The following is a 45,591-nucleotide window of genomic DNA, read 5'->3' as shown; positions in this document are numbered from 1 at the left end:
AAAACTACTTCTCGTTCTTTTACTCTTCTACTTCTAATACTAATTAATTAGTACTGCTTTTATCTCGGCAGTTAAATTAACCTATTTTTACCCTTAATTTAACCACGCCTCCCAGGCTAGTCGACCTTACCCCTCAAAGTCAAGTCATTTGTCATAAAATCTCCTCTCTTCCTCAAGGGATTTAATCTTCCACTCCTCTCATTTCCCCTTTATCTACAAGGATTAATTAAAAGTGACCCACTCACTAAAGATTTTAGAAAAATTAATTATCGGATTGCAAAATTTGACCTTCCGTTTGCCAAAACGGGCCCTATAGAGACCTTTACACGGTTACGATCCAGAATCACTGTGCCAGATGCTACAATTGTATTTAAAAACAAGGATATTAGAGTATTGAACATAAGTTTCTAGGAATACAATGTAACCCGCCGCACGCAGAGAGGAGGTTTCTTGAAGCAGATTGATCAGTTGATTGACTGGAACTCGATAGAGAAAGCGATCTCAGTCCATTTTCGAATCTGCATGTGATGCGATTTCTTGGTTTGTCGCTGGAAGACGATATGCCGGATTATTCCGTGTTATTGCGTTTCATAACCCAACTGACAGCAGCAGGTGCTTAGGATGGGTTGTGAGTCCAAGAGAATACGCAAATACAGTCGCACGCTATCATGGTCAGGCAAGACAGCCATGTCGATGCGAACATTACGCAAAGTCCTTGCAAGCCCGAGTCGTGAGTGACCGGGAAGAACGGGACGATGAAACGGGTGGCCAGACAGCGATGCAAGTCATTGAAGTGGTCCAGCCCGGTGTCGATACTGAAGCACGCTGGGTTAAAAAAGCAGCCAACCAGTATTTGACTATAAGCAGCATACGATGGTCGATCAACGGGTTGATGTTGGCAATTGAAACCACTCCGGCCAATTAATATGACAGCAAGCCGTTGCAGGATCTGCTCGATAAAGTCGATATCCGATCGGAAACTCGTATTCATGCCGACAAGGCTTATAACAGCCGAAACATCGCGCTGCGCTGAGATCGTGTGGCATTAAATACGGCATTCAGAACAAGGCCGCGAAGAACAATCCAGTGACGCAGCGACAATTACAGCGCAATCGCCTGATCACAACACCGAATGATTACGCAAATATAGTGATGCACCCTCTTGACCGGAAATACCCGACTTAAAATAATTATTGTAGACTTATCTTTTTTATTTCATAATGCTTACAATAAAGATATTAACTATAAACATTATAATTCCGAGTATTAGCCAATTTCTTCCTACTTTCTTTGCAGCCGGATTATCCTTCTTATAAAAGGTATAACCCATGGCAACCCCAATGACAGGAAAAAGTATAGTACCGATAATAATCGCTATATTTTGCCCACTTGAAACGACAGGCTTTTCATTCTCAGAAGTATTTTCTTTTTTTTCATCACTGTTTGTTTTCATATTTTCAAGTAAAAAAGCTATGTTATAAATCTAATCCATTGTAAAAAATGGATTTACTGTACACATGGAGTCGATTTGTTCAAATTATCTCAACTGCGAAACTGACTCTATATATCCCAATCGATAAGTTATGCACCAGTTATCAGAAAAGATATTTGCAATTATCAATCAAACCGCCTGACCAGCTGCGTACCCCGATGACCAAGCCCATTGAAAATTATATCCGCCCAGTTGACCGGTGACATCAACTACCTCTCCGATGAAATATAATCCCGATATGTGCCTGGATTCCATTGTTTTGGAAGATAATTCATGCGTATCAACACCGCCCAATGTTACTTCCGCCTTCTTATAGCCGGTTGTTCCACTAGGCACAACTTGCCAGTCATGAATTTTATCCGCCACTTGACGTAATTCATTGTCACGAAATTGATTCATTGGTTTTGTCATGATCGACAGCTCAGCAAAGTTCGCCGCACACCAGATCTGCACAAACCGTTTGGGCAAATAGCGCGCTAGTAAATTTGATAGCATCAATGCACTTTGCCTATATTCCAAGAAAATCTGTTGTGCGTTCTGTTGTGGCAATAAATCGATATGAAGCGGCTCACCTGGTTGCCAATATGAAGAAATTTGCAGGATAGCCGGACCGCTTAAGCCCCGGTGAGTAAATAAGACATTTTCACGGAACGAAACGCCAGCGCAACTAACCGCGGCATCGACTGATATCCCCGAAATATCTTTAAAGCCTGCAAAATCTCCGGCGGTAAAAGTCAACCCCACTAAACCAGGACGTAACGATGTCACACGAATGCCAAATTGATCGGCTATTTGATAACCAAATGCACTAGCACCGATCTGCGGAATGGACAAGCCACCCGTCGCAATGACCAGCGAATCCACAGCAACGATATTGCGTTCGGTTGTGATTAGGAATTTTTTCTTGGCGTATTGTTCGTCGTTATTGACGAAAACATGTTCAACTCGTTGTACTTGGGAAGGTATTTGCCACTCCACACCCGCTTTCGCACATTCTTGCTGCAACATATCGATGATCTGCTGTGAGCTGTTATCACAAAACAGTTGACCTAATTTTTTTTCATGATAGCGAATGCCATGCTTTTCAACCAGCGCAATAAAATCTTGTGGTGTAAAACGAGCTAATGCGGAACGGCAAAAATGCGGATTTGTGGAAAGATAGTTTTCCGCACTGGCATGCCGATTGGTGAAGTTGCACCGGCCACCGCCAGAAATACGGATTTTTTCAGCCAGCTTTCGCGCATGATCGAGCAGTATGACGCTACGGCCTCGTTTACCGGCTTCAATCGCACACATCATGCCGGCCGCGCCTGCACCGATGATGGCGACATCTTTGGAAATTTTTCTCAAGGCCACTGATACAACAAGCGCATCAATATTCCTTGAATACTGCAATCATTTTAATCAGTAACCATATCCAAGCAATCCGCTGCCATATCCAAACAATCAGTATCCATATTCAACCGGTACCATATCATCATGACAATAAATAAAAAAAGAGACAAACCAATACGGATGCTCAAAGATTTGACCATACGCGTGGAGTTACCTTTATCGTTGTACATGTAATATAGCGCAGATCCTAGGCTATATAATATAAGGAGGAATAATACGGCAGCAAAGATTTTCAATGGTTTGTTCCTAGAAAAATTAAATTTAACAAAGTTTAGCCGAGTTTCACTGAATGTCCAATGGCTATTTAACGATAAAACGGCAATAATCCATGGCATCCCCAAAGCTATTGTATGTTTAGCTGATACCTGATTTCTTTCATCCAACGACCACATCACAGCAATGCAAAATTCAATCGGGCTGCCGTCCGCTATTCTATTAATGGGTCCAACTGCCAGTGGTAAGAGCCGGATTGCTCTGGATATCGCAGAAAATTTTCCAGTTGAAATTGTCAGCGTGGATTCCGCTCAAGTCTATCGCTTTATGGACATAGGAACTGCAAAACCCGATCCAGCGGTGCTGAACAAGATACCACATCATTTGATCAACTTGATCGATCCGGATCAGCATTATTCCGCCGCGCAATTCCAACAGGATGCGCTTGGCATGATGCATGATATTACCCAGCGTAATAAGATTCCATTATTAGTAGGCGGCACCATGTTGTATTTCCGGGCTCTGCAAGAAGGTCTTTCTCCATTGCCTTCTGCGAACTCAGATCTTCGCCAAAAGCTGGAAAATATGGCGCAGGAACTGGGCTGGCCAGCCATGCATCAAAAGCTCGCAGAACTGGATCAGGAAACGGCTGCACGAATCAAGCCCACCGACAGTCAGCGGATTCAGCGTGCGCTGGAAGTATGCTACCTGACTCAACAACCGATGTCCGAAATTCTAAAAACACCCCGGGAAAGTAATTTTCCTTTTCGGGCCATCAACATCGCACTCATTCCCAGTGAACGCAGTCAATTACACCTGCGCATCGCCCATCGTTTTGAAGCGATGCTGAAGCATGGTCTCATCGACGAAGTTCAATTAATTCGGGGTAAGTTTTCTTCACTCAGTACTGAGTCACCCGCGATGCGCTGCGTCGGCTATCGTCAAACCTGTCTTTACTTGGACAACGAAATCACCAGCACTGAATTGCATGACATGGGCATAGCCGCCACCCGCCAGTTGGCCAAACGTCAGCTCACCTGGCTGCGCGGCATGAAAACCGGTACAGTGCAGGAATTCGATTGTCTGGCAAATAATTTGTCCGCGCACGTACAACATTTTTTGCAGGCAACGATTGAAAAAAATTGATGTAGTATGGGAAAAAACTTGTTCTCGATACATTTTGCATAAACTGGCTTGTCTAGCTGCGGCTTGTAGCGTTATGATTCCATACTACGGCAAGGGATAAATATCATAACTCACTAAAAATAACATGACATAACGCTTTCGTCGTATTTAACAATACTCGAATTTAATTTCAGGAAATCATCGATAGGATAGAAACATTATGCAAACGCGTATTCATTTATTCACTTTAATCATACTCTTGATGAGTATGATTATATTGATCGGCTGTGAAAACTATGCCGAAAAAACACACGAATCTTGGATCACACCGCCATCCGGTCCGGTTTATGACGACTCGACCATTTTCGCGCGTATCACACAGGCGATACAATCGGATCCTGTATTGCAAGGCGCCAATATCGATATCAAAGTACAAGACGGCAATGTCGCCTTGAAAGGCGCCGTCAGTAACGAAGATCAGATGACGCGCATCAACATGCACGCCTGGATCGTGGACGGTGTGAAAAAAGTCGACAACCAAGTGACTATCAGGTAATTACCCATCAATAAAAAATCCCCTGAACGGGGATTTTTTATTATGCCCTATTGAAATCTCTAATCAGATCAGATACCACGCAACAACTCGTTGATACCCGTTTTTGACCGGGTCTTGGCGTCTACTTGTTTAACGATCACTGCGCAATACAAGCTATATTTTCCATTCTCAGCGGGTAAATTGCCCGAGACGACAACCGATCCGGGCGGAATATGGCCGTAACTGACTTCACCGGTTTCGCGGTTATAAATTTTTGTGCTCTGACCAATGTAAACCCCCATCGAAATCACCGAATTTTCCCCGACAATAACGCCTTCCACAACTTCAGAGCGCGCGCCGATAAAACAATTGTCCTCGATGATCGTCGGATTCGCCTGCACCGGCTCCAGCACACCGCCGATACCAACACCGCCAGACAAATGCACATTCTTACCGATTTGCGCACACGAACCAACCGTAGCCCAGGTATCGACCATCGTGCCCTCATCAACATACGCGCCGATATTGACATACGACGGCATCAACACAACGTTGTTGGCGATGAACGAACCTTTACGCACGGCGGCAGGCGGCACAACACGGAAACCGCCATCACGAAAATCCCGCGAGCTGTAATCCGCGAATTTCGATGGCACTTTGTCAAAATAATTGGAAAAGCCGCCTTTGATAAAGTTATTGTCTTCGATGCGAAACGACAACAGCACTGCTTTCTTCAACCACTGGTGCGTCACCCATTCGCCATTGATTTTTTCAGCCACGCGCAATTTACCGCCATCCAGCATCGCAAGAACTTGAGTAACCGACTCTTTCAATTTGGCATCGACATTACGCGGGGTAATCTCCGCACGGCGATCAAAAGCTTCTTCGATGGTGGCTTGCAATTCATTCGTCATTTAATTTTTCCTGTAATTTAATTCTCAACTTTGTCGAATCATAGTGTTTGCAACAAACATTTGATTCTGTTCATGGCTTCAATACATTCATCCAGTGATGTAACCAGCGCAATCCGCACAAAATCTTTTCCCGGATTGGCACCATGCGCGTCACGCGCCAGAAAACTACCCGGCAGCACTGTCACATTATAATCTTGATACAACCGTTTAGTGAATTCAGTATCGCTGATAGGCGTCTTAATCCACAAATAAAAGCTTGCATCCGGCATCTGTACAGTGGTTGCATCCGACAATATTGCGACAGCGCTGGAAAATTTCTGTGCATACAAGCGGCGGTTTTCTATGACATGTGCTTCATCGCTCCAGGCTGCGGCGCTGGCCGCTTGCGCCGCCGGATTCATCGCCGAGCCATGATACGTGCGGTACAACAAAAATTTTTCCAGTAATTGCGCATTCCCAGCCACGAAACCGGAACGCAATCCCGGCACATTCGAGCGTTTTGATAAGCTATTGAACACCACCAAACGCGGAAAACCAGCACGTCCCAATTGTTGCGCGGCATCCAGTGCGCCCAAAGGCGACTTTTTCTCGTCGCAATAAATCTCCGAATAGCATTCGTCCGAAGCCACCACAAAACCGTACCGGTCCGACAACGCGAACAACGCCCGCCAATCGTCCAGCGTCATCACGCTACCGGTCGGATTGTTGGGTGAACAGACATAAATCAATTGCGTGCGCGACCATACCGTCTCCGGTAACTGACCGTAATCCAGCTTGAAATGGTTTTCCGGCAAGGTGTTAATAAAATGCGGTTCAGCGCCCGCCAGAAACGCAGCGCCCTCGTAAATCTGATAAAACGGATTAGGGCAAACCACCGCCGGTTGTTTGGCGTTGCTGCTATCGATCACGGTTTGCGCAAAAGAAAATAGCGCCTCGCGGCTGCCGTTAACCGGAATAACCTCAGTCTCCGGGTCGATTCCTGCAAGGTTATAACGCCGCTTAGCCCACCCCGCAATGCTATTGCGCAGCGCCGGCATCCCCAATGTCGTCGGATAAGTCGACAAACCATCCAGATTATCCGTCAGCGCCTGACGGATAAACCCAGGCGTGGCATGTTTCGGCTCACCGATTTGCAGCTCAATGGGTTTTAGTGTGGTATTGCGCGTCAAGCCGTCAAACAGTTGCCGCAGTTTCTGGAATGGATAAGGTTGCAGTAGATTCAGATTTGGATTCATACGCTATTGGATGCAGTGCTTAGATATGTGCATTTACACCGCTCAACCAGAAAGATTAGATTAGTTGTGATGCACGGATTATAAAGCGGGCGAGAGAGAATGACCAACTTGTGCAGCATAAAAACCCGCAATCCATTCCATGATCCTATCGAACTCACCGATCAATGACTTCGATTTCCGCAACAACCGATCTAAGACCTAATCCGTAGGCATTTCCGTATGATCTGCGATCGCTGTAATGTACTTTCACCAATGCGGCATTTTTTAGCGCATTGATCGCAAAATCATACAGGTCGTGATCATCAATCATGAAATGATGAAAGTTACTACCGCCGCGGCCAATTTGCAGCGTCATATAATAAATCCTGCTCACGTTCTTGTTTCTGGTCAGATTGGTAATTCTGCCGACCTTGACTCCACTTGATACCTCAGGATCGGAAGTATGGATATTGCCGATAAAATGCTTCTGCTCCCATGAAAAATCCTGATCTACCGTGTAAATTTCGAGTAATTCATTAGGTTGTGCACAAGATAACAAATCATTGCTTTTTGGAAATTTAAACTCAACAACCACATTCTTACCGATAAAACTTTCAATTTCCTCATACCGGTTTTTTTCAAAACAGAATTGCCACAAATGCGTTGAACCGATATTCGAGAAACTCTCATGCCCCAGCGAAATTTCTCCAACGTAAACATTATTAATACTACGTTCTTGGCGCACATTGCTGAGTTGACCATAGACATAGCCTTCAGCAGCCATAAGAAAAGGTCCGGCGAAACCCGGCAGCGGTAACGATGCAGCCATCAACAGAAGCATGAATACAACACTTTTGTATTTCATTGATTTCATGATTAACCTCTTTATGTTGCTATTGAATAAGTATGTATGGAAAGATGGTCAGTTTATCGAAGGAAAAGAAATGTAGCATGAACGAAAATTCACTTTCCCGGCAAACATAATTTCAGTCCCATTTTTTGGGCGTTCATCTTACTGATGAGTGCTTGCGCATCACTGTGGTAAAAGTCACATACATCGAGGAGCGGGGAGCAATTATTGGATACTACAATGGCTAGAACGCGGAAACGAATCTCCCTCCTTTCTCTTCTGCTCAGCGCTTCAGCTTACGCCGATAAAGTTGAAGATATTTCCCGGTCAAATGGATTTAATTATCCATTTGACCTTTTTATTGAACTCCATCTCATACAAACCCGTATCAGCGAGCGGCCACGAACCCAGGCTGCAATCACTTGTTTTACGGTTAGAGAAGGCAGTTAGTTCATACTCGTGCGTTTGGGTTGGAAGCACTGATAAACAGCAAAACTACGTCTGCCATCGCCAATTTCCGAAATGGGGATGATCGTATCGCCTCCCATCAAAGCTGCTTCGTTGCGGGCGAGATCGGCCAATTCTTCGGCCACTTTGTCTGCATCGCGGCTAAATATGACACGGTTGACAACTTTTGCATTCACTTTGCCCAGCCGTTTGCATGGCTCAACCGTTTTAGCCGATTGCACCAAGCGCACACCTTCGCCTTGTGGGGTGACTTGCACCCATGCGCAGGAAGACAGTATTAAAATGCTACCAATAGCGGTAAAGATTATTTTCATGGGATGGCTCCTGTATGAGGCAATAAGATTTAAGCAGATGGCTACTCTTTCGCGTTGAATTATTATCTTTCATTAGCTGTAAATAGTCTTGAACACACAGCCAACACATCATTCCAAAATTTCAATACGTTTACGCGTCGTTCCCCGTTCGCCCAGGCGAATGATGCCGATAATCAGTGATCCGTAAAAACCCGGATGGGAAATCACGTTTGAGAACAATGCCATCATGCTATCTTTTTCAACGATAGCCTGCTTACGCTGCACTTCGGATAAAGGCGATAGTTTTTCCGCGAATGACCAGGCCGCATCGCGCGCTTTTTCCATGCTGAAGTTGATGATGGCAGTCTCAACACTGCCGAGAAAGCGATTGAGCAATCTCAGAACAGGCCATATTTCCGCCAGCTCACTTTGCACACCGCCAACCAAACCCGCCAATACTTGGTTGATTTTCTCAAAATCCCCTTTGAGATTCTGCAATTCTCCCGGCGGTACGGTTTCCGCTGCGGCGATCCCCAGATCCAGATTGATATGCGCATTCATTCCGAGCAGCAAGTGCTGCAACACAATCGGCCACCAATGTTGCGTCGCTTCAAATGCGCGTACCCAGGATTTTGTCGGTGTTTGCCCGGTCTGGTATAGATAGCATGCATGAATGTAACGGTTGGCGAAGATCACGTCGAGACGTTCCATGCGCGGACCGTCGTCAAAGTAGTTTTCTGCAATCCCTTGCTTCACTTGAATCGTAACCTTACGGTATAGAGCGGCAAAGTAGCCCATGCGGGAATCATTTTGTTTAGACCACTCAACGATGGCAGTTAGCTGCACGATCACTTCATCGATTGTAGTCGCGGGGGTCGCTATTGCGGAAGGAAAGCTGGTATCTGCCATAAAATCTCCTAATAAATTTATGAACTTTCGCATCATACGCAATGCTTGCCATGATGCAAGTAACGGATGCGAATAGAACCGGTCATTCCACATAAGCTACGCATCGAATCCTACGATGCGGCTTTGGCCGGATTGGTTGCCACTTACTATTCTGTTATGCAATCAACACGCTATCGCAATCTTATTTTCATAAACAAACTTGCTCTTCCGCGAGACTCTGATTGCAAGTATAATTCCGTTCACTTTTCCCCATATACCGCCAATTTTCCAGTCTTATTGGTGGCTTTTCGAGGATTGGAAAAAAATGAAACCGCCTATTCGAATTGCTGTTACCGGCGCAACCGGACAGATTTGTTATAACCTGTTATATCGCATTGCAGCAGGCGAGATGCTTGGCAAAGATCAGCCGGTTATTCTGCAATTACATGACATTACCGAAGCACAACCATTGTTTGATGGTATTGTCATGGAGTTATATGACTGTGCTTTTCCGTTGCTAAGCGGAATTATCACCACGGATAATCCCGAAGTCGCATTCAATAACGCGGATATTGTTTTGCTCGTTGGTGCCCGTCCGCGCGGCGAAAATATGGAACGCAAGGATCTGCTGGCAGCCAACAGCCCCATTTTTATCCAGAATGGCAGAGCACTTAATACCGCCGCAAAACGTGATGTCAAAGTATTGGTCGTTGGCAATCCCGCCAACACAAATGCCTACATCACGATAAAAAATGCCCCTGATCTCGATCCAAGCAATTTCTCCGCGATGCTGAGACTGGATCACAATCGCGCATTGTCGCAAGTTGCGTTAAAACTTCACGTGCCGGTATCGGATATTAAACGAATGATCGTATGGGGAAATCATTCCAATACGCAATTTCCTGATTTAAGTCATGCCACCGTTGGGAACAACAGTGTTTCTTCTTTAATTACCGATCCTGCGTGGATAGAAAATCATTTCATCCCGGTTGTGCAGAAACGTGGCACAGCCATTATTGAAGCACGCCGTGGCAAATCCAGCGCGGCCAGTGCAGCCAATGCTATTATTAATCATATGCAGGATTGGATTTTTGGCACCCGGGAAGGGGACTGGGTATCGATGGGCGTGCCCTCAAACGGCAGCTACGATATACCACGAGGTGTTATCTACAGTTTTCCCGTTACCTGTCAGAACGGTCAATATAAAATTGTCGAAGGGCTAGAAATAACTCCATCGGACCGGGAAAAAATGCAAAAAAGCTATCAGGAACTCGTTGCCGAACAAGAAGCGATCAAGCACCTACTGGCTTAAACTGTAGCACTACTCTACAAGAAATCGCAATCCGGCTTTGTAAGAGCGCTTCAGCGCGATCCGATGCTAGCCGCTTCGCGAATGGCAATCAATATTCCCGCATCTAAATGACCATCCGCGATACGTTGTGTCTTTTGCTGAAAAAGACTGATCGCCTTGCGGGTGGCTGAACCTAATATGCCATCGGCTTCTCCGGCATCAATTCCGAGTGTAGTTAAATCCATTTGAAGCTGACGTACTTGTTCCCGGGATATTTTTGCCGAGTCCACCGGTGGCGCACGGAACAAAGGAACCGCACCTGCGATGCGATCCGCCAAGTGTCCAACCGATAGCGCATAAAACTCGGAACGGTTCCAACGCATGATGATATAAAAATTCTTGGTCACCAAGAATGCAGGGCCTTGATAACCCGAAGGAATGATTAATGCTGCTTTTTGTGCCGCCGGCGCCAATGGCGCTCCCGCAGTGGTCGTAACCCCTAATTTTGTCCACTCTTCAAAACTCAGCATCTGATCCCGACCAGCGAGTGAGTAATCAAAGGATCGCGGTAAAAGCACTTCTTGCCCCCAATTTAAACCAGGAACCCACCCTAACTGCTGCAAAAAATTGGCCGCGGACCCCATCGCATCCGGAATACTGCCCCATAGATCGCGCCGCCCGTCTCCGTCGACATCCTTGGCATAGCGCAAAAAAGTCGATGGCATGAATTGCATATGTCCCATGGCACCCGCCCAGGAACCGATCATGCGTTCCGCGGTGATATCGCCCGCCTCCACAATCCGCATGGCATTGAACAGCTCTTGAGTAAAAAAAGTGCTCCGGCGCGTGTCACAGGCTAGCGTCGCTAAAGAATCCAACACCGACCAGTCGCCAAAATGACCACCGTAACTGGTCTCCAATCCCCAGAAGGAAATCAGAAATTGTGCCGGAATACCGCTGTCCCGTTGAATCTGATTCAGTAAAGTGTGATGTTTGGCATACAGATCCCGGCCACGCTGTATGCGATCTTCGTTGATCCGTGTCGTGAAATAATTTGCAAATGTTTGCGTGAACTCAGGTTGGCGCCGATCCAGCTCAATGATACGTGGCAGCCGTTTGACCCTACTCAGCACTTGATTGACTGTGTTTTCGGAAATACCTTCCAGGCGCGCTTGCGATTTCATTCGGGCAATACATTCGCCAAAACCGCTGTCATCCGCATAGACCGGCTGCGCGCACGTCAAAACTATGAGTGCCGCACCCCATCGTTTTTTCCACCAGCTCCGCTTTTTTGCGAAACGCAATAGATCACGAATGTGATAAGGAATGGCTGCTGGTATCATGTTATTTTCGGTGCGGACAGTTTTGCTTCGTACAATCCGCGTAAAGTGACAATGAATGTTCTTGCAGCGTAAAACCGCGTTCCTTCGCAATGGCTATCTGCCGTTTCTCAATCTCCGCGTCGTAGAATTCTTCTACGCGGCCACATTGCAAACATACCAAGTGATCATGATGGCCATCGCCTTTCAGCTCAAATACGGCTTTGCCGCTTTCAAAGTGATGCCGCTCCAGTAATCCGGCTTGCTCAAATTGCGTCAAAACGCGATAGACAGTCGCCAACCCAATATCTTCGCCTTCGCTGATCAACTCTTTATAAACATCTTCTGCCGACAGATGACGTACACTGCTTTGCTCAAATAAATTTAATATTTTAAGTCTGGGCAGTGTTGTTTTAAGACCAATATTTTTGAGATCAATACTTTTCAGATCGTCGAAGTTACCCATGGTTATCTCTGTCTAGAAAATTATTTACTGTATCATATGCTGTGTTCACTTTGGAAACATATAATATCAACAAAATGGTTGCAAAATTTTCCGTATTGATCGCTTTCTTGCTGCTGACAGGATGTTCATTGCTCCCTCATGTTCTCTATAAAATCGATGTGCAGCAAGGTAATGTTGTTACAGAAGAAATGCTGGAAAAACTAAAACCCGGCATGACCAAATCCCAGGTGCTTTTTGTTTTAGGCTCGCCGCTCATCATGGATGCCTTCCGCGACAATCGCTGGGATTATGTTTATCTTTTTCGTAAACACGGCGATCTCGTTGAACAAAAACGAGTAACCCTTTTCTTTGCTGATGATGCCTTATCCAGTATTGAAAATTACTTAACGAGTTCTCCGGATCCCATAAAACCCAAACCGGTTCAAGCAAAAACAGAGCAAAAAGCCGGACAAAAAGAAATGGTACCCGATGATGATGACGATCTCTGTAACGTACCCAGTACAGTCTCTATAAAACCTTAATTATCAAACTATTGCAGAAAATGATTACGCAAAAAATCGCTATTGCCGGAAGCTCCGGCCGTATGGGCCGCACCTTGCTGGAAGCCGTGATGCAAGCACCCGATATGCAGCTTGCAGCGGCATTGGAAAGAATTGACAGCCCTTATTTGAATAAGGATGCCGGCGAGTTAATCGGCGCGCATTGCGGCGTCCCTATCGTCAGCGATTATGCGCAAGCCCTGAGAAATTGTCATCATTTAATCGATTTCACGCGCCCCCAAGGTACCCTTGCCCATCTCTCCGTATGCCGGGAAGCAGGTGTAAAAATGGTGATCGGCACCACTGGTTTCTCATCGGAAGAAAAAGCTTTGCTGCAACAAGCCGCTCAAGATATCGCCATCGTATTTGCGCCCAATATGAGTGTCGGTGTGAACGTCACTTTCAAATTATTGGAAATCGCCGCGAAAGTGCTCAATGAAGGCTACGATATTGAAATCATCGAAGCGCATCACCGCCATAAAGTGGACGCTCCATCCGGCACCGCTTTGCGCATGGGTGAAGTCATCGCTGATGCACTGAAAAAAGATTTAAGTGAGGTAGCGGTGTATGGCCGCGAAGGCGTAACCGGAGAAAGAAAGCCGGAGACCATCGGATTCGCGACTATTCGAGCCGGGGATATTGTCGGTGATCATACCGCTATGTTTGCCGGTATCGGTGAACGCGTGGAAATTTCCCATAAAGCCAGCAGCCGGATGACTTTTGCCATGGGTGCATTGCGCGCGGTGCGCTTTCTTGCCGACAAGCCCAATGGTTTGTTCGATATGCAGGATGTACTGGGTTTGCGTTAACATTCTTTACCGTTAACTTCATGGCAACGTATGCGATCGGTGATTTACAAGGCTGCTTCACTGAATTTCAACAATTGCTCGAAGTTATTCGCTTTGATCCCGACCAAGATAAACTTTGGCTGGTAGGCGATATCGTTAATCGCGGCCCCGGTTCACTGCCATTGTTACGTTGTATCAAACAGGCCGGCGATGCGATACGCATGGTTCTCGGCAATCATGATCTGCATTTGCTCATGGTTGCGGCAGGAATGGCCGCAAATCATCCCAGCGACACGATTCAACCGATTCTCGATGCACCTGACCGTGATGAGCTGTTGCATTGGCTACGGCAGCAAAAATTATTTCACGTTGAAGGCCAGTATGCCATGGTGCATGCCGGATTATTGCCATCGTGGTCTATTGCACAAGCCGGACAACTCGCTCATGAAGTTGAAACTGCATTGCGTCACGACGATCACCATGAGTTATTCGCTCGAATGTACGGCAACGAACCCAATTACTGGCAAGACGATTGGACCGGCTATATCCGGCTTCGGGTCATCATCAACGCAATGACACGCATGCGCGTATGCACGCCGGATGGGCGGATGAATTTCGCTTTTAAAGGTAATCCGCAATCCATTCCGGATGGCTATATGCCATGGTTCAACGTACCGCACCGGATCAGTCAGAACACAACCATCATTTGCGGCCATTGGTCCGGATTAGGATTGCATATCACAGACCATTTAATCGCATTGGATAGCGGTTGCGTATGGGGAGGTCAATTGTCCGCTATCCGGTTGGAAGACCGGAAAGTTTTTCAGATTCCTTGTGCGCAATAGGCAACGATAAAGCATCCGCAACCGCTTGCTCGGACAAGCGCGCCAATTCCCGCCGGTTTTTCATGCCACAGGGAATCGGCGAATCGAATGTCAGTTCTACATCAATGCTTGTAAGACTCAGGATTTTTTGCAACGACAAGATTAATGAGGGATCGATATAAGCGGCTTCCTTGCAAATGCCGCCGCGGCTATTGCGATAGCCGATTGCAACCGGATACAACATGGCATCCGCAGTGACAGCCGCTTGCAGCAGTGAAGCATGAAAATGGTTAATCTGCGTTCCATCGGTTGTGGTGCCTTCAGGAAATATCGTTACTCGCTCTCCCTTATCCAGCACATCACTGATTTGTTGATTGATACGCAGCGTATCGCTGCGTTTTGCACGTTCGATAAACAGTGTACCGGCATTCCGGCTTAGCAGGCCTAAGACAGGCCAACGGCTAATTTCAGCTTTGGCAACAAAACGAGTCGGGCATGCCGCCATCAAAACACAAACATCCAGCCAGGATACGTGATTAGCTGCAAACATTACCCTCGGCATATCCATCGTAGGTAATCTACCGTGGCAATGCAACCGGATCGCAAGAGTGGACAATAAACCGGTCGCCCAGCGTTGCATCATGGTGCGCTGAATCGATAAAGGAAAATAGGGATAAACAATTGATTGCAATAAGCCTGAGATAACATGCAGCAGTAAATGAATCAGGCGGATGATGCGCAATAGCATCGGTGTATTTTTTTGCATGAAGAGAATTGTGCAGAGGAACTGGCTTGGTAATGGTTGCTGCAACTAACCCTACCATTATTTTGCAAAAAACTAAGGGAACTGTAATACACGCAAGATTTTTTTGCGTGTATTACAGAAACTAAACAGTGATTCTATACAAAAAACATCAACAACTAATAAGAAACAGCTGGTCCTTCAAGCCACAGGCAATCCGAAATCAGACACATGCCACCCAAGCTTCTCAGCACAGGTCTCAATTCACTGGCAATCTTTTGTGCTTGCTCGTCTTTACAGGCGAGAACAACCATCACGTTCTCCTGCTCCATCAAAACATCGCCAGGATCGCGCACACCGCGTGATCCGAGCCCACCAGCCTGTTTAAGAACAGTATAACCACGCACTGAGCATTTTTCTAACAATTCCGTTAATTGTTCAAGTTGTTCAATACCAACAACAATCTCGAATCGTTTCATTGCGATTGAATTATTCATATTTTTTCCCGAAAAGTCAGATAATTATTAAATAAACGGCAATAGTTTTTAGACTGCAATGCCATGGAACCAATGCGCCATTTCCCAGTAAATTGGTACACCGATAAAGATGTTAAAGGGGAAGGTCACACCCAGAGATGCGCCAATTGATAGCGCAGGATCCGCATCGGGCACGGCGATACGCATAGCGGCGGGTGCAGCAATATAAGAGCAGCTAGCATACAGTACGGCCAGCAACATCGTACCGCCTTCCGATAAACCGAAAATCCAACCCAGATATGCACCAAACATACCAGCGGTTAACGGGAACAGAATACCAAACGCAATAATGAAGACACCTTTATCCATCACCGCTTTCAACCGTGCTGCTGCGAGCAGACCCATTTCCAGCAGGAAGAATGCCAAAACACCCATGAATAAGTCCATAAACATTTTATCCAATGGTGACACCAGCTTAACCACGCCTGCGTAATAACCGATCAACACGCCAACAATCAGTAGATAAAGACTGGTACCGGTCAAAATTTCGTGCATCAACTTGCCCCACTGGGTTTTTTCACCGCCAGCACCCGCGCGCGCCAAGATTGTACCGGTTACCAAAGCAGGAATTTCCATCAGCGCCATGATGAGAACCATATAACCCTCGGAAGGCTCATCTTTCGCAGCCAGGAAAGCCACACCCACGGCAAAAGTCACCGCACTGACGGAACCATAGTGCGCAGCAATAGCACCTGCATCCGCCTGGGTGAATTTACCAATGAATCTTAAAATCGGATATGCGGTTAGTGGAATCAATGCCGCTAAAACAACCATAGAAACAGCGATGGGCAGCACTTCCATAATCTCGTACTTGGCCATCGATACACCGCCTTTAAAGCCGATAGCGATCAACAGAAAGAGACTTAAGCTCTTATACAGCGCTTCGGGAATTTTCAAGTCAGATTTAATGACACCTGCCAAGACCCCCGCAACAAAAAAGAAAACTACCGGTTGTATAGTAGTCATTCAACACTCCCTATTTATTAGTTATATAGTTTATAAAAATATTTAACAAACAGCATCTAAGAAGGCACCCCAGACTAAAAACGTAACAAAAAGACGCCAGGAAACTGTGAGGTTTCTTGGGTAAATCCATTTCGTTAAAACCGAGACTTTACAAAAAGTAAAAATCTCGAGAATCTGTGGCGACAAGAAGCGCACTTCTTAGATCTGGAAACCCGTGAGTGAACAGCCTTTCACACGGAAACGTTAACATAGGAAATGTGAAGAAATCGTGAAGAAAAAGAAATGCTACTTACTAAATAATTAAGGAAAAATGATATGAAAAGTGGTGCCTTTTCCTGGCGTGCTATCGACTTCGATATTCCAACCGTAGTGATTGCAAATCCGCTTAACAATCGCAAGCCCTATCCCCAGCCCTTCTCCTTGCGTCGAACCGCGGAAGAACCGTTCGTAGAGTAGCGGCAAATAGGCCGGTTCTATTCCTATACCGGAATCTGAAACGGATAGCCGCCGATTATTAAATTCGATCCGGATGTAACCTTTTTGAGTATATTGCACAGCATTACGAATCAAATTCATTAATGTCGTATGTAATGCCTGACGGTTGACCGTCAACACGACATCCGGCGCAATGAGAACTTCAAAAGTAAGATTTTTCCTGGCAATCTCGACACACAATGGATCTGCGGCGTCATATACACATTCAGCCACAGCCACAGTTTCAATGACACCCAACGCTTGTTCGCGTGCAAGAAACAACAAGGCTTGCAGTTGTTCCCCCATGCGGGCGGCGGCTGCTTCGATCATCTTCACGCGATGGTAGGCTTTAATTGGAATATCTGCGCCCGCGATCAGTAATTCACAGCTGGTCAGAATGGTGGTGATGGGGGTTCTTAATTCATGACTGATATTCGCGGTAAACTCTTGTTCACGTTGCAGCATCCGTTTAATCCGGTTCTGATAATCATCCAGCGCCCGCGCAAGCTGGGCAACTTCCTCGTCCATGTCCTGTTGGGCCAAAAGCCCATGTTGAACATCACCCGGGGCTAAACGATTAACTCGATCCGCCAAGTCCGTCACTTGCTGAACCAGCACTCTGGCCAGTAAATAACCTACAAAAAAAGCGATTGCAACCACGACGAGCCATGACATGACAATCAATAGCCTGAGTTCCTGCAACCGCTGCTTATGTAACGTAATGCGATAGGCCACCACAAATTTTACTTCACCAATGGCATGTACTAAGACATGAAAATCATCCACTCCGTAATAGATTCTATGGTAATCAGGATTGAGTCCGCGCAAATACGCGGGGAGACGCAGCTCTTCCTCCATATTGTGGACGACGTAGCTTTTAAGATGCGAACCGACTTGGGAAATAAAATCCGAGTGTCTCTGATAGCGATGAACAAGATGATCCATTTCCATCTTAATCACTTGTTCAATATGCGCTTCCTCAATGTTATCGGAAGCAAAATAAAGAATGACGCACAAGGTGCCTACAGTAAAAATACTGAATGTCGCCAACGCCACGGCGACACGGTAGCGAAGGCTACGTTCTATTGGAAATCTGTGCACGAGAAGTTAAGCAGTAACCAAGTCCATGAACCGTTTCAATAGGATCATATCCGCCAGCTTTGGTCAGTGCGCGCCGTAAAATATGCATATGGCTACGTAACGTATCGCTGGTTTCCTGAACATCCTCCCACGCTTCCAATTCGAGTTCTTCCCGGCTGAAAACTTTACCTGGTTCGCTCATCATCAATGCCAATAAACGAATACATTTGGGTGGAAGCTTGACGTTCTTGTTTTCAAAACGAATGGAAAGTGTTTTAGGATCAAAGGAAAGTTTGTCAAATTCCAATGTGCGGTTGGCAACTTTACCGACATAGCGTTTATGCATTGCCAACAAACGCGCTTCAACCTCTTTTAATGCAAAGGGCTTGATCAGATAATCATCCGCCCCTTGCTCGAAGCCCGCTAGCTTATCTTCCAGCGTGTCTCGAGCAGTAAGCATCAAAATCGGCGTATCGATCTGCGATTCCTGACGCAATTTCCGGCACAGCGTCATACCGTTCATGCCGGGCAATCCCAGATCCAGCAGAATGGCATCAAATCGCTGTGTCACTGCAAGATGAAGTCCTGCTACACCATTAACAGCTGCATCCGCCGTATGTCCCCGGGACTCCAGAAAATCATACAGATTGGCGGCAATCGCCAGATCGTCTTCAATAATCAGTATATGCATACAACCACCTGCAGTGATGATTTAATTCTTGTTAACCTCTTACCGCATGGAATTCACGGCTTAAGGTATGAACAGCATCCACCAGGGCTGCTGCATTCTCCGGCGGCGTAAACTGAGAAATACCATGCCCCAGATTAAATACATGACCGCTGCCGTTGCCATAACTGGCCAATATCTTCGCTACTTCTGCGGTGATGACTTCTGGAGATGCAAAAAGCACCGACGGATCCAAATTTCCCTGCAAAGCAACTTTATTGCCCACACGCCGCCGCGCATCACCAATATCGATTGTCCAATCCAATCCGACCGCATCGCAGCCGATGTCCGCAATGGCTTCCAGCCACAGCCCACCGCCCTTGGTAAACACAATGTTGGGAATACGGACGCCATCGTGTTCCCGTTTCAATCCGGCAATAATTTGCTGGATATACCGCAGCGAGAACTCTTTATAAGCTGAATGCGAAAGCGCACCACCCCATGTATCAAAAATCATAACCGTCTGCGCACCGGATTCGATTTGCGCGTTAAGATAAGCGATCACCGCCTTTGCATTCACATCCAGTATATGGTGTAGCAATTCCGGGCGTTGATACAGCATGGTTTTAATTTCCCGGAATTCGGTACCCCCACGCCCTTCCACCATATAACACGCCAATGTAAAGGGACTACCGGAAAAACCAATCAAGGGCACGCGGTTATCCAATGCCTTACGGATTTCCGAAACTGCATCCATGACATAGCGTAAATCCGTATTGGGATCGGGAACTTTCAATGCGCGAATTTCTTTTTCCTCGCGCAGAGGATGTTTAAACATCGGTCCTTCACCTTGGGCAAAATATAATCCCAGCCCCATGGCATCAGGTATGGTCAAAATATCCGAAAACAATATGGCGGCATCCAGCGGAAAACGAGCCAGCGGTTGCAGGGTGACTTCAGTCGCAAATCCAGGATTTTTACACAAGGATAAGAAATCCCCGACGCGTGCCCGGGTAGCGTTATATTCCGCCAGATAGCGGCCTGCTTGCCGCATCAGCCAGACAGGTGTGTATTCAATGGGTTGTTTCAGTAATGCGCGTAGGAACGTATCATTCTTCAGAGTTGTCATTAAAAAGCCTATGTTTTATCTTTCTTTTGAAAGGCTGTTTCTATCCAGAATCAGGCCTTTTTTCAATCGTTAATATTACCAGCGAATAGCGATCACGTATATTGTTAATCCGGCAAATGCAGCGGCCGTCACTTTAACAAACACTAAAAAATTAACTTTCCGCGATGGCAAATAAGCGCTGATATTCTTTGATCGCATAGCGATCTGTCATCCCGGCAATATAATCTGCGATTGCCTGATGCCCTTCCTGTGCAAATTTTTTCTGATACTTGACCGGCAGCAATTGCACTTCCGTGCTGAATGCCGCGAACAACCGTTCAATCGTGTGGCGCGCTTTGTTACTCATCCTTACGACACGAAAATGCCGGTACAAATTATCAAATAAAAATTTCTTCAATTCCTGCTGCTCCTGCTTTATCTGCTGACTAAAACCGATCAGCGGCGGCGCTGCATGCACATCGGCCAGATGCTTGATACCGGCATCCTGGATGTTACAGGTGCTTTGCCGGGTCAGATCGGTAACCAGTGTATTAATCATGCTACGGATTGTTTCATACACCATTCTGCGTTCCGGCAACACAGGGTATTTATTTTGCACCTGTCGCAAGTGGCGCGAAAAAATAGATACTTCTTGCAACTGTCCCAATGTGATTAAACCTGAGCGCAATCCATCATCAATGTCGTGATTATTGTAAGCGATTTCATCGGCGAAATTGGCCAGTTGCGCTTCCAGAGAAGGCCTTTTATGCTGCAAAAACCGTTCACCCAGGGAACCCAGCTTGGGAATATTTTTCCTCGCCACATGTTTGATGATTCCTTCGCGCGTTTCATAACAGAGATTCAGACCATCAAAAGCCGCATATCGCTCTTCCAGCACATCAACCACCCGCAAGGATTGCAGGTTATGCTCAAAGCCGCCGTAATCGCGCATGCAGTCGTTCAAGGCATCCTGGCCGGCGTGCCCAAACGGGGTATGCCCCAGATCATGCGCTAGTGTGATGGCTTCGACCAGATCTTCGTTTAATCCCAAGTTTCTTGCAATCGAGCGCCCGATCTGCGCCACTTCCAAACTATGCGTCAGGCGCGTGCGGAACAAGTCGCCTTCATGATTAACAAACACCTGAGTTTTATATTCCAGGCGGCGGAAAGCGGCAGAATGTATGATGCGATCACGGTCGCGCTGAAATTCACTGCGCCCGTTCGCCAGTTCTTCCTGAATCACCCGCCCGCGCGAATTATCGCAAGACACGGCATAAGCAACCCGTTTACTCATTCCGCCATGCAAGCCAGGATGGTTTCATTCAAAACGGCGGGTGTGATATCTGCGCGCATCACTGCTTCACCAATGCGATTGAGCACGATAAAGCGCGTTTTGCCGGACTCCACCTTCTTATCCAGCAGCATCAACTCCAAATATTTCTCCGCTGGCATTTTCGGTGCAACAACCGGCAATCCCGCCTGGATAAAAATCTTGCGGATGCGCTGAACATCCGCTTCGCCGATCAGCTTCATGCGCCGGGATAATTCCGCTGCCATTACCGTTCCGGCCGCCACGGCCTCGCCATGTAGCCAGACACCATAACCCATGCCGTTCTCAATCGCGTGGCCAAAAGTATGTCCCAGATTCAACAAAGCCCGGATACCCTTTTCCTTTTCATCTGCGGCGACGATCTCCGCTTTATTTTCACAACTGCGCTGAATCGCTTCGTTCAAGGTCACTGGATCGCGCGCCAATAAGCGGTGCATATTCTGCTCCAGCCAATCAAAAAAGGCCGGATCGCGGATCAAACCGTACTTGATGACTTCCGCCAAACCTGCGCGTAACTCTCGATCGGGCAAGGTATTTAACGTTGCGCTATCCGCTAACACCATCAGCGGCTGATAAAAAGCGCCGATCATATTTTTACCCAACGGATGATTGATGCCGGTTTTACCGCCTACCGATGAATCCACTTGCGCCAGCAGTGTCGTCGGAATCTGGATAAAAGGCACGCCGCGCAAATAAGTCGCCGCCGCGAATCCGGTCAGATCACCGACCACACCACCACCGAGCGCCAGTATCGTGGTATTCCGTTCGCAGTGATTTTTTAACAACGCATCGAAGATGATATTAAGCGTTTCCCAGTTTTTATGGGTCTCACCATCCGGCAGAATAATCGGCATCGTGCGAACCCCCCGCTTCTCCAGCGCCGTTTGCAGTTTCTCCAGATAGAGCGGCGCCACGGTGGAATTGCTGACGATAGCAACGCGCTTTTGCGGCAAGCACGATACGATCAAATCAACGTGCTGCAGAATACCGTGCCCAATATGGATCGGGTAACTGCGCTTTTCCGCTGACGGGGTAAAATCAACCGTAATGGTTTGCATAATATTGCTCTGATCACCTTGCATGATAGTGTTGAAATCAATCGATATTAATTTGTTAATCAGTTTTTGTACTAAAAAGCGCACACCTTGTTTTCCGCTGTCGATAATGACATGCGCAGTTTCGCGATACAGTGCATCGCGTTGCACATAGAGTTCATTCAAGCGGGCGTACAAATTCTGTGTTTGCAGTAATGGCCGGTTTTTATCGTGGCGAGTGCGCCGGTACAGATCGTTAACCGATGCGCGCAAATAGATAACGATACCGCTACGCTTCAGCAATTGCCGGTTTTCAGCATTCAGAATAGCGCCGCCGCCAGTAGCTAAAATGATGTTCCGTTTTTGACTCAACTCAAGCAGCGCTTCCGATTCCCGTTTGCGAAAACCGGCTTCACCTTCAATCTCAAAAATAACCGGAATTTTCACCCCGGTGCGTTCCTGAATCTCATGATCGGAATCGACGAACTCTTTATCCAGTGAACTCGCCAAGGCTTTGCCAATAGTCGTTTTTCCGGCCCCCATCATACCGACCAGAATGATATTGGTATGCCCCAGTTTTTTCTGAATGGGTTGCAGTATTTTTGTTTTGCTTAAATTCATAGGTGCGATTGTAGCCGAATTCGCATTCCCTTCGCAGGGGCACCTATGGTTTCAGCGCTGCCAATAAACTACTCGCGGGGTTTCTTGACGGGTCTATAAGACAGTGCCGCGGACTGCCGCGCTACATTCTGCAGGGTTTCAGCTTGCATGCTTTTTTGATTGCGCACAAACCAGGAAAAAAATAACGGTACGAATATCGTCGCCACACAAGTGGCCATGATCATTCCGCCAAAAACACCGGTCCCCATGGACTGGCGCGCCGCCGAACCGGCGCCGGTGGCGATCACCAAAGGAACGACGCCCAGTATGAACGCCATCGAAGTCATGACGATAGGCCGGAAACGCAGCTGCGCCGATTGAATCGCCGCCGCTTGAATACTCATTCCCTCTTTCATTTTCTGGCTGGCGAATTCAACCAGTAGAATGGCGTTTTTTGCGGTCAAGCCGATTAACGTCACCATACCGATCTGGAAATAAATATCGTTGGGCATATCGCGCAGCAAAATCGCCACCAGCGCGCCTACCATCGCAAATGGAATTGCCATGATGACCGCCAGCGGCAAGGCCCAGGTTTCAAATTGCGCCGCCAGAATCAGGAAAACCATCACCACCGCCAGACTGAAAGCGAAAATCGCCGCCGAACCCATTTTCTTTTCCTGGAATGCGGTACCGGTCCAGGCAATTTGATAACCTTCCGGCAGCGTCTCGGCGGCAATCCGCTCAACCAGCGCAATCGCTTCGCCGGAACTGACACCGTGCGCCGCACTGCCGACTATTTTGGCCGCCAACAATCCATTAAACCGCTCCAATTGCTCCGCACCAGTGATATGTTTCACTTTACTGAGTGCCGACAAGGGAATCATCGCGCCGGATTGCGCACGCACGTACACTTTCCCTAAATCTTCCGCGGTCATGCGATAAGCCGCTTCCGCCTGTAATTGCACGCGATAGGTCCGTCCGGAGCGGTTAAAGTCGTTCACGTAAAAGGAGCCCATGGTGCTTTGCAACGTGGCATAGATTTCCGCAATGGGAACACCTTGCGTGATCGCTTTGGCTTCATCGACTTCGATAAAATATTGCGGCACCGTCGAGCGTAAAAAGGTATTGACGCTGGCCAGCTTGGAATCTTGTTTCAACGCTTGCATCAACTCGTTCACCACTGCGGTTAATTGCGCGGTATCCGAATTGGTGCGGCTCTGCACATATAATTCAAACCCGCCGGTATTTCCCAGACCGCGTATCGCCGGGGGATTAAACGCGATCGCCAGACCATCCGGCTGCTGCGCACCGACCAGGAAGAGCTTACCGACAATATCGGCTGCTGTCGTTGTGCGTTCCGACCAATCCTTCAACCGCACAAACATGGTCGATACGTTGGTTTTATTACCACCACCAATAAAATCCAGCCCATTCACGGCAAACTGAAAAGCCACGGCGGATTCCTTGCCCATCTCGGTACTGATGGCGTTGGCCGTCTTGGTGGTTCGCGCCAATGTTGCACCATCGGGCAGGATGACCGCCGCAATCACATAACCTTGATCTTCCGGCGGCACGAAACTATCCGGAATATTTTTGACCAGATAAGCCAGGCCGCCAATCATCACCACAAACAGCAATATACTCCGGCCGGAATGGCGCAGGCTCAAACCGACCATATCGACGTACAACCGGCGCACTCGCTCGAAATGATCATTAAACCAATCAAAAAAAACCGAGCGCCGATGCGAGGAGCGCAGTAATACCGCACACAGTGTCGGCGTCAGAGTCAATGCCACAATACCGGAAATCACCGCCGCAACCGCCACCGTCACGGCAAACTGCTGGTACAGCTCACCGGCAATACCGCCCAGAAAAGCCACCGGAATAAAAACCGCCGCCAAAACCATCGTCATCGCTACCACCGCGCTCGATACTTGCTGCATTGCCTTGATGGCGGCATCGATCGGGGACAGATTTTCCTGCGACATCAAGCGCTCGATATTTTCCAGCACGACGATCGCATCATCGACCACAATGCCGATCGACAGCACCATCGCAAACAGTGTCAGCGTATTGATCGAATACCCGAGTAACCACAATCCGGCAAACGTACCGATCAAGGAAATCGGGATGGCAATAATTGGAATCAACGTCGCCCGCCAGCTCTGCAAAAACACATAAACCACCAGAACCACCAGCAACATCGCTTCACCCAGCGTTTTCACTACCTCCCAAATAGACGCTTTAACAAATACGCTGGTGTCATACGAAATAAAGTATTCCAAACCCTCGGGAAAATAATGCTTCAGTTCGTTCATGCGGGCTTTCACAGCCGCAGCGGTTTCCAACGCATTGGCGCCGGTACGCAGGAAAATGCCAATTCCCAAACCGGGTTCACCATTCAGCAGTGTCTGCGCGGAATAATCCTGCGCACCCAGTTCAATGCGCGCCACATCCTTGAGATACAGCACGCCACGCGGCCCGTCCGAACGCAAAATGATATTTTCAAACTCTTCCGGTTCCAATAACCGTCCTTTTGCAGTTACGGTGTATACCAATTGCTGATCGGCAATCGCAGGCTCCTGGCCGATTTTTCCGACGGCCTGCTGCGCATTCTGCGTACGAACAGCATTCGCGATATCGCTAGTGGTGATGCCCAGCTGCGCCATCCGGTCAGGCCGCAACCAAATGCGCATGGAGTAATCTTGCGCACCGAAAATCCGCGCTTCGCCAACACCGGTTGCACGCCGCAGATCATCGAGAATGTTGTTGGTGATGAAGTTGCTCAAGAACAACGTGGTATGTTTGGGGTCCTTTGAAGTTACGGCAAAAACCAGCAATAAATCGTTTGAACGCTTTTGCACCGTAATACCCGAGCGTCTGACTTCATCGGGCAAACGCGCCAATGCCGTGTTGATTTCATTACTGACATTGAACGTGGCACGGTCTATGTCAGTACCGATTTCAAATGTAATGGTGATGGTCAGCCGTCCGCTGGAATCCGCGCTGGAGCTAAAATACAGCAAACCTTCGATGGCGCTGAGTTTTTCCTCAATCGGCGCAGCCACCGTTTTGATCATTGTGTCGGCATTTGCGCCTGGAAAGGTAGCGGTTACGATAACCGTCGGCGGCGTGATTTTCGGATATTGTTCAATTGGTAATTGCGTAGCTGCTGCCAATCCTGCTAAAACGATAATGATCGACAATACCGATGCAAAAATCGGTCGAGTAATAAAAAATTGGGCCATAAATGCAATGGTTAGTTATTGATGGAGTCCAAGCCCGGTCATCAAGAAGGGAGCTGATCTCGCACTTGTGGTTCGACCTTTTTGCCCGGCATCAGCTTGATGAGATTGTCAACCACCACGCGATCGCCGGTTTGCAATCCTTCCAGAATAATCCAGTCTTTCCCCATCCAGTTATCCACGATAACAGGACGTTGTGTGGCTTCATCGTTGTCGTTCAGCACATAGACAAAGCGCCCTCTATCCGAAGTCAGCACAGCCACCTGCGGCACCATGAAAACAGCCCTCGGTTCTCCAGCAGTGATCCGTATCCGGACAAATTGTCCAGGAAATACGCGTTGATCTTCATTGGCAAAGGTTGCGCGCAGTTGCTGCGTACCGAGCTGAGGATCGATTTTACTCGCGGCAAAATTGATTTTTCCTTCCTGCTCATACTCCGATCCATCCGGCAAAATCATTTTTACACGCTGCACATTTTTTTCGCTTAAGTGCCCGCCCAATCGAGCGACTTCATTATCCGCGAAACTGAATCTCACCCAGATCGGCGATAATTGCGTCAAGGTCGTCAGCAAGCTGCTATTGGCTGATATCAGCGTGCCTTCGGACAATTGCGATCGGCCTGTCACACCCTTTTCCGGCGCTCTGACGGTAGTATAGGAAAGATTGAGTTCCGCTTGCTGCACACGGACTTTGGCCGCCTGTAAAGCAGCTGCGGCAATCGCCAGATCGGCCTTAGCCAAGTCATAGGCACGTTGACTGACAAAATTTTCCGCCAGCAATTGCCGTTGCCGGTCTTCATCGCTTTTCGCGCGCAATACTCGCACATTCTGTTCTTGCAGCGCCGCTTTGGCTTCCGCCAAAGCGTTCTGAAATGGTTCCGGATCGATCAAAAATAACGGCTGACCGGCTTCCACAGCCATTCCTTCGGTATACAAGCGTTTGAGCAAAATACCGCCTACACGCGGACGGATTTCAATTTCCTTAGCGCCTTCGGTTTGCGCGATCGTTTCCAGGCTGACCGGCATTATCACCGGCTGCACAGCCACAATCGTGGCTGGTATGGCTTGATTCTTACCGGGTGCCGGTTGCGCAGGTTTGTTACCGCTACACGCCATCAGCAACAAAGCCATTAAACCATAACAGCAGAAATTGACGCAGCCCTGCTTATCGATTCCGGCGGTTCGCAGAAATTTTGGATAGCAGTAGACGAAAAAAGCTAAAAAACCGGGGATTATCACTCGAATCATTACTTCAAAAATTAAAAATTCAAAATTCTATTCACTATGGAAAAACCACAAAAGCAGAAATGGGTTCTGTATAATAGCCGCTCATGGTAGCTTGACGGATAATGTAGAAGTATTGCATATATGAAGATAAGATATTCCTCATAATTTTACCTGCCAGCAAATACACAGTTAAGTGTTTGTGCCTACAGTTCTGTCATAGCCGTTAGATCTGGCTATTGAACTGATACCGGTCGTATTAAAACTGCTTGATCTGATCAGCCATATTTATTTTTAATACTCGATAAATTTTAAAGGTGCGTTAATATGCCTATTCGTATTGTTATTGCCCTATTGATTTTCTCCTTGCTGTCGTCAGCAGCGGTCCAGGCATCGCTGAAGCTGCCAGAAACAGTGAAAGTTGATCCGGCCGCGTTAACCGCTGAACCGATGTGCGATCCTAAGATTTCACCAGCATGGCGGGAAGCTCAGGAAATTGATGGCGTAAAAATTGCAGCATCACCCGGCTGCAGTCCAGACAACCCTGCCTGGATCGCAGCGGCAGTCAAAGGAACCAATCACGTCTCCATGGACACCCTGATGAAAACCGGCCTTTCACCGGATGCCATCATCAAAACCGATGATCTGGACGGTGACGGTGATCCCGACCGGATTATCATCAAACTGGAAATCATGGAGCTGAATGGAAAATCCCCTGATTTCCCCGGTTTAGTGCCAACATTCGATATTGCTCCGGGCGTACAACCGGGCGCTTGGGTATTTGCGCCAAAAACCAGCGGCATGTCGACCGAGAATTTTGAAAGCGTCCGGGCTAACCCCCTACTGCGCCTGCCATCACCCGTGATTCGGGTTGAAGTGGGTGATATCGTTCAAATCGTACTGGAAAACACGCACTACTTTCCCCATAGCATCCATCTGCACGGCGTCGATCATCCCTTCTCGCATAAAGATCATGGCGGCAATGACGGCGTGCCGCAAACCAGTGAAAAAGAATTAATGCCGGGTGAACGGCGCATCTATGAATTTCAAGCGCGCCAACCGGGCACCATGTTCTATCATTGCCACGTGCAAACGCATACCCACTTGGCAATGGGATTGGCTGGCATGATCGTCGTTGAAGAAAATAGACCGAATAACTGGCTGCAGACATTGAATATCGGTGCTGGTCATGTCCGCCATTCCTCCGTTGCAGTGCGTGAAAATTTCGATCAGGAATACGATCTGCACTATCACGCGATGGACAAAGAACTCAGTGAAATCACACAGAAATACAACGATCCGCGGCTCATCGCGCGCGATATGAATCAACGCTACGACATCACCGATTCGACCGAAGATTATTACACCCTGAACGGCCTGTCGTTTCCTTATACGTTAAGAGAATCGCTAATCATCGTTGAACCCGATCAGAAAATTAAATTGCGCCTGCTCAATAGCGGCGGCGAATCGATTGCGGTCCATACGCACGGCCATCATGCCACGATTACACATTACGACGGCGTGGAACATAATCCGGTTGCTCAAATCATGCGCGACGTATTCGACATGGCGCCGGCGCAACGCCTCGACCTGAAGCTCGAAACCGTCAACGATGGAAAACACAGTTATGGCGAAGGCGATTGGTTGATTCATGATCACCGGGAAAAAGGAATTACCACCAACGGCATGGCCGAAGGCGGCAGTATGAGTTCCATTGTGTACAAATCCTACCTGAATGACAGCGGTTTGCCGCAAGTTAGTCACTTCGGCATTGATCTCAACAAATTCTTTACCAAGGAATATTACGAAAGAAGAATTCCAGTCTGGCAGGATCTGGATGAATGGTCCAGCCTCGGTTCACCCGGCGGACAAACCGGTCTCAGCGCACAAGAGCAGACCTCATTATTGAATGGTGTGATCGGTCTGCTGATCGGACTGGTAATTTATCTGATTTTCGCCAAACGGGAGCAAATCAAACAAAGCGCTATTACGGCAGTTTCTCGCCTAAAAGGGGCCAAAGGGAGTAACCAAAAATGATAAAGACAACAACCATTACTTTCTTACTGGCTGGAATTCTCGCGGTCAGCTCGAATGCCATTGCTCAGCAAAAAACAAACGGCGGTGCACATGATCACTCCGATCATAGCGGTCACGGCGTGAATCAAGCTCCAGCAGCGGCTGAGAAGCAGCAGACCGAAGATCATAGCGGCCATGATCACAGTTCACATGACCAACAAAGTGCACATGACCACAGCGCACATGATCACAGTGCACATGATCATAGTGACGCGCATGACATCAGCGCAGAGCAGCATACTGATCACAGCGCACATGACACCAGCGCGCAATCCGCGGAGCACGGTGATGGACACCACCACCACCACATGGATCATGATCATATAATGGATCACGAAGGTACCATGATCATGGGACAAAACCTCGACAAACTGCCCAGCAGCTGTAAAAGCATTTCCGAGGAAGTGGAAATAACCGTGCGCGCCGGCAGAAAATATTCCGCCAAATTTCCCGGTACCGCCTTTGCATTCGATCAACAGCAATGGCATGTCAAACCTTGCTCCAAGGTCACTTGGCACTTTGTCAACGAAGATAATATCCGGCACCAATTCATGATGCACGGACTGCCCAAATATCTCTATAAATATGGCATGTTCCACCTGGAAGTAACCGGACCCAAAACAGTCACCGGCACCATCATCGTACCGGGATCGGACGATACGTTTCTCGTCCATTGCGACATTTCCCATCACATGGAAAAAGGTATGAAAGCGCAGTTGGTGGTTGGAAAAGGAGCCGAGAACATACCGAGTATTCCCGGTGTAACGCCTTATAACATCAACGATACGTACGAAGCGGAAAATCTACCCAAAGTCTCGGATAAAGCGGAACAAAGCGCAATGGTGCGGCAAATTACGTCGTTCACCAATAATAATTTTCAGAACTATGGCATGATGCTGATTGGCGCGTTGATCGGGCTTCTATGCATACCACTGTTTAAGAAAATCCCGTTGCGTACAAAGAAAGCTGATTAAGTTCGGTAACAATCGATCAGTTCAGCAATAAAAAAACCGGCCGGATACACCTGCAAGTGGATGTATCCGGCCGGTTTCTTTTGATTATCGCTACTGAAACCACGCCTGCAGCAACCTCAATTTAACGCACGGCGATTCAAACAGCCCATTAATTCGTTTGAGGAAAGTTTCTAACCAAATCGCTCAAGTAGGCTTCAAATTCCTGTTTAAGTTCGGGGTGCTGTAAAGCAAACTCCACAGTCGCCTGTAGATACCCGGATTTGCTGCCACAATCAAAGCGCTTACCGTCAAATTCATAACCGAGCACCGTTTCATCTTGCAACAGCTTCGCGATGGCATCCGTCAGCTGAATCTCGTTACCGGCTCCCCGCTCTGTTTTTTCCAGCAGTTTGAAAATACGTGGCGTGAGAATATAGCGGCCAACCACCGCGAGATTGGACGGTGCCTTGTCAATCGGCGGCTTCTCAACAATGGCATTGACCTTGGACAAGTTATTGGCAATCGGCGCACTGCTGATGATACCGTAACGGTTAACCGTATTCGGTGGAACTTGTTCGATTCCCAGAACCGAGCAATGATGCTGGGCGTAAATATCCACCATCTGACTGAGGCAACTGCGGTCACCGCCATCGATTAAATCATCAGCCAGTAATACCGCGAAAGGTTCATCGCCGACAACCGATTGCGCGCACAAAACAGCGTGTCCCAACCCGAGCGCTTCGGCTTGACGGATATAAACGCAATCCACATGCGGCGGCAGTATATTGCGGACAATATTCAGCATCTCCTGTTTTCTTCCTGCTTCCAGCTTTGCTTCCAATTCAAATGCTTTATCAAAGTGATCGGGGATTGAGCTTTTATTACGCCCGATGATAAAAATCAACACATCAATACCCGCGGCAACCGCTTCTTCAGCAGCAAATTGGATCAATGGCTTATCAACGATGGGCAGCATTTCCTTGGGATTCGCCTTGGTTGCCGGCAAAAAACGCGTGCCTAATCCAGCTACAGGAAAGACCGCTTTTCTAATCGCTTTCATTTATAGTTCTCCTTACTATTAAGTCGCCACTATCGCCTTAACGAGATTCCGGTTAACCGGAACAAAAACTCCAATTAGCTTTGATAGCCCTTGGGATTGATACTCTGCCAGTGCCAGCTACTCACGCACATATCGTCCAATCCAAGTTTTGCTTGCCAGCCCAATAACTCGAGCGCACGTTTTGGATCCGCATAACAAGACGCAATATCACCAGAGCGCCGGGGAGCGATCTTATAGGGAATAGGCCGCCCGCTCGCCCGTTCGTAGGCGCAGACCACATCCAGCACACTATAACCTCGCCCAGTGCCTAGATTTACGGTCAAACAACCGGAATATTGATCACCTTGTACGGAGCGCGCAGCTTCGAGCGCTTCCAGCGCTTTCAGATGTCCCAGCGCCAGGTCGACCACGTGAATATAGTCGCGCACGCCGGTGCCATCCGGTGTGGGATAATCATCTCCCCACACGTTCAAGGCGTCTCTTCGCCCTATCGCGACCTGTGCCACGAAAGGCATCAAATTATTGGGAATTCCCTGTGGATCTTCGCCAATTAACCCGCTCACATGCGCGCCCACCGGATTAAAATACCGCAAGATGGCAATGCGGAATGAAGCGTCGCTGTGCTGCAAATCCCGCAGAATCTCTTCGATCATCAACTTGCTGCGTCCGTAGGGATTCGTTGCGGACAGCGGGTGATCCTCGGTCAACGGTAACCGCACCGGGTCACCATAAACTGTGGCGGAAGAACTGAATACCAAGGTTTTGACACCGCACTCCTGCATCGCTTCCAATAACCGTAATGTACCGCTTACGTTATTATCGTAATAGGAAAGCGGCTGTTCTACCGATTCCCCGACGGCTTTTAGTCCGGCAAAATGGATTACTGCTTTGGCTTTGCTCTTCTGCAAGGCAGCCACCAAGGCGGCACGGTCACGGCAATCGCCGGTTATTAGTGCGGGTTTCCTGCCGGTAATTTTCTGCACCCGGGCCAATGCTTCGGGATTGCTGTTACAAAAATTATCGAAAACAGTAATATCAAATCCTGCATTCAACAATTCCACGCAAGTATGCGAACCAATATATCCGGCACCGCCCGTAACAAGAATCATGATGTGAGACCTCGACTATAAATGACCGGCATACAGCGCCAAAAATGCGCCAGGAATCGTAAGCGTTGATACGGGGAGTTGGGAGTTATTTTCCGGCTCTCATGAACGCACAGCATTCAAGCTTGTTGAGCTTTGATTTGCCGGTTTATTGACTGGAATTTCACCGATCCGGCTTATCCCGATGCGCTCACTGTTCAGCCAATACGGCTGACTACATTAAATCAACCGAGAACACCAATGCCCAGCAAATAATTGATAATATGCTCAACCGCCTGTTCGGGTGTATGAGTCGTCGTATCAATGCGGACTTCGGGGTTTTCCGGCGCTTCGTAGGGTGAATCGAGTCCGGTAAAATCTTTCAGTTCACCGCTGCGCGCTTTTTTATACAATCCCTTAGGATCTCGCTCTTCCGCTGCCTGGATCGGTACATCGACAAATACTTCAAAGAATTCCCCCTGCGCTACCAATTCACGCGCCATCTCGCGCTCGGCGGAAAACGGTGAAATCATTGAAACCAAGACGATTTGCCCAGCATCAACCATCAACTTGGCGACTTCCGCAGTACGCCGGACATTTTCAATCCGGTCGGCATCGGTAAAACCGAGATCTTTATTCAAGCCATGACGAATAGTATCTCCATCCAGCAAATAAGTATGCTTACCCAGCGAGTAAAGCTTTCGCTCGAGCAAAATAGCGATGGTCGATTTGCCGCTACCGGACAGCCCGGTAAACCAGATGATAAAGGGCTTCTGCCCCTTGAGCGTAGCATGCGCCTGCTTATTCACAGAGATATCTTGCCACTGGCTATTCTCGTGCGGCTGGCGCAGGGCCGAATGCAACATGCCGGCACCAACGGTATTATTGGTTAACCGGTCAATCATGATGAAACCGCCGGTATCGCGATCTTCACTATAGGGATCAAATGCGATCAATTGATCCGTACTCAAATTGCACACTCCGATTTCATTGAGCTCTAATTTCGTCGCGGCAACTTGCTCGAGTGTATTGACATTGACCTTGTGTTTCAGCGTTGAGACATTGGCCGTTACTGTTTTTGTGCCAATTTTCATCAAATAGGGCCTGCCGGGCAACATCGCCTCATCGGTCATCCAAACCACCGTGGCTTCAAATTGATTGGCTACTCCGGGTGGTGAATCGGTGGTTGCCAGAACATCCCCCCGGCTGATATCGATCTCATCTGTGAGTGTCAGTGTAATCGACTGACCGGAAATAGCTTTTTCCAGATCGCCGTCTTGCGTGACGATGCGCGCAACGCGACTTTCTCGTCCGGATGGCAGAACGCGAATGGCGTCACCCGGTTTGACACTTCCGCGCACCACCATGCCGGAGTAACCGCGGAAATCCAGGTTGGGGCGATTTACCCACTGCACCGGCATACGAAAAACACCGGATTGTTCAGCGGCATCTTCTACTTGCACATTCTCCAGATAGCTCATCAAGGTGTCACCGCTATACCACGGCGTATTCCTGCTCAACTCGGTAATATTATCGCCTTTCAATGCCGACATTGGGATGGCGACAATGTTTTGTAATCCGATCTTTTTGGCGAATACACGATAGTCGTGATCGATCCGGTTAAAAACCTCTTCGGAATATCCCACCATGTCGAGCTTATTGATCGCCAGCACCACATGCCTGATGCCGATTAACGAAACCAAATAGCTATGCCGCCGCGTTTGCGTCAATACGCCCTTGCGCGCGTCGATCAGAATAATGGCCACATCCGCAGTCGATGCGCCGGTGATCATGTTACGGGTATATTGTTCATGCCCCGGCGTATCCGCCACGATAAACTTGCGCTTATCCGTGGAGAAAAAGCGATACGCAACATCAATGGTAATACCTTGTTCGCGCTCAGCCGTCAGTCCATCTACCAAAAGTGCGAAATCCAAATCTCCGGCTTGCGTGCCCATTTTTTTGGAATCGGCTTCCAATTGAGTCAGTTGATCTTCAAACAACATCTTGGATTCATACAACAGACGCCCGATCAAAGTGCTTTTTCCGTCATCCACGCTACCGCAAGTGATAAAACGAAGCAGGCTTTTGTTCTCGTGTGTTTTCAAATATAGCTCGATGTCCTCGGCTATCAAATCAGATACATGCGCCATTAGAAATAGCCCTCCTGCTTCTTTTTCTCCATGGAACCGGTTGAATCGTGATCAATCAACCGCCCCTGCCGCTCCGATGTTCTGGTAAGCAGCATTTCCTGAATAATGGCCGTCAACGTATCGGCTTCACTTTCAATCGCACCGGTTAGCGGATAACAACCCAATGTACGGAATCGCACGCTTTTCATCATCGGCTGCTCACCTTCCCGCATCGGTAAACGCTCATCATCCACCATGATCAAGGTGCCATCGCGCTCGACCACAGGCCGTTTCTTGGCAAAATACAATGGCACAATAGGTATATTATTCAGATAGATATACTGCCAGATATCAAGTTCTGTCCAGTTGGAAAGCGGAAACACCCGGATACTTTCGCCTTTATGCTTACGCGCATTGTATAACCGCCAGAGTTCGGGGCGTTGCAGTTTGGGATCCCAGCGATGCTGCGCGGAGCGGATGGAAAAAATGCGTTCCTTGGCACGGGATTTTTCTTCATCCCGGCGCGCGCCGCCAAATGCCACATCGAAGCCATATTTATCCAGCGCCTGCTTCAGCCCTTCAGTCTTCCAGATATCCGTATGAATCGCCGAGCCGTGCGTGAATGGATTAATTTTCTTTTCCACACCCTGTGGGTTGATATGAACGATCAGCTCGAGTCCAAGCTTTTTCGCCATAACATCGCGAAATTCAATCATTTCCCTGAATTTCCAGGTAGTATCGACATGCAGCAACGGAAACGGCGGTTTTGAAGGATAAAATGCTTTCATTGCAAGATGCAGCATCACTGCACTATCTTTTCCAATGGAATAGAGCATCACCGGGTGTTCGCATTCCGCAACCACCTCCCGCATGATCTGAATACTCTCAGCTTCAAGGCGCTGTAAATGTGTCAGCATTATTAATTGTTTCCTTTATTGGTAAACACAGCCGGTATAGCGTTATATTAAATAGCCTCGGATGCATTTAATATGAAATGAACTACTTTTTCTTATAGTCATTTACTGCCGCAGAATGGTGATTAGCACGCCAAAAACGTCCATTAATCTTAGACAGAATAAATCCCAAACGGGATGTGGATTTTGATTTATAGCTCAGGGAATATTATTTACAACGTCGAGCTTTTAGTGCGATTACTGTAAATTTTTTACCTATTCTTGCCAACCTCAACCTATAAGAATATTTTATCCGATACTCGCAATAATGTCAGTCAACAAAACATTATATTCACTCCTTATTATAAAAATGAGCACACAATCTGAGAAAGCCATTTATATCCGCAATTGATTCAGGTATAATGCCGCGCTTTGGGTCGTTAGCTCAGCCGGTAGAGCAGCGGACTTTTAATCCGTTGGTCGGCAGTTCGAATCTGCCACGACCTACCAAAACAAATAAAAGGACTACAGGTCATAGACTTATAGTCCTTTTTTATTTTTTAAAAAATTTAATCTCTTGAACTTTCCAATTAAATCTCTGTAAACATTGTGAGTAGCCGCTGCGTCTGACTATACTGGCGAAAGAATAAGGACAACCATCCGGCTATGCACTGATGTGTTATGCACTGGTTGATGCGGTTATAGAATCAAAGAAGGGAGAGCTGATTCAACCAATTAGTGTAATTTAGCCTTCATTGGTTCCCCTCCTCCTATCATCATTATCACGGTTAGCTGTGATTCAAAATATTAAGTGGTTATTCCAGATAATCTACACTTCAGATAATTCACGTATCTTGCTCTAATTTTGAGCAGGAGAATTTTAAGGGTGATTACCGATCGAAGTACGGATGAATGGAAATGGAAATATTAACCCACTTGGAAATATCCAACAATCTCGTGATTCCGTTGGCTGAAATCGAGATTCAGGCAGTACGCTCGCAAGGTTCCGGCGGGCAAAATGTCAACAAAGTATCGACCGCGATTCATCTGCGATTCGATATCAAAGCTTCATCGCTACCCGAACTCTATAAGGAAAGGCTATTGCAATTAAAAGACAGCCGCATCACCAGCGAAGGTGTCATTATCATCAAGGCGCAGCGGTTTAGCAGTCAGGTCAAGAACCGGGAAGATGCGCTCAATCGGCTACGTGAATTGATCAAAGGTGTTACTGTTGCGGTAAAGCTTCGAACCCCCACCAAGCCGACCAAAACTTCCCAAATAAAACGTCTGGAAAGCAAAGCGATTCAAAGTCGAAGAAAATCGTTACGCAGCAAGATCGGCGAGGAGTGATAGAATCGAAAATAATAACGTACATCAGGAAAGCTAGAGTCGTGCCTTCAGCAGTGCCATCTGCAGGAAGCAAACGAAGATCAATCCATGCGCAAAGTGCTAAACCGTGACAACACCAGTTTTCTCTTTATTGACGCCTGATTGCGTCATGAACGCACTGGATAGTCTGGGCTATCGCTGCGATGGCCGTCTGTTAACGCTTAACAGCTATGAAAACCGTGTTTATCAGGTTGGCATGGAAGAAGGTTTGCCGCTAATAGCAAAATTCTATCGCCCGAGGCGCTGGACGGATGAGGTCATCCTGGAAGAACACGCTTTCGTGCAGGAATTGGCTGATCGGGAAATTCCAGTAGTACCCGCTTTGATAGTGGATGGAAAAACACTCCACAGCTTCGAAGGATTCCGTTTTGCCGTTTTTCCCAGACACGGCGGACGCGCGCCTGAATTTGAAGACCGCAATACGCTGGAATGGATGGGGCGTTTTCTTGGCCGTATTCATGCCATTGGTGCAATCAAACCGTTTCAGCATCGTCCCACGCTCGATATCGCAAGTTTCGGAGACGAACCGCTTCATTTCTTGCTATCCAACAGCTTTATTCCTGCCGATCTCGATGCTGCGTACCGCAGCGTAGCCGAACAAGCATTGGCTGGTGTTCGTTGTTGTTTTGAACGTGCCGGTAGTAGTGTGAGAACGCTGCGTTTGCATGGAGATTGTTATGCAGGTAATGTGCTGTGGACAGATAGCGGTCCGCACTTCGTGGATTTTGACGATAGCCGTATGGGGCCTGCAATACAAGACATATGGATGTTGTTGTCGGGCGATCGTACCGACATAGTGCGGCAATTGAATGATGTAGTGGCTGGGTATGAAGACTTTTACGATTTCGATTTACGCGAACTGCATTTAATCGAAGCGCTACGCACCTTGCGTCTGATTCATTATTCCGCCTGGCTGGCGCAGCGATGGAACGATCTCGCTTTCAAGCAAGCCTTTCCCTGGTTTAATACGCAGCGTTACTGGGAAGAGCGCATTCTGGAATTGCGAGAGCAGATTGCATTGATGAGCGATTCGCCGCTTCGGCTGGTTTGATTGAGATGCAACGAAGGTGGGTAATATCTTCTTTTGTAGATCAAGCTCAAAACAGAAGAAACTTCGCTGGAATATCATTGGATTCATGGGAGGCATTGTTGTCAAAAATGGAGTCCTGTATGCCGTCAGCGCCAGTTGGACAAAAAAGCCTGATTGCATAAGGGGTAGTTTTGGCTCATCGTAACCCTAAAAAAGGAACGATGATGACAGAGAAGAACATTCAAAACCGCAGTGTTGAGAAAACCGTACGCGATATACGCCGTGCCACCCGCCGCAATTGTTCAGCAGAAGAAAAGATTCGTATCGTGCTGGAAGGTCTTCGAGGCGAAGACAGTATTGCAGAGCTATGCCGCCGGGAAGGTATCAATACTAATATCTATTACCGCTGGTCAAAGGAATTTCTGGAAGCTGGGAAGAAGCGATTAGCCGGGGATACTGCCCGTGAAGCGACTTCGGATGAAGTGAGAAACCTGCGTACCGAGACCCGTGCACTCAAAGAAACCGTGGCGGAGTTGTTAATGGAAAACCGCCTACTTAAAAAAAGTATGATCGGGGATGGGGAGGACGGTATATGAGATATTCCGCATCCGAGAAATTCGAGATCATTCGTCTGGTTGAACAATCCAATTTATCAGTACGTCAGACACTGCTGCGGCTTGGTATTCGCAAATCCACTTTCTATAATTGGCTGAAGCGCTATCAATCAGGTGGCATAGATGGACTAGAAGATCAAAAAACCTGTTCCAGATTGGTATGGAATAGACTGCCGGAAGACCAGCAAGCGGAGATTATCAAGCTCGCTTTGGAAAAGCCTGAACTGTCACCACGGGAATTAGCTGTGACGTATATTGATGAACAATCCAGCTTTGTATCGGAATCGTCAGTTTATCGGCTACTGAAAGCCCATGATCTGATTACAAGCCCGGCCTATATTCTCATGCAGGCAAGAGACAAGTTTCAGCATCCCACAACGCGTGTCAATGAAATGTGGCAGACCGATTTTACCTATTTCAAAATAACCGGTTGGGGCTGGTATTACTTATCGACAGTGCTGGATGATTTCTCGCGTTTTATCATTGCCTGGCGGCTTTGTGTCTCTATGAGCACCGGTGATGTGTCAGATACCCTCGATGATGCATTACGCTTTACAGGACTTGACCAGATCAAAGTCAAACATAAACCGCGATTATTAAGTGACAATGGCCCGAGTTATATTTCCAGTGAATTGGCGCATTATCTTGAAGATCGAAATATGATCCATACACGCGGTAAACCCTATCATCCACAAACTCAGGGTAAAATCGAGCGCTGGCATCGTTCATTGAAGAACCAGATTTTGCTGGAAAACTACTACTTCCCTAACGAATTGGAAGATCGTATTCGACAGTTTATCGATTACTATAACCATGAGCGCTATCATGAATCACTCAATAATCTAACACCGGCCGATGTCTTTTATGGCCGGGGACAATCTATTTTGGATGAAAGAGAAAAAATAAAGCGGCGAACCTTAGCTTTGCGACGCCAGATGTTTTATGCTAAAAAATTAACAAACTCAGACCTGATGAGCTAAAACATCTCTTAATCTAGGCAATCATCTGTCCAAATTGCTTTGACGACGTACAACCGTTAAGCCTCATAAGAGTTTGAATAATGCCACCCCTTATGAAATACTCAACGCTTATTTCTATCAACCTCTCTGTAAACAACCCTGAGATTTCTTACAGCTAAAGCATCTCTTGATTTAGGCATCCAGCTGTCCAGTTTGCTTTGACGACGTACAGGTATGGGCAAGCGACATTTCACAGACTTCCTGCGGGTAGGCGGTGGTCTCACTGGCCCAGTCCCGGAATGTGGATCGGAAGCCGGTGCGGTCAGATCATCACTTTGCACTTTAATCTCTGCGGGTTCAATTCCCCGCTCTTGGGGCGAAAGCTGGTTAAAAACCGACAGATTGAAGAGCGCTATTAACACCCCACCGCAAGCAGCGGGGTGCTTTATTTGAATATACTAAATAACTTTGCGTTGATAAGTCATAAATCCCATTAAGCCTAAACCAACCAGTAACATGGCGTAAATCTCGGGTTCTGGTATCGCACTGACGTTTGCTACATTAATGTCATCGATCAGCACGTTTGCAGTTCTTTCGGGAACGAGGGTGAAACGATCGATATGGGTAAAATTTGTCGTGATCTCCGCATAATCTTCGGTAGCAGTAAAAGTTTGCGTGAAGACTTCACTACCACTCAAATAGCCATGCGCAGTCAAGCTTAAGGGTTGAGCAGGCGTACGTACCCAGAAACTTGCAAGATCAAACGTACCGCCACCATGAACTGTGAGTGCAAGATCAGTTCCCCCGTTACTCCAAGAAAAATTGTTACCCGAATGCGAATACGGCTCCTTGAATCCACCGAGCCCGTTATCATCTTTGGGAGAAATGACCCAGCTAATGTCGCCCCAACCACCAGTCCAATCAAAGCCTTGGTAGCCAGCTGATGGATAAGAAGCAGCTACTCCTGGAAAAAAGGGTACGTCTTCAAAGTCGATGATTGATGCGGCTTGGGTACTACCGATTGTGAAGCTTGCAAAGGCAAAAATGATTAGTTTAGTTTTATTGAAATTCATTGGATTATCTAGTGGTTAGGAAATAATGAATAGCATGATAGGCTTAAATCCTCCCTCTGTAAATGCTTAAGGACATCTATCCCGTGACCTTGCCCTGTAAAAACGTATTTCTTAACTGAGATTACACTACAAGTTAAGTAGTCGAAGAATTGAAAGCAGAAAAAATCAGGAGAGCATGGTACACACTGGAATACAAATCGGAAGCAGTGTGATTTCCCACGGTTACATTTTCAAGCAGGCCAGGCATCGACAGTAACCCCATGATTCATATCGGCAAGACGTGCTCATCACACCTCAAAACTCAGCCCGACGATACGCGGCAACTTTTTCCCATTTTTAGCATTAAACCTCATTTATTTTCTTGCAGTTAAATTTCCTTATCTTTATACCAAACCCGCCTAGGCGGGTTTTTTATTGTTTGAAATGTGGTAATCTGAATAAGATTTCGGTTAAAAAATGGAATTGTGAACTACTTCTTTACAGTGAGAGTATTCATATGTATATCTCTATTAATGGCTTACTAGCAGCTTTAATTATTGGGTCGGTCTATATGTCGGGTTCATCGGCTTTTGCTCAATCAAACCAGCCATTAGATTTGAATGTCGAAAAACCAATTGATACGTCAGAATCCGGACGCATTCCGGAAGAGGTCGACAGACGGCCCGAAACAACAAGCCCCCTGGATAGAGATAAAAAGCAACAAGATAACTCCTTAACCCGCCCATCCCTTTCAACAAAACCTATTTTAGAAGAAAATCCAGACAATTCTATAGGACCCAATAGTAAATATAGATACCCGCCATAGTTTATAAATAACTGGTCAAATCGCACCAACTTATACTCAAATTTCTAAATTATTAGCAGGCTTCAATTTATTTCTTTAACCCGCCCCGGCGGGGTTTTTATTCCACACAAACCAACCCATCCCAATCTGACCTTGCCCTGTAAAAACATATTTCTTAACTGAGGTTACACTACAAGTTAAGTAGTCGAAGAATTGAAAGCAAAAAAATCAGGAGAGCATGGTACACACTGGAATACAAATCCGAAGCGGTGCGATTTCCCACGGTCACATTTTCAAGCAAGCCCGATTATCGACAGTAACTCCATGAATCGTATCGATAAGTAAATTCACCTCACACCTCAAAACTCAGCCCGGCGATACGCGGCGAGTTTTTCCCCATTTTTGACGTTAAACCTCATTTATTTTCTTGCAGTTAAATCTAAAAATTCCCAATTTTTTCTGCACCATCAATAGTAAGTCAATAACACCGCCCTTCCGTTTCCAATTCTTGCACCTGCAATAAATCAGGAGGTAGTCAATGGCAAGGCAGTTTAAACAACAGTCTATGCGCAATCTCAAATCACCGGGGTGGAAAGCTGCAAAATTCACCGCAAGAACTCTGGATAAAACTGTTTCAGGGCTATTCCGTTGGCTGATCACCGATCATTCAGGCATATCCAGGATGCTCACGCTTATGCAGGGAATAGGTTTTTGGGATAGCATCAAATATGCCCTCATACGTTTTCTCATCACCATAGCCGGTATTGTTCTACAGATTGTCTGGCTATATTTCATCATCTTTCACGGTTTACCGCTTCTGCTTAACATCTGACATCAAATACAGTTTTTTCAATCCAAGCCTGCCCTGTGCAGGTTTTTTTTCGTCCAAAATAAGGAGGTAATTCATGATTATCCTGCATGGTCCATCACTGATTCATCGCATTGCCGATCCATCTATCCGGGCTTTGGTCAGTCACCGCTTCTCTCAGATTCTTTCCGGTGAACCTTACTACTACGATCGTCATGGCTACATGATCGTGGTTGATCCCGGTGACAGCATAGAGTCACTGGAATCGGAAACGTGCTGTTCAATTATTCACAACGCCCTAGATGGCACGCACTTCGGTGATTCCGATTTCACACCCTGCTTTGAAGCATTGGAAGATCACGGGAATTGCTACGAGATGTTATTCATCCTCAACGACGAAGGTTTTGCCATCGATATCTTCATCCCGAAGCTTTCAGGAATCGATCTCCAGTTGTTGGCGCTCTGCACTGAATATGCCGTACCGGCATTAGCACCGATACATTCCTGAATCCCAGCTACCACCCGCATTCTCACATCTTCAGTTTTCCAGATTTTCAGTTTTTCCTTCCCTGTTTTCTCTCCTTCTCAAGTTTCTCAGCTTTTCAGAATTCCAGTTTTTCTCTTTCCAACCCAACTTCCAGGAGATTCCCATGGAAACACCTATCAATACACTTGTTTCAGATATGGTCAATAGGCTCGATGATCGTATGCGTGAAGATTTTGAGGAACGCGCGGCCATCATGGAATTTGATGCAGGACTATCTCGTGCTAATGCCGAGTGCTTGGCCTTGCTGGATGTATTACATCGGCATCCTGCTGTGCTGAGCGGCGTAACCGTACTTCGGATCGTCGTGAATGATTCCAGCTTGTGGTTACTGACCACGGATATTGTTCGCGCCCGTCAATATGTTGCTGAAATCGGTGCTATCGAAACCGGTGTTGGTGATTTGAAGGATGTCACTGATCAGCAATTCTCCGGTATCGCAGTACTGGCATCCATCAAGTAACTTTCGGCTGCGCAGTTTCATCCATCTTATTTGAAAGCAACAGGGGCAACCAATCACTAACCCACATAAACAAAAGGAGTTCTATCATGAAAACGAGTCAGTTGATCAATCTCGACCCATCCATCCGTATCCTCAAGGTAGCTACCTGCCCTTCCCTCTCCGACAAATCCACATTGACCTACCACATCGGTTGCAATGAAAAGTCCAAAATCTTATTTAGAATCGCCAATAACACCGGCGGCGGTTTCTTCAGTAAAGAATGGATCGCTTTGGATACTATTTTGAATATCTTCGATCGGCAACCCGACAATAAACCGATTGTGTCATTACTGCTTTATCCGCTGTTTCAGGGCAAGTCACTCAACACACCGGCTTTTCTGCTGGCAGTACTGAAACAAGAAGGTTTGGTGAGTCAATTGGAGGATCATCCGAAGCACTATGAGCGGCTGCCTTCTGACGCATTCATGACCGAGATTGAAAAGTTGATTCAATCGAAAGTCGATCTGAAGACTGACGACGCAAAACCGGTAGTTCCAACCAAGAAATCCGCATCAAAGAACAAAATCTCACCCAGCTAGTTGAAGTCCGCAGTTCCCTCAATAGTCATTCCCGCAAACCCAAGCAGTACAAGGCAGTTCTAGCTTTTCAATCATTCGGCAAGTCAATACCGACCGTATGCCGAACCCGCTTCAATTTTCCTTTCCTACGATGGCAATTCTTTGGGCTCGCCATTCGAGAATTTTAATTGAACAACCCTACTTAAATAAAGGAGATTTACCATGAATTACCAAAACTATCTAATCGATGCAGTCAATGATGTCCTTTCCTGGGATATTTCCGACGAATCATTGGCTGAAGCGGTAACAGCCCAAGCCAGCTTGATGGCCAGAATTGATCCCGATGAAATGATGACGGTGTTTAGTACTGACTGAATCACTGATTTCTCTTTGTTTCACAGTTATCCGGAGTAGCGCATTCATTTGTGCTGCTCCGTTTTTTTCTACAGGAGCAAGAATCATGACCAACAAAACGATCACACGTAAACTTGTACCAATCAATCAACGCATCAATCACACAGCCAATATTTTTGGTGTTCACTTTCCCATGCGGTTTGAGCCTGCCGTCTATAGAATCGCCGGGAATGATCGCACCTGAATACAATGGCGGATACTGGGAATTCTATGCATTGAGTAACGGTGGCTTCTATATGGCGCCGGATTCTGATCAATCGTTCCAGGTGATCTGTGAGAACGGTTTTGAGGGGAAACTTTCCGGAGATGCGCTGGGTATCACGGTTTGTCTGTATGCCTATAGTCATTTATCGTTCAGTGGCAATCAGGAGTTGGCTGGAATCTGTGCCAATCGGTATCATTGGCTGGGGGATTATATGTTGGGGCACACAGAAGCCCGGAGTATTTTGGGGGCTGTTGACTGACACTTTCCGGGGAGTGGAGGCGCTGCAAAGGGGGCGAAAGGAGGTGAAAGCCGGTGGCAAAGGTGGCGGCCGGAATGCCTTACCGCGCATGGGATTTCATCATTTTTACCACCTTCACCGCCTTTTCCCCCGTCAACGACGAAAATATCTCGGAGAATTTTCTGGATTCGCACCGGAAATTTCTGCGTCGGCATTTTCGTACAGCGCACCAGAAAAAGATGGTAAAGATGGAGAAATTGGCGAAGATCCATGCATGGCAAGAAAAGCAGGCGCCCACCTTTGCACCACCTTTCTTCACCTTCACACCCTTCTTGAGTTTTGGATTTGGCAGTGACTCTGCCATTAACTTAACCATCATTACCATAGACAGGTTTGTATATACTAGCCGCAAGTTACCTAATTTACAGGAATCAACCAATGTTCAGTGCTGAAGAAGACGACATCATTCCCAAGCTTGAAGCAAGCTGCACAAAGGCAGATCCCACGGCCAAAATACTGAGATGGCTGCAAGATCCATATAGCACTGAGTTTCAGGTTACATATGAATAAAATTATTATTAGGGTCTTAGGAAGTTAAAGCGGGTTTAAACGTAACAATTTAAGAATTTCATGATAGAGATTATCACGGCGATGATTAAAACGAAATTCGGTTTCTTTCAAGTGCAGGTAGAAAG

Annotated in this window: 47 protein-coding genes, 1 tRNA gene and 2 pseudogenes; 23 read left to right on the top strand and 27 right to left on the bottom strand. The window is 47.1% G+C overall.

Annotation, left to right across the window (positions count from 1 at the left end):
• The first annotated feature begins 527 nt into the window (after positions 1-527).
• Positions 528-620, top strand: a complete 93-nt coding sequence (locus DU481_RS10510; protein WP_350134310.1) for a transposase — start codon at positions 528-530, stop codon at positions 618-620.
• 8 nt (positions 621-628) lie between these two features.
• Entirely contained in the window at positions 629-925 is a 297-nt protein-coding gene (locus DU481_RS10505) for a hypothetical protein (protein ID WP_350134306.1), read from the top strand.
• Positions 926-1,210: 285 nt separating this feature from the next.
• On the opposite strand, the gene DU481_RS10500 is transcribed toward DU481_RS10505, so the two are convergent.
• The 3 genes from DU481_RS10500 to DU481_RS10490 form a co-directional block, all read right to left on the bottom strand.
• Positions 1,211-1,453, bottom strand: coding sequence for a hypothetical protein (locus DU481_RS10500; protein WP_350134305.1), 243 nt, complete (start codon positions 1,451-1,453; stop codon positions 1,211-1,213).
• Between the two features lie 168 nt (positions 1,454-1,621).
• Positions 1,622-2,833 carry a BaiN/RdsA family NAD(P)/FAD-dependent oxidoreductase gene (locus DU481_RS10495; RefSeq protein WP_350134309.1) on the bottom strand — a complete coding sequence of 404 codons (1,212 nt, stop codon included), beginning with the start codon at positions 2,831-2,833 and terminating at the stop codon, positions 1,622-1,624.
• Between the two features lie 59 nt (positions 2,834-2,892).
• Positions 2,893-3,222: a twin transmembrane helix small protein gene (locus DU481_RS10490; protein WP_502889942.1), complete on the bottom strand. Its 330-nt coding sequence runs from the start codon at positions 3,220-3,222 to the stop codon at positions 2,893-2,895.
• 64 nt (positions 3,223-3,286) lie between these two features.
• Between DU481_RS10490 and miaA the strand changes: the two genes are divergently transcribed.
• Together miaA and DU481_RS10480 are read left to right on the top strand one after the other, a co-directional pair.
• A complete protein-coding gene (gene miaA / locus DU481_RS10485; protein ID WP_350134304.1) occupies positions 3,287-4,246 on the top strand; it encodes a tRNA (adenosine(37)-N6)-dimethylallyltransferase MiaA in 960 nt (319 codons plus the stop codon).
• 241 nt (positions 4,247-4,487) lie between these two features.
• Positions 4,488-4,781: a BON domain-containing protein gene (locus DU481_RS10480; protein WP_350134303.1), complete on the top strand. Its 294-nt coding sequence runs from the start codon at positions 4,488-4,490 to the stop codon at positions 4,779-4,781.
• Between the two features lie 68 nt (positions 4,782-4,849).
• Here DU481_RS10480 and dapD read toward each other — a convergent pair whose 3' ends face one another.
• From dapD to DU481_RS10455, 5 genes are all read right to left on the bottom strand, one after another.
• Positions 4,850-5,674: a 2,3,4,5-tetrahydropyridine-2,6-dicarboxylate N-succinyltransferase gene (dapD, locus tag DU481_RS10475; RefSeq protein WP_350134302.1), complete on the bottom strand. Its 825-nt coding sequence runs from the start codon at positions 5,672-5,674 to the stop codon at positions 4,850-4,852.
• 38 nt (positions 5,675-5,712) lie between these two features.
• The gene (gene dapC / locus DU481_RS10470) at positions 5,713-6,909 is read right to left on the bottom strand and encodes a succinyldiaminopimelate transaminase (RefSeq protein ID WP_350134301.1); all 1,197 of its coding nucleotides are present in this window, start codon (positions 6,907-6,909) and stop codon (positions 5,713-5,715) included.
• Between the two features lie 154 nt (positions 6,910-7,063).
• Positions 7,064-7,762 carry a hypothetical protein gene (locus tag DU481_RS10465; protein WP_350134300.1) on the bottom strand — a complete coding sequence of 233 codons (699 nt, stop codon included), beginning with the start codon at positions 7,760-7,762 and terminating at the stop codon, positions 7,064-7,066.
• Between the two features lie 422 nt (positions 7,763-8,184).
• Positions 8,185-8,520, bottom strand: a complete 336-nt coding sequence (locus DU481_RS10460; RefSeq protein ID WP_350134299.1) for a DUF4156 domain-containing protein — start codon at positions 8,518-8,520, stop codon at positions 8,185-8,187.
• A gap of 108 nt (positions 8,521-8,628) precedes the next feature.
• On the bottom strand, positions 8,629-9,408 hold the full coding sequence (locus DU481_RS10455; RefSeq protein WP_350134298.1) for a DUF5995 family protein: 780 nt from the start codon (positions 9,406-9,408) through the stop codon (positions 8,629-8,631).
• A gap of 304 nt (positions 9,409-9,712) precedes the next feature.
• On the opposite strand from DU481_RS10455, the gene DU481_RS10450 reads away from it, so the two are divergent.
• A complete protein-coding gene (locus tag DU481_RS10450; protein ID WP_350134297.1) occupies positions 9,713-10,699 on the top strand; it encodes a malate dehydrogenase in 987 nt (328 codons plus the stop codon).
• Positions 10,700-10,749: 50 nt separating this feature from the next.
• On the opposite strand, the gene DU481_RS10445 is transcribed toward DU481_RS10450, so the two are convergent.
• Together DU481_RS10445 and fur are read right to left on the bottom strand one after the other, a co-directional pair.
• Positions 10,750-12,021 carry a lytic murein transglycosylase gene (locus DU481_RS10445; RefSeq protein ID WP_350134296.1) on the bottom strand — a complete coding sequence of 424 codons (1,272 nt, stop codon included), beginning with the start codon at positions 12,019-12,021 and terminating at the stop codon, positions 10,750-10,752.
• Between the two features lies 1 nt (position 12,022).
• Positions 12,023-12,463: a ferric iron uptake transcriptional regulator gene (gene fur / locus DU481_RS10440; protein WP_090316694.1), complete on the bottom strand. Its 441-nt coding sequence runs from the start codon at positions 12,461-12,463 to the stop codon at positions 12,023-12,025.
• Positions 12,464-12,513: 50 nt separating this feature from the next.
• On the opposite strand from fur, the gene DU481_RS10435 reads away from it, so the two are divergent.
• From DU481_RS10435 to DU481_RS10425, 3 genes are read left to right on the top strand one after another with little or no spacing between them, the layout of a single operon-like run.
• Positions 12,514-12,984 (top strand): outer membrane protein assembly factor BamE, encoded by a 471-nt coding sequence (locus DU481_RS10435; RefSeq protein WP_350134295.1) that lies wholly within the window; start codon positions 12,514-12,516, stop codon positions 12,982-12,984.
• Between the two features lie 20 nt (positions 12,985-13,004).
• Positions 13,005-13,811 carry a 4-hydroxy-tetrahydrodipicolinate reductase gene (gene dapB, locus DU481_RS10430; RefSeq protein ID WP_350134294.1) on the top strand — a complete coding sequence of 269 codons (807 nt, stop codon included), beginning with the start codon at positions 13,005-13,007 and terminating at the stop codon, positions 13,809-13,811.
• Between the two features lie 20 nt (positions 13,812-13,831).
• On the top strand, positions 13,832-14,635 hold the full coding sequence (locus DU481_RS10425) for a symmetrical bis(5'-nucleosyl)-tetraphosphatase (RefSeq protein ID WP_350134293.1): 804 nt from the start codon (positions 13,832-13,834) through the stop codon (positions 14,633-14,635).
• Here the strand turns inward: DU481_RS10425 and DU481_RS10420 are convergent.
• The 11 genes and pseudogenes from DU481_RS10420 to DU481_RS10370 form a co-directional block, all read right to left on the bottom strand.
• Positions 14,586-15,380 (bottom strand): lysophospholipid acyltransferase family protein, encoded by a 795-nt coding sequence (locus DU481_RS10420; protein ID WP_350134292.1) that lies wholly within the window; start codon positions 15,378-15,380, stop codon positions 14,586-14,588. The two genes, DU481_RS10425 and DU481_RS10420, sit on opposite strands and share 50 nt — an antisense overlap.
• Before the next feature lie 155 nt (positions 15,381-15,535).
• Entirely contained in the window at positions 15,536-15,853 is a 318-nt protein-coding gene (locus DU481_RS10415; protein WP_350134291.1) for a P-II family nitrogen regulator, read from the bottom strand.
• 48 nt (positions 15,854-15,901) lie between these two features.
• Positions 15,902-16,858, bottom strand: a complete 957-nt coding sequence (locus tag DU481_RS10410; RefSeq protein ID WP_350134290.1) for a sodium-dependent bicarbonate transport family permease — start codon at positions 16,856-16,858, stop codon at positions 15,902-15,904.
• Positions 16,859-17,158: 300 nt separating this feature from the next.
• Positions 17,159-18,433 (bottom strand): sensor histidine kinase, encoded by a 1,275-nt coding sequence (locus tag DU481_RS10405; protein ID WP_350134289.1) that lies wholly within the window; start codon positions 18,431-18,433, stop codon positions 17,159-17,161.
• Entirely contained in the window at positions 18,408-19,103 is a 696-nt protein-coding gene (locus DU481_RS10400) for a response regulator transcription factor (RefSeq protein ID WP_350134288.1), read from the bottom strand. Before DU481_RS10400 ends, DU481_RS10405 begins: the two co-directional genes overlap by 26 nt.
• A gap of 31 nt (positions 19,104-19,134) precedes the next feature.
• On the bottom strand, positions 19,135-20,208 hold the full coding sequence (gene hemE, locus DU481_RS10395) for a uroporphyrinogen decarboxylase (protein ID WP_350134287.1): 1,074 nt from the start codon (positions 20,206-20,208) through the stop codon (positions 19,135-19,137).
• Between the two features lie 151 nt (positions 20,209-20,359).
• A complete protein-coding gene (locus DU481_RS10390; RefSeq protein ID WP_350134286.1) occupies positions 20,360-21,481 on the bottom strand; it encodes a deoxyguanosinetriphosphate triphosphohydrolase in 1,122 nt (373 codons plus the stop codon).
• On the bottom strand, positions 21,478-22,575 hold the full coding sequence (aroB, locus tag DU481_RS10385; protein WP_350134307.1) for a 3-dehydroquinate synthase: 1,098 nt from the start codon (positions 22,573-22,575) through the stop codon (positions 21,478-21,480). The genes DU481_RS10390 and aroB overlap by 4 nt, the downstream gene beginning before the upstream one ends.
• 60 nt (positions 22,576-22,635) lie before the next feature.
• Positions 22,636-23,094, bottom strand: a pseudogene (locus tag DU481_RS10380) (shikimate kinase); the annotation flags it as partial.
• Between the two features lie 146 nt (positions 23,095-23,240).
• Entirely contained in the window at positions 23,241-26,399 is a 3,159-nt protein-coding gene (locus DU481_RS10375; protein WP_350134284.1) for an efflux RND transporter permease subunit, read from the bottom strand.
• A 41-nt stretch (positions 26,400-26,440) separates the two neighbouring features.
• Entirely contained in the window at positions 26,441-27,526 is a 1,086-nt protein-coding gene (locus tag DU481_RS10370; RefSeq protein ID WP_350134282.1) for an efflux RND transporter periplasmic adaptor subunit, read from the bottom strand.
• Between the two features lie 420 nt (positions 27,527-27,946).
• On the opposite strand from DU481_RS10370, the gene DU481_RS10365 reads away from it, so the two are divergent.
• Complete coding sequence (locus DU481_RS10365; RefSeq protein WP_350134281.1) at positions 27,947-29,656, top strand: multicopper oxidase domain-containing protein; 1,710 nt, start codon at positions 27,947-27,949, stop codon at positions 29,654-29,656.
• The gene (locus tag DU481_RS10360; RefSeq protein WP_350134279.1) at positions 29,653-30,669 is read left to right on the top strand and encodes a copper oxidase; all 1,017 of its coding nucleotides are present in this window, start codon (positions 29,653-29,655) and stop codon (positions 30,667-30,669) included. The genes DU481_RS10365 and DU481_RS10360 overlap by 4 nt, the downstream gene beginning before the upstream one ends.
• Before the next feature lie 148 nt (positions 30,670-30,817).
• On the opposite strand, the gene galU is transcribed toward DU481_RS10360, so the two are convergent.
• The 4 genes from galU to cysD form a co-directional block, all read right to left on the bottom strand.
• A complete protein-coding gene (gene galU, locus DU481_RS10355; RefSeq protein WP_350134277.1) occupies positions 30,818-31,708 on the bottom strand; it encodes a UTP--glucose-1-phosphate uridylyltransferase GalU in 891 nt (296 codons plus the stop codon).
• A 74-nt stretch (positions 31,709-31,782) separates the two neighbouring features.
• Positions 31,783-32,817 (bottom strand): UDP-glucose 4-epimerase GalE, encoded by a 1,035-nt coding sequence (gene galE, locus DU481_RS10350; protein ID WP_350134276.1) that lies wholly within the window; start codon positions 32,815-32,817, stop codon positions 31,783-31,785.
• Between the two features lie 221 nt (positions 32,818-33,038).
• Entirely contained in the window at positions 33,039-34,946 is a 1,908-nt protein-coding gene (gene cysN / locus DU481_RS10345; RefSeq protein ID WP_350134274.1) for a sulfate adenylyltransferase subunit CysN, read from the bottom strand.
• Entirely contained in the window at positions 34,946-35,842 is an 897-nt protein-coding gene (gene cysD, locus DU481_RS10340) for a sulfate adenylyltransferase subunit CysD (protein WP_350134272.1), read from the bottom strand. Before cysD ends, cysN begins: the two co-directional genes overlap by 1 nt.
• Before the next feature lie 410 nt (positions 35,843-36,252).
• On the opposite strand from cysD, the gene DU481_RS10335 reads away from it, so the two are divergent.
• From DU481_RS10335 to DU481_RS10320, 4 genes are all read left to right on the top strand, one after another.
• Positions 36,253-36,328 (top strand) — tRNA-Lys (locus DU481_RS10335).
• A 408-nt stretch (positions 36,329-36,736) separates the two neighbouring features.
• Positions 36,737-37,168, top strand: coding sequence for an alternative ribosome rescue aminoacyl-tRNA hydrolase ArfB (gene arfB, locus DU481_RS10330; protein WP_350134270.1), 432 nt, complete (start codon positions 36,737-36,739; stop codon positions 37,166-37,168).
• Between the two features lie 106 nt (positions 37,169-37,274).
• Positions 37,275-38,258 (top strand): serine/threonine protein kinase, encoded by a 984-nt coding sequence (locus DU481_RS10325; protein WP_350134268.1) that lies wholly within the window; start codon positions 37,275-37,277, stop codon positions 38,256-38,258.
• Between the two features lie 200 nt (positions 38,259-38,458).
• Positions 38,459-39,831 (top strand): IS3 family transposase gene (locus tag DU481_RS10320; protein ID WP_350134266.1). Its coding sequence is split into 2 segments (ribosomal slippage): positions 38,459-38,795 and positions 38,795-39,831, totalling 1,374 coding nucleotides; the frame shifts between segments, so codons are not numbered across the junction.
• Between the two features lie 437 nt (positions 39,832-40,268).
• Here DU481_RS10320 and DU481_RS10315 read toward each other — a convergent pair.
• On the bottom strand, positions 40,269-40,883 hold the full coding sequence (locus tag DU481_RS10315) for a PEP-CTERM sorting domain-containing protein (RefSeq protein WP_350134265.1): 615 nt from the start codon (positions 40,881-40,883) through the stop codon (positions 40,269-40,271).
• Between the two features lie 496 nt (positions 40,884-41,379).
• Between DU481_RS10315 and DU481_RS10310 the strand changes: the two genes are divergently transcribed.
• From DU481_RS10310 to DU481_RS10270, 9 genes are all read left to right on the top strand, one after another.
• The gene (locus DU481_RS10310; protein ID WP_350134263.1) at positions 41,380-41,688 is read left to right on the top strand and encodes a hypothetical protein; all 309 of its coding nucleotides are present in this window, start codon (positions 41,380-41,382) and stop codon (positions 41,686-41,688) included.
• Between the two features lie 517 nt (positions 41,689-42,205).
• A complete protein-coding gene (locus DU481_RS10305) occupies positions 42,206-42,499 on the top strand; it encodes a hypothetical protein (protein WP_350134262.1) in 294 nt (97 codons plus the stop codon).
• 73 nt (positions 42,500-42,572) lie between these two features.
• Complete coding sequence (locus DU481_RS10300) at positions 42,573-42,983, top strand: hypothetical protein (protein ID WP_350134260.1); 411 nt, start codon at positions 42,573-42,575, stop codon at positions 42,981-42,983.
• 142 nt (positions 42,984-43,125) lie between these two features.
• Positions 43,126-43,482, top strand: coding sequence for a hypothetical protein (locus tag DU481_RS10295; protein ID WP_350134259.1), 357 nt, complete (start codon positions 43,126-43,128; stop codon positions 43,480-43,482).
• 86 nt (positions 43,483-43,568) lie between these two features.
• A complete protein-coding gene (locus tag DU481_RS10290; protein WP_350134257.1) occupies positions 43,569-44,060 on the top strand; it encodes a hypothetical protein in 492 nt (163 codons plus the stop codon).
• A 201-nt stretch (positions 44,061-44,261) separates the two neighbouring features.
• A complete protein-coding gene (locus tag DU481_RS10285; RefSeq protein ID WP_350134256.1) occupies positions 44,262-44,414 on the top strand; it encodes a hypothetical protein in 153 nt (50 codons plus the stop codon).
• An 85-nt stretch (positions 44,415-44,499) separates the two neighbouring features.
• Positions 44,500-44,637 carry a hypothetical protein gene (locus DU481_RS10280; protein WP_350134254.1) on the top strand — a complete coding sequence of 46 codons (138 nt, stop codon included), beginning with the start codon at positions 44,500-44,502 and terminating at the stop codon, positions 44,635-44,637.
• The gene (locus tag DU481_RS10275) at positions 44,624-44,917 is read left to right on the top strand and encodes an antirestriction protein (RefSeq protein WP_350134252.1); all 294 of its coding nucleotides are present in this window, start codon (positions 44,624-44,626) and stop codon (positions 44,915-44,917) included. The genes DU481_RS10280 and DU481_RS10275 overlap by 14 nt, the downstream gene beginning before the upstream one ends.
• 53 nt (positions 44,918-44,970) lie before the next feature.
• Positions 44,971-45,348, top strand: a complete 378-nt coding sequence (locus DU481_RS10270) for a hypothetical protein (RefSeq protein WP_350134250.1) — start codon at positions 44,971-44,973, stop codon at positions 45,346-45,348.
• Between the two features lie 142 nt (positions 45,349-45,490).
• On the opposite strand, the pseudogene DU481_RS10265 reads toward DU481_RS10270, so the two are convergent.
• A pseudogene (locus tag DU481_RS10265) lies at positions 45,491-45,591 on the bottom strand (IS1595 family transposase); the annotation flags it as partial.

It is taken from the genome of Nitrosomonas sp. (assembly GCF_040240425.1).
GTDB lineage: Bacteria > Pseudomonadota > Gammaproteobacteria > Burkholderiales > Nitrosomonadaceae > Nitrosomonas.
Note: the sequence above shows the minus strand (reverse complement) of the source record. Positions and strands in the feature narration are given on the sequence as shown.

Excerpts from the sequence above, each read along its gene's own strand:
- galU (WP_350134277.1), bottom strand. The coding sequence starts at position 31,708 with ATGAAAGCGATTAGAAAAGCGGTCTTTCCTGTAGCTGGATTAGGCACG.
- DU481_RS10370 (WP_350134282.1), bottom strand. The coding sequence starts at position 27,526 with ATGGCTTTGTTGCTGATGGCGTGTAGCGGTAACAAACCTGCGCAACCG.
- DU481_RS10510 (WP_350134310.1), top strand. The coding sequence starts at position 528 with ATGCGATTTCTTGGTTTGTCGCTGGAAGACGATATGCCGGATTATTCC.
- DU481_RS10455 (WP_350134298.1), bottom strand. The coding sequence starts at position 9,408 with ATGGCAGATACCAGCTTTCCTTCCGCAATAGCGACCCCCGCGACTACA.
- fur (WP_090316694.1), bottom strand. The coding sequence starts at position 12,463 with ATGGGTAACTTCGACGATCTGAAAAGTATTGATCTCAAAAATATTGGT.
- DU481_RS10480 (WP_350134303.1), top strand. The coding sequence starts at position 4,488 with ATGAGTATGATTATATTGATCGGCTGTGAAAACTATGCCGAAAAAACA.
- hemE (WP_350134287.1), bottom strand. The coding sequence starts at position 20,208 with ATGACAACTCTGAAGAATGATACGTTCCTACGCGCATTACTGAAACAA.
- DU481_RS10365 (WP_350134281.1), top strand. The coding sequence starts at position 27,947 with ATGCCTATTCGTATTGTTATTGCCCTATTGATTTTCTCCTTGCTGTCG.
- DU481_RS10295 (WP_350134259.1), top strand. The coding sequence starts at position 43,126 with ATGGAAACACCTATCAATACACTTGTTTCAGATATGGTCAATAGGCTC.
- DU481_RS10375 (WP_350134284.1), bottom strand. The coding sequence starts at position 26,399 with ATGGCCCAATTTTTTATTACTCGACCGATTTTTGCATCGGTATTGTCG.
- DU481_RS10420 (WP_350134292.1), bottom strand. The coding sequence starts at position 15,380 with ATGCAAAAAAATACACCGATGCTATTGCGCATCATCCGCCTGATTCAT.
- DU481_RS10465 (WP_350134300.1), bottom strand. The coding sequence starts at position 7,762 with ATGAAATCAATGAAATACAAAAGTGTTGTATTCATGCTTCTGTTGATG.
- DU481_RS10445 (WP_350134296.1), bottom strand. The coding sequence starts at position 12,021 with ATGATACCAGCAGCCATTCCTTATCACATTCGTGATCTATTGCGTTTC.
- DU481_RS10290 (WP_350134257.1), top strand. The coding sequence starts at position 43,569 with ATGAAAACGAGTCAGTTGATCAATCTCGACCCATCCATCCGTATCCTC.
- DU481_RS10305 (WP_350134262.1), top strand. The coding sequence starts at position 42,206 with ATGGCAAGGCAGTTTAAACAACAGTCTATGCGCAATCTCAAATCACCG.
- DU481_RS10415 (WP_350134291.1), bottom strand. The coding sequence starts at position 15,853 with ATGAATAATTCAATCGCAATGAAACGATTCGAGATTGTTGTTGGTATT.
- DU481_RS10310 (WP_350134263.1), top strand. The coding sequence starts at position 41,380 with ATGTATATCTCTATTAATGGCTTACTAGCAGCTTTAATTATTGGGTCG.
- DU481_RS10315 (WP_350134265.1), bottom strand. The coding sequence starts at position 40,883 with ATGAATTTCAATAAAACTAAACTAATCATTTTTGCCTTTGCAAGCTTC.
- DU481_RS10280 (WP_350134254.1), top strand. The coding sequence starts at position 44,500 with ATGACCAACAAAACGATCACACGTAAACTTGTACCAATCAATCAACGC.
- DU481_RS10410 (WP_350134290.1), bottom strand. The coding sequence starts at position 16,858 with ATGACTACTATACAACCGGTAGTTTTCTTTTTTGTTGCGGGGGTCTTG.
- aroB (WP_350134307.1), bottom strand. The coding sequence starts at position 22,575 with ATGCAAACCATTACGGTTGATTTTACCCCGTCAGCGGAAAAGCGCAGT.
- DU481_RS10450 (WP_350134297.1), top strand. The coding sequence starts at position 9,713 with ATGAAACCGCCTATTCGAATTGCTGTTACCGGCGCAACCGGACAGATT.
- dapB (WP_350134294.1), top strand. The coding sequence starts at position 13,005 with ATGATTACGCAAAAAATCGCTATTGCCGGAAGCTCCGGCCGTATGGGC.
- cysN (WP_350134274.1), bottom strand. The coding sequence starts at position 34,946 with ATGGCGCATGTATCTGATTTGATAGCCGAGGACATCGAGCTATATTTG.
- DU481_RS10300 (WP_350134260.1), top strand. The coding sequence starts at position 42,573 with ATGATTATCCTGCATGGTCCATCACTGATTCATCGCATTGCCGATCCA.
- DU481_RS10460 (WP_350134299.1), bottom strand. The coding sequence starts at position 8,520 with ATGAAAATAATCTTTACCGCTATTGGTAGCATTTTAATACTGTCTTCC.
- DU481_RS10360 (WP_350134279.1), top strand. The coding sequence starts at position 29,653 with ATGATAAAGACAACAACCATTACTTTCTTACTGGCTGGAATTCTCGCG.
- arfB (WP_350134270.1), top strand. The coding sequence starts at position 36,737 with ATGGAAATATTAACCCACTTGGAAATATCCAACAATCTCGTGATTCCG.
- DU481_RS10275 (WP_350134252.1), top strand. The coding sequence starts at position 44,624 with ATGATCGCACCTGAATACAATGGCGGATACTGGGAATTCTATGCATTG.
- dapC (WP_350134301.1), bottom strand. The coding sequence starts at position 6,909 with ATGAATCCAAATCTGAATCTACTGCAACCTTATCCATTCCAGAAACTG.
- DU481_RS10285 (WP_350134256.1), top strand. The coding sequence starts at position 44,262 with ATGAATTACCAAAACTATCTAATCGATGCAGTCAATGATGTCCTTTCC.
- cysD (WP_350134272.1), bottom strand. The coding sequence starts at position 35,842 with ATGCTGACACATTTACAGCGCCTTGAAGCTGAGAGTATTCAGATCATG.
- DU481_RS10390 (WP_350134286.1), bottom strand. The coding sequence starts at position 21,481 with ATGAGTAAACGGGTTGCTTATGCCGTGTCTTGCGATAATTCGCGCGGG.
- DU481_RS10490 (WP_502889942.1), bottom strand. The coding sequence starts at position 3,222 with ATGCCATGGATTATTGCCGTTTTATCGTTAAATAGCCATTGGACATTC.
- DU481_RS10425 (WP_350134293.1), top strand. The coding sequence starts at position 13,832 with ATGGCAACGTATGCGATCGGTGATTTACAAGGCTGCTTCACTGAATTT.
- DU481_RS10500 (WP_350134305.1), bottom strand. The coding sequence starts at position 1,453 with ATGAAAACAAACAGTGATGAAAAAAAAGAAAATACTTCTGAGAATGAA.
- dapD (WP_350134302.1), bottom strand. The coding sequence starts at position 5,674 with ATGACGAATGAATTGCAAGCCACCATCGAAGAAGCTTTTGATCGCCGT.
- miaA (WP_350134304.1), top strand. The coding sequence starts at position 3,287 with ATGCAAAATTCAATCGGGCTGCCGTCCGCTATTCTATTAATGGGTCCA.
- galE (WP_350134276.1), bottom strand. The coding sequence starts at position 32,817 with ATGATTCTTGTTACGGGCGGTGCCGGATATATTGGTTCGCATACTTGC.
- DU481_RS10400 (WP_350134288.1), bottom strand. The coding sequence starts at position 19,103 with ATGCATATACTGATTATTGAAGACGATCTGGCGATTGCCGCCAATCTG.